Annotated in this window: 45 protein-coding genes (1 of these 45 running past the window's edge); 14 read left to right on the forward strand and 31 right to left on the reverse strand. The window is 39.3% G+C overall.

The window, feature by feature from the left end; genetic code table 11:
* From QZT73_RS00005 to QZT73_RS00020, 4 genes are all read right to left on the reverse strand, one after another.
* A partial coding sequence (locus QZT73_RS00005; RefSeq protein ID WP_291786008.1) for an amidohydrolase family protein occupies window positions 1-629 on the reverse strand: 629 nt, incomplete at its 3' end.
* Window positions 630-692: 63 nt separating this feature from the next.
* Entirely contained in the window at window positions 693-2,135 is a 1,443-nt protein-coding gene (locus QZT73_RS00010; RefSeq protein WP_291786010.1) for an aldo/keto reductase, read from the reverse strand.
* Between the two features lie 23 nt (window positions 2,136-2,158).
* Window positions 2,159-2,701 carry a hypothetical protein gene (locus QZT73_RS00015; protein ID WP_291782982.1) on the reverse strand — a complete coding sequence of 181 codons (543 nt, stop codon included), beginning with the start codon at window positions 2,699-2,701 and terminating at the stop codon, window positions 2,159-2,161.
* A 60-nt stretch (window positions 2,702-2,761) separates the two neighbouring features.
* The gene (locus QZT73_RS00020; protein ID WP_291786012.1) at window positions 2,762-3,649 is read right to left on the reverse strand and encodes a TraB/GumN family protein; all 888 of its coding nucleotides are present in this window, start codon (window positions 3,647-3,649) and stop codon (window positions 2,762-2,764) included.
* A 225-nt stretch (window positions 3,650-3,874) separates the two neighbouring features.
* Between QZT73_RS00020 and QZT73_RS00025 the strand changes: the two genes are divergently transcribed.
* The gene (locus QZT73_RS00025; protein WP_291786014.1) at window positions 3,875-5,596 is read left to right on the forward strand and encodes a 5'-nucleotidase C-terminal domain-containing protein; all 1,722 of its coding nucleotides are present in this window, start codon (window positions 3,875-3,877) and stop codon (window positions 5,594-5,596) included.
* Between the two features lie 114 nt (window positions 5,597-5,710).
* On the opposite strand, the gene QZT73_RS00030 is transcribed toward QZT73_RS00025, so the two are convergent.
* The 3 genes from QZT73_RS00030 to QZT73_RS00040 form a co-directional block, all read right to left on the reverse strand.
* Window positions 5,711-6,904 (reverse strand): DEAD/DEAH box helicase, encoded by a 1,194-nt coding sequence (locus QZT73_RS00030; RefSeq protein WP_291786017.1) that lies wholly within the window; start codon window positions 6,902-6,904, stop codon window positions 5,711-5,713.
* Between the two features lie 122 nt (window positions 6,905-7,026).
* Entirely contained in the window at window positions 7,027-7,830 is an 804-nt protein-coding gene (locus tag QZT73_RS00035; RefSeq protein ID WP_291782994.1) for a universal stress protein, read from the reverse strand.
* A gap of 80 nt (window positions 7,831-7,910) precedes the next feature.
* Complete coding sequence (locus QZT73_RS00040; protein WP_291786019.1) at window positions 7,911-8,516, reverse strand: class I SAM-dependent methyltransferase; 606 nt, start codon at window positions 8,514-8,516, stop codon at window positions 7,911-7,913.
* Window positions 8,517-8,628: 112 nt separating this feature from the next.
* Here QZT73_RS00040 and QZT73_RS00045 point away from each other — a divergent pair, with 112 nt between their 5' ends.
* On the forward strand, window positions 8,629-9,672 hold the full coding sequence (locus QZT73_RS00045) for an acyloxyacyl hydrolase (RefSeq protein WP_291783000.1): 1,044 nt from the start codon (window positions 8,629-8,631) through the stop codon (window positions 9,670-9,672).
* A 5-nt stretch (window positions 9,673-9,677) separates the two neighbouring features.
* Here QZT73_RS00045 and QZT73_RS00050 read toward each other — a convergent pair whose 3' ends face one another.
* From QZT73_RS00050 to QZT73_RS00080, 7 genes are all read right to left on the reverse strand, one after another.
* Window positions 9,678-11,975: an acyl-CoA dehydrogenase gene (locus tag QZT73_RS00050; RefSeq protein ID WP_291786020.1), complete on the reverse strand. Its 2,298-nt coding sequence runs from the start codon at window positions 11,973-11,975 to the stop codon at window positions 9,678-9,680.
* 91 nt (window positions 11,976-12,066) lie between these two features.
* Window positions 12,067-12,378, reverse strand: coding sequence for a rhodanese-like domain-containing protein (locus tag QZT73_RS00055; protein WP_291783003.1), 312 nt, complete (start codon window positions 12,376-12,378; stop codon window positions 12,067-12,069).
* A 4-nt stretch (window positions 12,379-12,382) separates the two neighbouring features.
* The gene (locus QZT73_RS00060) at window positions 12,383-14,221 is read right to left on the reverse strand and encodes a T9SS type A sorting domain-containing protein (protein ID WP_291786022.1); all 1,839 of its coding nucleotides are present in this window, start codon (window positions 14,219-14,221) and stop codon (window positions 12,383-12,385) included.
* A 7-nt stretch (window positions 14,222-14,228) separates the two neighbouring features.
* Window positions 14,229-14,993 (reverse strand): PASTA domain-containing protein, encoded by a 765-nt coding sequence (locus tag QZT73_RS00065; protein WP_291783009.1) that lies wholly within the window; start codon window positions 14,991-14,993, stop codon window positions 14,229-14,231.
* Window positions 14,994-15,157: 164 nt separating this feature from the next.
* On the reverse strand, window positions 15,158-18,205 hold the full coding sequence (locus QZT73_RS00070; RefSeq protein ID WP_291786023.1) for a M43 family zinc metalloprotease: 3,048 nt from the start codon (window positions 18,203-18,205) through the stop codon (window positions 15,158-15,160).
* A gap of 10 nt (window positions 18,206-18,215) precedes the next feature.
* Window positions 18,216-18,464 (reverse strand): NifU family protein, encoded by a 249-nt coding sequence (locus QZT73_RS00075; RefSeq protein ID WP_291781362.1) that lies wholly within the window; start codon window positions 18,462-18,464, stop codon window positions 18,216-18,218.
* A 10-nt stretch (window positions 18,465-18,474) separates the two neighbouring features.
* The gene (locus QZT73_RS00080; protein ID WP_291786025.1) at window positions 18,475-19,569 is read right to left on the reverse strand and encodes an Mrp/NBP35 family ATP-binding protein; all 1,095 of its coding nucleotides are present in this window, start codon (window positions 19,567-19,569) and stop codon (window positions 18,475-18,477) included.
* A 172-nt stretch (window positions 19,570-19,741) separates the two neighbouring features.
* Between QZT73_RS00080 and dnaG the strand changes: the two genes are divergently transcribed.
* The 5 genes from dnaG (at window position 19,742) to QZT73_RS00105 (ending at window position 26,733) form a co-directional block, all read left to right on the forward strand.
* Window positions 19,742-21,679 carry a DNA primase gene (gene dnaG, locus QZT73_RS00085; protein ID WP_291786028.1) on the forward strand — a complete coding sequence of 646 codons (1,938 nt, stop codon included), beginning with the start codon at window positions 19,742-19,744 and terminating at the stop codon, window positions 21,677-21,679.
* Between the two features lie 82 nt (window positions 21,680-21,761).
* On the forward strand, window positions 21,762-22,979 hold the full coding sequence (locus tag QZT73_RS00090) for a bifunctional 3,4-dihydroxy-2-butanone-4-phosphate synthase/GTP cyclohydrolase II (RefSeq protein ID WP_291781371.1): 1,218 nt from the start codon (window positions 21,762-21,764) through the stop codon (window positions 22,977-22,979).
* Window positions 22,980-23,091: 112 nt separating this feature from the next.
* Window positions 23,092-23,724: a hypothetical protein gene (locus QZT73_RS00095; RefSeq protein WP_291781373.1), complete on the forward strand. Its 633-nt coding sequence runs from the start codon at window positions 23,092-23,094 to the stop codon at window positions 23,722-23,724.
* Window positions 23,725-23,729: 5 nt separating this feature from the next.
* Entirely contained in the window at window positions 23,730-24,512 is a 783-nt protein-coding gene (surE, locus tag QZT73_RS00100) for a 5'/3'-nucleotidase SurE (RefSeq protein ID WP_291781376.1), read from the forward strand.
* Window positions 24,513-24,756: 244 nt separating this feature from the next.
* Window positions 24,757-26,733 carry a tetratricopeptide repeat-containing sensor histidine kinase gene (locus QZT73_RS00105; protein ID WP_291786031.1) on the forward strand — a complete coding sequence of 659 codons (1,977 nt, stop codon included), beginning with the start codon at window positions 24,757-24,759 and terminating at the stop codon, window positions 26,731-26,733.
* Here the strand turns inward: QZT73_RS00105 and QZT73_RS00110 are convergent.
* The 4 genes from QZT73_RS00110 to QZT73_RS00125 form a co-directional block, all read right to left on the reverse strand.
* Window positions 26,681-27,559, reverse strand: a complete 879-nt coding sequence (locus QZT73_RS00110) for an ABC transporter substrate-binding protein (RefSeq protein WP_291781032.1) — start codon at window positions 27,557-27,559, stop codon at window positions 26,681-26,683. The two genes, QZT73_RS00105 and QZT73_RS00110, sit on opposite strands and share 53 nt — an antisense overlap.
* Before the next feature lie 122 nt (window positions 27,560-27,681).
* Window positions 27,682-28,965 carry an MFS transporter gene (locus tag QZT73_RS00115; protein ID WP_291781029.1) on the reverse strand — a complete coding sequence of 428 codons (1,284 nt, stop codon included), beginning with the start codon at window positions 28,963-28,965 and terminating at the stop codon, window positions 27,682-27,684.
* A 67-nt stretch (window positions 28,966-29,032) separates the two neighbouring features.
* Window positions 29,033-31,459 (reverse strand): glycoside hydrolase family 31 protein, encoded by a 2,427-nt coding sequence (locus tag QZT73_RS00120; protein WP_291786034.1) that lies wholly within the window; start codon window positions 31,457-31,459, stop codon window positions 29,033-29,035.
* A gap of 202 nt (window positions 31,460-31,661) precedes the next feature.
* Window positions 31,662-32,696 (reverse strand): LacI family DNA-binding transcriptional regulator, encoded by a 1,035-nt coding sequence (locus QZT73_RS00125; protein ID WP_291786037.1) that lies wholly within the window; start codon window positions 32,694-32,696, stop codon window positions 31,662-31,664.
* 342 nt (window positions 32,697-33,038) lie between these two features.
* Between QZT73_RS00125 and QZT73_RS00130 the strand changes: the two genes are divergently transcribed.
* The 4 genes from QZT73_RS00130 to QZT73_RS00145 all read left to right on the forward strand — a co-directional run bounded on the left by QZT73_RS00130 (window position 33,039) and on the right by QZT73_RS00145 (window position 39,682).
* Complete coding sequence (locus QZT73_RS00130) at window positions 33,039-34,109, forward strand: SusF/SusE family outer membrane protein (protein ID WP_291782658.1); 1,071 nt, start codon at window positions 33,039-33,041, stop codon at window positions 34,107-34,109.
* Between the two features lie 78 nt (window positions 34,110-34,187).
* Entirely contained in the window at window positions 34,188-36,980 is a 2,793-nt protein-coding gene (locus QZT73_RS00135) for an alpha-amylase family glycosyl hydrolase (protein ID WP_291786040.1), read from the forward strand.
* A gap of 17 nt (window positions 36,981-36,997) precedes the next feature.
* Complete coding sequence (fbaA, locus tag QZT73_RS00140; protein ID WP_291782653.1) at window positions 36,998-38,059, forward strand: class II fructose-bisphosphate aldolase; 1,062 nt, start codon at window positions 36,998-37,000, stop codon at window positions 38,057-38,059.
* Window positions 38,060-38,128: 69 nt separating this feature from the next.
* The gene (locus QZT73_RS00145) at window positions 38,129-39,682 is read left to right on the forward strand and encodes an alpha-amylase family glycosyl hydrolase (RefSeq protein ID WP_291782650.1); all 1,554 of its coding nucleotides are present in this window, start codon (window positions 38,129-38,131) and stop codon (window positions 39,680-39,682) included.
* 25 nt (window positions 39,683-39,707) lie between these two features.
* Here the strand turns inward: QZT73_RS00145 and pfkA are convergent, their stop codons facing one another.
* Complete coding sequence (pfkA, locus tag QZT73_RS00150; protein WP_291782646.1) at window positions 39,708-40,694, reverse strand: 6-phosphofructokinase; 987 nt, start codon at window positions 40,692-40,694, stop codon at window positions 39,708-39,710.
* 5 nt (window positions 40,695-40,699) lie between these two features.
* On the reverse strand, window positions 40,700-41,074 hold the full coding sequence (locus tag QZT73_RS00155; protein ID WP_291782664.1) for a methylglyoxal synthase: 375 nt from the start codon (window positions 41,072-41,074) through the stop codon (window positions 40,700-40,702).
* A 225-nt stretch (window positions 41,075-41,299) separates the two neighbouring features.
* On the opposite strand from QZT73_RS00155, the gene mscL reads away from it, so the two are divergent.
* Window positions 41,300-41,713, forward strand: coding sequence for a large-conductance mechanosensitive channel protein MscL (gene mscL / locus QZT73_RS00160; RefSeq protein WP_291786042.1), 414 nt, complete (start codon window positions 41,300-41,302; stop codon window positions 41,711-41,713).
* 317 nt (window positions 41,714-42,030) lie between these two features.
* Here the strand turns inward: mscL and QZT73_RS00165 are convergent, their stop codons facing one another.
* The 8 genes from QZT73_RS00165 to QZT73_RS00200 form a co-directional block, all read right to left on the reverse strand.
* On the reverse strand, window positions 42,031-42,483 hold the full coding sequence (locus tag QZT73_RS00165) for a Spy/CpxP family protein refolding chaperone (protein WP_291782640.1): 453 nt from the start codon (window positions 42,481-42,483) through the stop codon (window positions 42,031-42,033).
* A gap of 12 nt (window positions 42,484-42,495) precedes the next feature.
* The gene (locus QZT73_RS00170) at window positions 42,496-42,870 is read right to left on the reverse strand and encodes a hypothetical protein (RefSeq protein WP_291782637.1); all 375 of its coding nucleotides are present in this window, start codon (window positions 42,868-42,870) and stop codon (window positions 42,496-42,498) included.
* Between the two features lie 35 nt (window positions 42,871-42,905).
* Complete coding sequence (locus QZT73_RS00175) at window positions 42,906-43,454, reverse strand: RNA polymerase sigma factor (RefSeq protein WP_291786069.1); 549 nt, start codon at window positions 43,452-43,454, stop codon at window positions 42,906-42,908.
* A gap of 318 nt (window positions 43,455-43,772) precedes the next feature.
* A complete protein-coding gene (locus tag QZT73_RS00180; protein WP_291786045.1) occupies window positions 43,773-44,696 on the reverse strand; it encodes a universal stress protein in 924 nt (307 codons plus the stop codon).
* A gap of 534 nt (window positions 44,697-45,230) precedes the next feature.
* A complete protein-coding gene (locus QZT73_RS00185) occupies window positions 45,231-46,709 on the reverse strand; it encodes an oligosaccharide flippase family protein (RefSeq protein WP_291784163.1) in 1,479 nt (492 codons plus the stop codon).
* Window positions 46,710-46,755: 46 nt separating this feature from the next.
* Window positions 46,756-47,610, reverse strand: coding sequence for an FkbM family methyltransferase (locus QZT73_RS00190; protein WP_291786048.1), 855 nt, complete (start codon window positions 47,608-47,610; stop codon window positions 46,756-46,758).
* Window positions 47,611-47,627: 17 nt separating this feature from the next.
* Window positions 47,628-48,671: a glycosyltransferase family 4 protein gene (locus QZT73_RS00195; protein WP_291786050.1), complete on the reverse strand. Its 1,044-nt coding sequence runs from the start codon at window positions 48,669-48,671 to the stop codon at window positions 47,628-47,630.
* Window positions 48,658-51,096 carry a hypothetical protein gene (locus QZT73_RS00200; RefSeq protein WP_291784157.1) on the reverse strand — a complete coding sequence of 813 codons (2,439 nt, stop codon included), beginning with the start codon at window positions 51,094-51,096 and terminating at the stop codon, window positions 48,658-48,660. The genes QZT73_RS00195 and QZT73_RS00200 overlap by 14 nt, the downstream gene beginning before the upstream one ends.
* 204 nt (window positions 51,097-51,300) lie before the next feature.
* On the opposite strand from QZT73_RS00200, the gene ffh reads away from it, so the two are divergent.
* Window positions 51,301-52,638: a signal recognition particle protein gene (gene ffh / locus QZT73_RS00205; protein ID WP_291784155.1), complete on the forward strand. Its 1,338-nt coding sequence runs from the start codon at window positions 51,301-51,303 to the stop codon at window positions 52,636-52,638.
* A 297-nt stretch (window positions 52,639-52,935) separates the two neighbouring features.
* On the opposite strand, the gene dprA is transcribed toward ffh, so the two are convergent.
* The 3 genes from dprA to QZT73_RS00220 all read right to left on the reverse strand — a co-directional run bounded on the left by dprA (window position 52,936) and on the right by QZT73_RS00220 (window position 54,880).
* Window positions 52,936-54,057: a DNA-processing protein DprA gene (gene dprA, locus QZT73_RS00210; RefSeq protein ID WP_291784153.1), complete on the reverse strand. Its 1,122-nt coding sequence runs from the start codon at window positions 54,055-54,057 to the stop codon at window positions 52,936-52,938.
* Window positions 54,035-54,391, reverse strand: coding sequence for a MerR family transcriptional regulator (locus QZT73_RS00215; protein WP_291784151.1), 357 nt, complete (start codon window positions 54,389-54,391; stop codon window positions 54,035-54,037). The genes dprA and QZT73_RS00215 overlap by 23 nt, the downstream gene beginning before the upstream one ends.
* A gap of 159 nt (window positions 54,392-54,550) precedes the next feature.
* Window positions 54,551-54,880 (reverse strand): L-rhamnose mutarotase, encoded by a 330-nt coding sequence (locus tag QZT73_RS00220; protein ID WP_291784149.1) that lies wholly within the window; start codon window positions 54,878-54,880, stop codon window positions 54,551-54,553.
* 161 nt (window positions 54,881-55,041) lie between these two features.
* Between QZT73_RS00220 and QZT73_RS00225 the strand changes: the two genes are divergently transcribed.
* On the forward strand, window positions 55,042-57,671 hold the 5' portion of the coding sequence (locus QZT73_RS00225; protein ID WP_291786053.1) for a PKD domain-containing protein. 451 nt of this gene lie beyond the right edge of the window; the window shows 2,630 of its 3,081 coding nt (coding positions 1-2,630); the start codon lies at window positions 55,042-55,044; its stop codon lies beyond the right edge, outside the window.

The raw sequence follows: 57,671 nt of genomic DNA on the forward strand, positions 1-57,671 counted from the left end.
AACTCATCTCTCAGGACTTCTCCTCCTTCCACTTCCTGACGGGGATTCTCACTTCCTAATGGCGTGATACCGGCCAATTCCATTGCTTTTTGATTGACAAATGAAGCATGACCGGAAGCATGGGCCAAAAACACCGGATTGTCTGGTGTCACTGCGCTCAACTGCTCATGGGTCTGGAAACCTTTCACGGTATTGTCAGGCATCTTGATCCACTTGTCCTGATGCCATCCCCTTCCGGTGATCCATTCCCCAGGTTCTGCATTGGCTGCGGCCTCTGCAACTTTCTCTATGAGTTCATCATAGGTTTGGACGTACATCAGATCTATGTCCAGTTTGTTATAGCCTATGCCCATTAAGTGGGCATGGGATTCTATAAAACCCGGGGTCATGGTTTTTCCTTGCAGGTCTATAATTTCGGTTTCTTTGCCGACAAAAGCTTGGATTTCTTCGGTAGTTCCTACTGCCAATATCAGCCCATTTTTTACCGCCACAGCTTCTGCTTTAGGAGCAGATTCATCTACCGTATAAACAATGCCATTTGTAAATACCAGATCAGCAGCATTTCTAGGCCCCGCATTACAGGCAAAAAGAAGTAAAATCAGTAAGGGTATTAAATAACTATTTTTCATGGATTTTTATTTCTGTTTCAAAACTAGCCGATTTGGATGATAGCTACCAAACCATTCCTGTAATCAAACCTTATAATACTCCACAAACCTTCCCTCAAACCCTGCGACCCTGTCTACCAAATCCAGCCGCTCTTTTTCATCAAAAGCTTGAAATTTTCGGGCCAGATCAATTTTTTCCTGTAGCATCTTGGCATCATCTGCCCCTGTTACCAAAACGGATATGGGAAGGGACCAAGAGAAAAACAAGGCTTCTTCTACACTAAGCACATTGGGGACAATTTTGGGTTTATCTCCATGGTTGAAATGGGAGGTGCCGCCAAAAAAACCTCCATTGGCCAAGGTTTTCATGGCTATAGGAGCAATTCCCTTTTCGACCAATCGGGGCAATACATTCTGAATAAAACTCTTGTAATTGGGGTCAAAGGCGTTTACAGGCATCTGACATACCTGCATGGTATTGGTTTTTTCCAGCATCCTGAGATGAGCCTTGTAGTCCGAATGGCCCGAGAATCCTACATATTTCACTTTTCCACTCTGTTGTGCTTCCATTACCACTTCCAATACACCATTGTTGATCCTGTTGTCTACATCTGTGGGGCTTCCTACCGCATGGATAAACCACAAATCCAGGTAGTCTGTATTCATTCTTTTTAAGCTGCCTTCCAGATGGGCCTTCGCCGTTTTCCCGTCTCTTGCGGTAGACTTGCTTTGTATAAAAGCTACATCTCTGTATTTGGGGCTCAAAAACATACCGTAACGTTTTTCAGCCAAACCGCTTCCATAGGATTCAGCATTGTCAAAAAAACGGATACCGCCTTCCAGGGCCGTTTCAATGGTCTTCTGAGCCTCTTTCTCACTCATTCGGGCAATATGTGCTCCACCTAGCCCTAACATGGTCATATCTATGCCTGTATTTCCAAATTTTCTCTGTGGGAGTAGATCCCCCAATCGGTCCCTGCCAATTGATTGAAAAGCTTGTGAAGAACTTCCTAGAACGCCTGATCCTGATAATGGCAGCATCATCCCAGCAGTGATACCAGCCAATGATTTCAGGAATTTTCTTCTTTCTGCAAGTTTACGCTGCTGCTCAACCTCTGAAATGTTCCATGGCCATTCTACGCAAGTATTGATCTCAGGAAAAAGCACATGATCTGCATTTCCCTTAAAAACCAAGGTGCTTACCTTAAAGTCTGTTAATTTTTCTTTTACCGTTGTCAAAGTTTTTCCTGTAACCGAAACATCGTCCACCAATAAAATACGTGCCCCAATTTGTATTGGAAGCTCCAATTCCTCCAGCAGTTCCGGTGCCTGTCTTTGAGGCTGGTTCTTATCATCCCTGAAATTTACCCGAATGATTCTGAAAGGTTTGGAAATGGTCTTAGCCACCATCTCCGCAGGAATAGAGCCACCTCGACCTATGCCAAGGACAAAATCCACATCAGGAAGGGGATATGCTGCTAGTCGCTGCTGAATACTGTTTAGAGACAATGGAAATTTTTCAGCCATGATTTGAGGGTTAATTGACAGATTTAATTTGGGGAATATTCACTTTCCTTGTCCTTATTTAAGAACATCAACAGAAGGAAATTGATCAATAATAAGACGCCAATACCTGGTAAAGCCCTTGTAATCGAGCTGAGGAAAAAATCCCAGGGTACACTGCTTACCATGGGAATAAAATTCAAAAGAAGGGATGAAATAATTTTAGCGCCCAAATACCCCAAAGGGGCAGCTACCCATTTACTCCAATTCCCATTCAGCAATAAATATGCTATCCCTGTAAACAAGATCAATTCCAAGGTCAAAACAGTCAGAAATTCCCAGTTGGGGTTTCCTGTGATCAGAAAATTTAAAATGGGAGCCAAAAAGGCTATAGGTAAGGCTACTTTCCAGTTATATGCGAATAGCGCAATAAAAGGAATATAAAACATAGGTAATAGAAATGCTCCAATAGGTATCCCGTTTTGAGGAGGGATCAAGTGTACAAAAAATGGAAAAAAAACCGCTGCTACCAATACCATGCTGATGGTCTTTAATCGCGCTATACTAATATTTTTGCTTAAGGATTCCATGTCATTTCCAATGATTTACAGGTATTAAGATAATAAAAAAACCAAACAAATAATTGTAATTCAGTATATTGGTTCGGCATACATGGGTTCAAGATGGTATCCTGCATCTTTCAGCAATTGAATTACCCCCATTTCTGAGGCCAGGTGCCCAGAGCCCACTGCAATAAATGAAGGTTGATCCCTGATTAAGGCTTCTATTGTAGGAATCCAGTTTTTATTCCTGCTAGCAAGAAGAATATCTCCATACTCTTTGAACATATCGGCTTCTGTGATCAATTCATATAAACGATCAATATCCTCTTCCAGGTAGGCGCTGACCAAGGCTAAAAACTCATCCATGCTTTCTTTATCAGTCACCATTTTCCCAAGATCATCTAATTGTTGTTGGAGAGGAATCTGATCAAAAAGGGATATCTGAAATTCTCCGGTTTCCAAGCCTATCATGGGGATACCTTCCTCTTTGGCTTTTTCTACAAAAAATAATTCATAACTGCCCACATCCTCACAGGGGAGCAATTTGACTAAAATTAAGCTGGAGAGAGCAAAAGGCTTGAAAATTCCAAATTGCTGTAGCCCTACTCCATAATGTTCGGTAAGAAAGGCATCCACTGCCTCTCTGGTTTCTGGATCAAATTCATTCTCTATATTGGCAAAATCCTCATTCATGGATAATTTTTGCATAGCCATCAGTTCGCTCTGATCCGAGAGGTCCAATTCTAGCGCAATTTTTTCTGATGACCGCAAGGCGTTTAAAATTCTGTCATCCATTTTAAATTGATCCTGACAAATAATGTGTATGGTTCCAAATAGGTAGGAATCATGTTCCAGGCCATTTCCGGAAATTTTCCACAAAAGGGAATTATTTTCAGGACTTTGAGCCCAAGCTGGGCAGATTGATCCCAGGTATAAAAAGACAATTTGGAGAAAAAGAAATGTTTTTTTCATCATCGAATCAGATTGGTTGAGAATCTGAATTTACCCAAAAAACCAATTTTAAAAAAGATATTGGAAAATAGCCCAAAGACCACTTGTAATAAAAGTCACACAGATTGTACCCATATTCCATGATATTTGATAATCTGTGTATTTTGCCAGATTTCATACCAGTCTGATTTTATCCAAAATCAGGTATTTAAAGTAAGTTACCAATCAGTAATCAAATATTGAATATTAATGAAGAACCCAAAGGAAACCATGTCTAAAATGAACCCATCAAAAAGAGAATTTCTAAAAAAGTTAGGTGCATTGGGAGCCGGCACAGGTTTATTCGCTGCAAGTCCTCTTGCATCCTGTGACAGTCCCAAAAAAAGTGTAGCAACTGACGCTGGAATTCCTAAAGAAAAATTTAAGGTGACTTTCCTTCAAACTACGGATGTGCATTGCCAAATTCATCCACATGATGAATTGTATTGGGAAGATGGACAGACAGCTTTCAAAAAAGCAGGTGGATATGCCAACCTGCACACCTTTATTCAGGAAGAAAGGGCCAAATCAGAGTATTCTTTTTTAATGGATACAGGAGATATGTTTCAGGGTTCCATGCTTTCTGTTAAAACAGAAGGTAAGGCCATTGTTCCCATTCTCAATGCAATGTCGTATGACTTATACCTTCCGGGAAATTGGGAAGTAGTTTATAATAAAGGGCCCATGCAGCAACTCATGGGGGCTTTGCATGGCAGTAAGGTTTGTGCCAATATGTACCATGACCTTGGGGATGGTAAACGTGGTGAATTGATTTTTCCACCTTATTTTATTTGGACTGTAAATGGGGTAAAGTTTGGTTTCGTAGGCTATAATGACCACTTGATACCAAAAAGACAGTCTCCAGGCTACAGTGAAGGCATAATTTTTACAAAACCTGAAGAGAATTTAGCCTATTATGTAGATGTGCTTAAAAATCAAGAACAATGTGCCTTTGTTGGTATACTTTCCCATACAGGCTTATCCCAAGAAATAGCCCTTTCCAATAATCCGGCCTGTGAAGGTGTAGATTATATTTTCGGTGCGGATACGCACGAAAGGGTAAGAAAACCCATTCAAGGGAAATATGCCAAAGTGGTCCAGCCTGGAGCATTCGGATCCTTCTTGGGTAAATTGGTACTTGAGATAGATAATGGGAAAATTGTTGGAGATGAATATGCCTTGTTAGATATTCCTGCGGATAAAATTAAGGGATCAGACAGGATAGCTAAAATAATTGATGGTGTCGAAGCACCTTATTTGGAAGAAATCAGTGAAGTAGTGGGGTACAGCACTATTCCCCTTTACCGTTATTTTGTCATTGAGAATCCCATTGATACCATGGTAACCGATGCTTTGAGATGGAACATGCCTGATGTTGACTTTGTGCTTTCCAATGGGTTCCGGTTTTGCCCTCCATTGGTTACTCCTGATCAAACAGGAAATATCCCCATTACCAGAGGCTTTATTTATGATATGTTGCCTGTGGACAGTATTGTTAGAAGGGGAGAAGTAACCGGTCAGCAGCTATGGGATTGGATGGAGAAAGAGCTAAACAATGTATTTGCTGAGGATGCTTCCAAAAGGTTCGGTGGATGGGTGATCAAATTCAATGGAATGGATGTTCGTTTTCATGCCTTTGGTGAAGAAAATAAACGTGTAGAATCCATTATGGTAAAGGGAGCACCTTTAGAAATGAATAAAACTTACAGTATTTCAGCATGCGAACGGGAAGGAGATCCTGCAGATGTGGTCTGTAGGATGAACAATGTGAAAAATGTCAAGAATCTTGACCTCACGCTACATGATGTGATGTTGAACTATTTGGCAGAAAATTCTCCTGTGACCCCAAGCCCAAGAGAAGCAGCTGTAGCACTTGATGCACCTGCAACTTTACTTACGCAGGTCAGTGGTGTGGATTATGAATTCAGGTAGGGGGACTTCAATTGATTTTCACTGTTCAGAGGGAAATATTCCTTCTGAACAGTGAAAAATACCTACATTGACTTTAAAGGTCAACCTCAGCTCAAGAAAAGCTGTTTACAAAATTCAATAACGCCTTCTTCTTTGATTTTGTTGCGGCTTTTTCTTTGAAGCCTCCTGTTTCATGACACCCTTGAAAACATAAGGGTGATCTTCCACCACAGGTATTTTTTTACCGATCAGTTTTTCGATATCCCTCAAGTCTTTTAGTTCTTCGGCATCGCAAAATGACATGGCAATTCCTGAATTTCCTGCCCTCCCTGTTCTACCGATTCGGTGAACATACGTTTCAGGTATATTCGGTAAGTCAAAATTAAAGACGTTGGATAATTCGTCGATGTCAATCCCTCTTGCTGCAATATCAGTAGCTACCAAAACCTGTAATTTTCCGCTTTTAAAACCATTCAAGGCATTCTGTCTTGCATTTTGGCTTTTATTTCCATGGATAGCTGCTGCTTTGATATTTTCACGGACTAGAAATTTCACCACCTTGTCCGCACCATGCTTTGTGCGGGTAAAAACCAATGCGGAGCCTATTTTTTCTTCTTTAAGGAGATGGAGCAACAGTTTTGGTTTGTCCGCCTTGTATGTAAGAAAAAGCTGTTGTTGGATTTTGTCAACAGTTGAGGAAGGAGGAGTGACTTCCACAAATGCCGGTTTGGTCAATAAGGAATCTGCCAGTTTTTGAATTTCGGGCGGCATGGTAGCCGAGAAGAAAAGGGTCTGCCTTTTCTTAGGCAATAAAGCAATGATTTTTTTTACATCATGGATAAAACCCATATCCAACATCCTATCCGCTTCATCTAAGACGAATATTTCAAGATGTCTGAGATCTACAAACTTTTGATTGATGAGATCCAGTAATCTTCCCGGAGTTGCTACCAAGACATCCACGCCTCTTTTGAGAGCATTGGTTTGATGAAGTTGGGATACACCGCCAAATATGACGGTATGCCTGATCTCTGCAAATTTTCCGTAAGCAGCAAAACTTTCATCTATCTGAATGGCTAACTCTCTTGTTGGGGTAAGAATTAAGGATTTTATCCCAGGCCTGCGCTGTTTGTGTTCGCTGAGGCGTTGTATGATAGGTATGGCGAAGGCAGCGGTTTTTCCCGTGCCTGTCTGTGCACACCCAAGAAGGTCTCTACCTTCTAATACCAAAGGGATTGCTTGTTGCTGAATGGGTGTGGGTGTTGTGTATCCTTCTTTGGCGACCGCCTTAAGGATAGGGTCAATTATTCCTAAATTTTTGAATGCCATTTTGGCTAAATATAAATTCGCCAAATAAGATGTTGTGTGTTCTAATTTGGCATTGAAATCGATTAAAAGCGGCTTACAACTTGCCGTAATTCTACATAAAGAATGATAAAGGTAGGCTTTTTTTATTTAATTATCAGTAGTGGCACATGGGTGTGGAAGGCCATTTTTAGACTTTCACTTCTATTGAACAGGTATTCGAAGAAGGTTTTGTGCTTATAAAACATGACCAGCAATGCTTCTTCATTTTCCTCCAAATATTCTTTGAGACCTTTCTCTGTATCTTCTTTTTGAAAGATTTTAAAATCCAGTTTTAGGTCAGGATATTGCTCTTTAAGATGTGATTCAAGGCCTTTGAACTCTATGGATTTTTCAAAGTTATTTTCTTTTTGGAGATGGAAAAATTCGTAAGGAAGACTGAGTTCCCGGGTAAGATCAAATAATTTTTTGAAATATTTTTCTTCTTCATTTTGGAGTTCAAGACCAATGGCAATTTTCTTTACTTTGTTCAATTTGGCTGCTTCTGGAACAGCTAATACCGCTGTTTTGCTTTCTTTGATCACATGGCCTGTATTGGAACCAATCAGTGCTTTTTTTATTCCACTTGCTCCCTGTGTCCCCATGACGATCAAATCATATTCTTCCCTGTAGGCAAAAGAAGTCACCGCCGAGGAAACAGTTCCCTGCATTATTTTATAATTAAACTCTAAACCCTCTGCTTTTCCTGCTTCAGTTGCCTTTTTGAGTTCACTTTTGGCCTCTTGTTCTATCTGACCCAGAATTTCAGTAGCTTGGGCCGCAAAATCATAAACTGCATAAAAGGCATAAAATAAGGTGATGGAAGCATGCTCCTTGTGGGCAATTTTTTTAGCAAAATCTAATGCATTAAGCGCATTTTCAGAGAAGTCAGTAGGGACAAGTATTTTCATGGCTTTGAGGTTACTGTTGTCTTAAATTTAATAATTTCAATATATTAAGGATTTGATAATTAATTACTGATTTTTATCAGTTAGTCACTTAATTTTCTTCCAACAAGGCGAACTAGATCTGCCTCTCCAGAATGCCCGATGCCTTCATTCAGAATATCATTTCCTTCGAATTCATATTCCCACGTTATACCTGGAAAATCAGACTTGATTTCCTTGATTGCATAAAGCATTTCAGCATTTTTGGGCCCACCTGATGAAAATTTAAGCTGGTTCTTGCCAAAACCTTCAATTATCAATAGCCCATTTTCTTTGATCATTGCTTCAAATCTGGCATGGATTTGAGCCCTTATACTGGAAGGAAGGTGAAAATAAATAAGTGCAATTACATCAAATTTCGTACCCTCATGAATAAATTTTTCAATATCACAAACTTGGTATTCGATATCAAGTCCGTTTTTTCGGGCTTTTTCCAAGGTATGCTTCTTGGCAATGGGGCTTTGATCAAGGGCCAGTACTTTCCAACCCTTGGATGCAGCAAATAAAGCATTTCTACCTTCTCCTTCTCCTGGGAGCAAAAGATATCCAGGTGAAAGCGATTGCAACTGTATTTTCAAAAACCGATTTGGCTCTTCTCCGTAAAGGCCGGGTGTTTGGGTGAACTTTTCATTCCAAAAATCTACATTCATAATTATTTATAGTTTTAATTTTGATCAATATCTATTTTTGATCAGCTTGTCTGTAAAATTGCAACATTTTTGAGCACAATCAGTAGAACTATTGTCACTTAAGATCCGAATCATGCGTTTTTACTTGATTATAATTTTACTGCTTTTTAGTAATTTGACCAATGCCCAATTCAATACCCGCTTGAATTTGGAATCATCCTACGGTTTTATTATTGCACATTCCCCTGAATTACAGCCTTTTGCTCAAAATAATCCATATGGGTTTAGCCTTCAATATCAAATGATGGGTTTATCTGAAAAAAAATGGGCAGCTTGTAACTGTTTTCATTATTTGGGCATACAGGTCAGTCATTATAATTTTGCAAATAGGGAGACTTTGGGCACAGCAAGTAGTCTCTCAGGGACTTTTGAACCGATTATCTGGCGTCATCCCAAATGGACTTTCAGCATCCTTTCAGGTATGGGATTCACCTATTTGGACCAGGTTTTTGATGAGGAAAACAATCCTGATAATGTCTTTTTTAGTTCGAAATTGAGTTTTCTCCTTTTTCTGACACCTAGGTTAGCATATGCCATCAATGATGATCTTGCACTTAGTTTTTCCTTGGCTTACAATCATATTTCCAATGGGGGACAAAGGCAGCCCAACAAAGGAATTAATTTTCCAATGATAGGAGTAGGAATGAGCTATTATCTAAAAAATGAACAACTGCCTAAATATTCCCTATATGATGAAGATAGACAAATCTCATTTTTTTTGGAAGGCGGTTTGACAACACGGAGAGCAAAAGGACAGGAAGGTAGATTGCCCAGTTTTTCTTTGGTTTTTGGTGCTATTAAACCTTTGAGCGCAATTAATGGACTAGGTGCGGGACTTGAGGTCAATAAAGATTATTCCTTGACTGTAAACAACAGCCGCTTAGAGTCGATCATGCCATCGCCCTACATAGCCCACCATTTTCTATTTGGAAAATTCGATTTCAGTCAAAGAATGGCAGTATATACGCAAAAGCCTATAGGATATGTTGAGAACCTATTTTACCAACGTTATTTACTGAAATATCAGTACTTCAAAAACTTTTCTATTGGTATTTCATTGAAGGCACATGGACATGTAGCTGAAAATATTGATCTTAGAATGGGCTTTGCATTTTAAAGCCCTTACAATTTTTTTCTAATAGCAATTGGGGCTGCAATACAGGATTCAGGGATGTCGAATGCATCGGTTAGAGAGATGGCATCTTTTCTTATGTCCCAACACAGTTGATTGACCATTTTTCTGATGGCCTTCGTTTTTACGCCCTCCATGTAGCCTTGTTCTAAGTACCAGCCTCTATTTTTTTCAATAGTAAATAATGCAAAAAGTTGACAGAGTTGGGTAAGTATGGTCTTACAGGACTCTTTGGTCATATCCTGTATTTTACGCTGGAAATTTTCAAGAATGACCCTTTCAATATAAGCCTGACTAACATTGACCAAATGGTGTTGGACCACATTAAAGGCATCAAAAGAATCCATTCCATCGTCAATATGTCTTTTGATCCTTTGTGCTGCACTGCTCAAAATTGCCCTTTCCCGGTACCGAAAAGCACTGAGGTGAAAGTCCAAATCCAAAAGGTGGCTCTCGTCCGTATTCCTGGTAACCATCGGATTTTTTTCTGTAATGCTTACTTTAGCCTGATTGGCAATGTAATTAAATACAGTAAACATATTCATATCACTGAATTCCTGTCTAAATTCAGTCAGTCTGTTCTTGGCCACCAATTGCATCAATACCACATTATCACCTTCAAAAGTGGTGTAAACATCTGTATCGTTTTTCAGATCATCAATTCGGTTTTCAGAAAGATAGCCTTTTCCACCACAAGCCTCACGGCATTCCTGAAGGGTGCTGGTAGCAAACCAAGTAGTGTAAGCTTTTAGGCCTGCTGCCAGGGCTTCAATCTCCTGTGCATCTTCTTCAGATTGCTGTATATAACGTGTTGTTAGGTATTTAAGAGAAAAATGCAGGGCATAAACTGTAGCCAAAGGTGGTATCAAGCGCCTTTGATGCATGCGGTAATTGAGTATGGGAACCTCTTCTCCTCCAACTGGGCCAAACTGCTTCCTTCTGTTTCCATATCGAATGGCAATGGTAAGCCCTGTTTTGCTGGCTGATAAAGCTGATCTGGGAATTCCAATTCTACCTCCCACCAATGTCCCTAACATGGTGAAAAACCTTTTATTGTCCGAGCTTATGGTACTTTCAAATTCTCCATTTTTATTTATGGAGGAGAATCTGTCCAACATATTTTCTTTAGGGATAATGACATGATCGAAGTATATCACCCCATTGTCCACACCATTAAGTCCCATTTTTTTACCGCAATCCGTTATTCGAACCCCCTTTAAAAGATTTCCGGATGGATCTCTTAAGGGGACAATAAAGGCATTCACACCATAATCTTCGTCATTGATGATCAATTTTGCGAATACAGTAGCCATTTGGCCGTGAAGTGCCGCATTGCCTATATACTCTTTTCTTGCATCAGGATTAGGGGTGTGAATAGAAAAAGTGCCATTTCCATGGTTATAGGTAGCTGTAGTTTCCAAGCCTCTGACATTGGAACCATGTCCGGTTTCTGTCATGGCAAAGCAACCGGGCAGTTCCAGACTGCCTATTTCTTGGAGGTATTTCCGGTGGTGTTTTTGTGTACCTAAAAAATATATGCTCATGCCCCATAACCCAAATTGAACACCAAATTTAATGACCATACTCAGGTCATGGTAAGATAAGGTTTCCATGATGGTGAAATATCCTTCCATATCACCTTTTCCCCCTGCAAATTCTGGGTAAGCCCAAGAACCAAAGCCTTGATCTGCTAAAGCTTTACACCATAGCAGAACCTGTTCCCGTTGCTCCTCCAAACTCTGGTATTCTATAAATGCAAATGACGGATCTGAAATAACGGTCTTTACTTTATTGATCAATTTTGCCTGATTTCCGTTGAGCAGCGCTATCATTTCGGAAATATCAAAATTGCTTTCTGCATGTTGCTCTCCTGTCAGGGTCTCATGCCCTTTCGTAAAAATAAAGCGTGCTTCCCGTCCTACTATGCCTAATGCAATTTCAGCGGATAAAAAGGATTGCATTTCATCGTCTGACAGCCTGATCTCAGGATCATATTTTTTTGCCAATGCCAGACTGATATCAGTTAGTGTAGCTGTTGCGCCCAAATCAAGTTTTTGTACTTCTTTCCTCCAACTTTTAAGTGTTTTTGAGGCAGGCGCTTTTTGAGGATTAAGGTTTTCTGTAAGAAAAGCCCGCTCCTCATTGCCTATACCTTTTACCTCTGTGATGAGTTGATGCATCACCCTGATTTCTGAAGGAGTAAGTACTGCATCTTCCCATAAGGTGTAATAAAAGGGTATAAAGAGATACAGCCTAGGCTGTTTTTTGATGAGTGTGGATTGGAGCATTGCTTGAATATTTCCTAAAAATCTAGTGAAAAAAAGGGAAAATGGCAAATCAAAAAATCAAAATGAAAAATTCCGGAATAAGTTCCGGAATTTAAGCACCTTCTTCTTCCATTTGTCTATATGCCAAAATCCCTCCCAGTAAATTCCTTACTTTTGTGAATCCTCTGGTTTCCATGAATTTTTTGGCATTTCCACTGCGGGCACCTGAGCGGCACTGTAATACAATTTCTTTGTCTTTGTATTCCTCCAATTCATCTAATTCATATGGAAGCTGGCCCAATGGAATATTTTGTGCTCCTAAATTATCCTCCTCATACTCCCATTCTTCCCGCACGTCAATGAATACAAATTCTTCATTATTTTGTAGCTTCTCTCTTAGTTCTGATACGTTGATGTCTTCCATTTGTTTATTTGACTAATATTCTGAATGATTTTTGTTCTTCGCCCTGAATGACCTGAATGAGGTATACCCCCGTTTGCATCCCTACAAAATTAATCAATTTGCCATCTTTTTGGACATTTTCTATTGGAAGTTCTAATCTTCTTCCAAAATTATCGAATATATATATATCATCGACCTTCCCTTCTATATTTAACCAGTCGGACACAGGATTAGGATATACCCTGATTGATGATTCCGTCTCATTTTGTTCTTCGATCAGGGGTTCTTCACTCAGGTGAACCCGGATCATTAGTGACCCATCAACAATGGTATTTTGCTGCCAACTTCCTGAAACATTAAAAAATATTTCACTTCCATTATCAAAGGTTTTGTCTAAGCCCACATAGATGAAATCATTGGTAAATTGGGTAAAACCAACGAAAAAAGAGCCATCTATTCGGACATTTTCTTCCAATTCAAAATAAGCAAAAGCTTCCAATGAGTCTTTTTCCGGGATAAATACTTCTTTTACAAAAACAGGTTCATTGTTAAGGTTGGTCCAAATCATCAGGTCAATAAATGTATTGGCCTGCAAAAAATTGGTGAAATTAATGCTGATCCCTTTAACAAAAACAGGGTTTTCAGTCTCGAATCTATTGGCCAACATGCCATTCCTTTGGTTGATTCCAGCAGAATAGTCTACTTTACCATCGTCATAGGCATAGAAGTCTCTAATGGGGATGATGGTTCTAACGGTATCATTCACCTTCAAATTTACCTCTTCAAAAAGAATACTGTCTCCATCAACAATTTGAAACAGTGGTCCATCTCCAGAACTGATATAGGTAATCAATTCCAGGTCCGTCTCTCCCTCAGGAATAGGAATGCTTCCAAAATCACTGCTTAAAAAAAGTCTCCGCTCATTTGCTAGTGGAACTGGATTAAAGGGGGTATTGCTATTGATGCTCTTGATAAGCGTGTTGTTACTTTTGTCTCTCAGTTCAATGGAGTATTCCATTGCCCGAAACCTGTTTTCAAGATTATTAAATTCATTGGAAGAATTGCTCCAGATGGAAGTACTTTTACTGCGCAACTCAATAAGGGGAACAGCAGAAAATTTGCCTAATGGCCTTCCATTGGTTTGTGTAAGCGCTCTGTCCGGGAAGAAAAGATCATTCGAATTACGGTTTTTATTTAAATATATGTAATCCAATAGCCATGAGTCAAAAGGGCCTGAAGCCCTTCCACTTATTTGAAACCTGAATTGAAAGTTTTCATGTTGAAAATCTTCGGATACCTGTATGATTTCTGGCGTAAAAAAGAATTGTTCTTCATCTAAATCTCCCGAAACACTCCAAACCTGAATCCAATTTCCTGCTGTATCCAAGAAAAATAAGTTGAGGTCATCATTGAAGTCTGGCAATTCAGCTTTGCCACCGGGCTGCCAATAAAAACTTAAAAAAACCGTATTCCTTTCGGCTTCACTTAGGCCGGATAAATCGATTACCCTGGAGCTGATCCTATCTGTTATGCCTTGTTCTACCAAAACATTTGAATATGGTCTTCCCCGTTCATCAACGCCATCCATCAAAAGAACACCCAAACTCGGTGCTGCATTGCCAACAGTAAAAGACTGCGTGGTGCCTTCGTTGATCCACTTTTCAGGGTTAATTCCCGGGCTTGAAAAATCTTCCCAAAATGGCAGGTTTAACGGCTCTTCATTGAACCTGGCATTGACAATATCTTTTTTTTGATCAGGTTTTATAGGTGTAGGAAGTTGCTGCAGCTGTGCACTAACCGATTGGCAAAATGCCAAAAGGATATAAGTGATAAAAAATAGCACCACAACATTTCGCTGTACCATTAAATTCTTAATTAATTTTTACATCAGAAATCCAAATATCAATAGATTCCCCAGTTTTTACTTCTGCGCCAGCCGGAGGCATTTGTCGGATAATGATTCCCGAAGAAATCGTATCTGTCTGCACATAATTGATTCTTCCCAGACGTAATCCTGATCCTAAAATAAGGAATTCTGCATCCACTTCATCCAATCCGATCAAATTGGGAACATCCAGAATTTGATTGCCCAAACCATCCCCTATAACCAAGTCAATCTGAGACCCCTTGGGAATCTCAAACCCTTCAGGAATATCTCGCCCTCTATAACGCTGTTCAAGTACTACATTAAAGGTAATGTCAGGTATATATATAAATTCCCCTCGAATAAGACCCATATTGTCAAGAATCTCCTGGGCATTTTTTAAAGGAGCATTGACCAGATTGGGCATTTTGATCAAAGGGGCATTTTGTGAGTTGAGCGTAACATATACTTTACGCCCTTGTTTCACCTTACTCCCTGATTGAGGATTCTGTTTAAGAACAGTTAAAGCCGGCAATTCTGCATTATAACCACTGTCTAAAGAAACCTCAAATAAGAGATTCCTTTCTTCTAGATAACTCTGTAAACGATTGTACTCAAAGCCTTCAAGGTCTGGAACACTGACTGTCTGCCCATGATTGGTGTAAGCAGGCAAAAAGACTTTTAAAAAAAGAATTGCCAAGAGCAGCACCAGGCCAATTACCAAAAATAAATGTATGAATATTTTTTTGGCGGATTTTTTAAAATCACTCATGAAATTTTGAATGGGTTACTATACAAACGTATAAATTTATGATTAATTTTTACAATCATCCTTAACTATAAAATGGCAATCAAAGAATAAGCCAATTATTCTCCAGGAGCAGTAATTCCATGCAATCAAAAAAGAATCCATTCATTTATACCCCTTGCCCATGATTATCGGATTATCAGTTTCCGGGTTTCAGTGACCGATTGACTGGTTATCTTCACAATAAATAATCCTTTTGAGAAATTTTGCGAACTGAAGGTATATGTTTGGTTAAGTGTATTGGGATAATCTACATCGTGAACCAAAGCTCCCGTAGCAGAAGTGATTTGAATATTTACAGTTTCAAATCTAGGAAGATTGAAAACAATATTGAATACATCACTAGCTGGATTTGGATAAATGATGGTATTCCCTAAGCCGGGATCTACAGGCTCAGGATTCGCCGATAAGAACAGTTCAAGATTATTCAGGTAAATGATGCTGTTATTTTCATCTCCACCTTCCAAAACTACTGCTACCCTCACCATGGATTTATTAGTTCCAGCAAATTCTGTTAAATCGATAAATTCCCTGAGGAAATCAGAAGGGTCATTTGGATTCGGATCCGAGGAATTTACAGTTGTCAATTCAGAACCGGCTTTACTAAATACCTCTTCATATGTAACACCACCATCATCACTTGCCAATACCAACAAGCGGGTAGAAGCACTTACCGGACCGGCAGCCCTGTCAAAGAACAAGGCGGCCTGTTGGGAGGACCTTAAGTCAAATAGGGGAGAGCCCAACCAATAAGAATTAGGACCTGAACCTGGATCTATTCTGGCCACATTACTGGAAGAGGAACCGACTTGTAAAGGTGACAATGTCCAGGCACGGAAGTTGTTTTCAGGATTGATAGTTGTCCATGGTGTCAGATTCACCATGTTGTTAAAATTCTGCCTCCAAGGTACCCTTATATTTTCCCTGTCTATTACAACATGCCTGTCCAAATTGATAGGATCTCGCTGGTTCTGATCAAAATTCGGAAATTCAAGGAGGTAAACCAGCCTGTTGACCCCATCACGGGTAGAAAGAGGTAGGTTAATCAATGTAGAGTCTCCTGGATCTACATTTGTACCTCTTGCCAAGAAGGATTGCCTTGGTGAACCATTGGTTGTACGCCTGAATACAAAACCTGAAACAGCTAAGTTACCCGTATTTTTGACCATAATGGACTCTGCTTCATGATTTCCGTTGGAAATGGGAGTTGGGTTGATCAGCTCAGTGAGCTGTAAGTCATAGCGGTAAAATTCTTCCGATAAAACTTCAATCTCTTTCAGATAAATATTGTTTCCAAAACCATTTCTGTTGATAAAAGCAATCCTAACACTTCCAAATTCAGCAAATGGAGCCAAATTGACAATTTCTCTTCGGAATTCATTTTCATTTCGGGGAAAAAATTCATTCAATTTAGGCTCTGAGGTTTGAAGGAATACCCTGTCTTTATTGTAAGGAGCATCGATAATTTCAAATGTGTTTCCACAATCCACTGATATGGCAATTATCAAATTGTCCCCAAACCCTTGGGCATTGTATGGAGCATGGGCCATTTTAAAGGTTAGCTGCGAATTGGGAAAAGCAGATAGATTGATCTGTGGAGAAATCAGGAAATCAAGTTCACCACCTGCATCATACTCATAATTCTGAATCCTGATAACCTCCTGCACATTACCACCTAGTGTTAGAGGGAAAATTTCCCATGTCAAATCATTGTCGGGGTTGTCTACCACCCAAGAATTTCCAAAATCCTCCATTCTGAAGATGTAGGGCAATTGTAGTTCAGGTTGAAGGAATGGACTAGAAACCACTGAATTATTTGTAGGATTGGGGTCAATAGATCCATTTACTTCCATGATATTGACCTCAAAACTATTGCTGTTTTCGCTTAATGTAATGGTATTGAAGCGGACAGTATCAGCATCACCGGTTTCTAAATTTAGAGGAAGGTTGAGGCTCTGTAATAGATTGCCGTTATTTCTTATTTCAATAGTGGCAGAAATAATACGGTTGCTACCAGCATTGAAAATGATAATTTCAGGCTCCAATGTAAGCTCACAAACAAAATCCTGTGGATTGATCAGGCGTTCTATTCCCAAATCATTATCCTGTAAAACAGGCTCCACTGTTGCCCTGCCATTTACCAAACTTGCTCTTCTGGGACTGTTTGCGAGTACAACTTCCATTCTTTCCACTTGCCCCTGCGTAAAGATATTCATACAAACATCAGTGGTATAATCCATGTAATTTTCAACCATATCCCTGGTGTTACAAGTTACCCTAGGGGAGGTCCTACAGATGGTATTGGGCCCATCTTGATTGGGTGTATCACTCACAAAATCATCGGCATTGCAATCTCCATCACCCCAAATGTGTCTTAGTCCTAAAAAATGACCTACTTCATGAGTAAGGGTTCTTCCTCTAGAGCCGGAAACAGCCGATCCCCCCTGTCCGAAATAGCGAAAATCTACTGTTACGCCATCTGTTTCTCTCGAAGAAGCAGGAAAGCTCAAACCTGGTAAATCAGAAACCGGGAAAGTAGCATAACCAATAAACGGGTTGACCAATGGGACAACCCAAATATTTAAATAATCTTCTGGAGGCCAAAGTGCCAATTGACCTATTAAACCTGCATCGTTGGGGCTGTAAGTATTGTTCGGACCTTGCACCCTATGAACTCCGTCCGTTGGTAAACCCCGAGGATCTTGCTTTGCAAGCACAAACTCTATTCTAGAATCTGCAGCAACTCCTAAAAATTCTTGTGGTGTTTGGGATGCATCTGGGTTTTGCCTCCTAAAATCTTCATTGAGTGTTCTTATCTGCGATTCTATCTGTGAAAAAGGGATGTTGGACCCTTCTCCTACTGGCGTACCGTTGTGAATCACGTGGACTACTACCGGAATTAAAATCACATCTTCCGAAGTCCTGGCTTCTGCAGATGGGCGTAACTTTCTTTCTTTGACTTTAGCCTGCATCCAGGACTCAAAATATTCCTTGCTTCCGTATACGCCTAATTTTTCTTCTTGGAGTTTTTCGAAGTGGGTCGCCGCGCACCTTTCATCATGGATATGTTGAAAGCTTTTGCCAAAAAAATTCTGAGAAAATGTGGTATTGGTAAGTATAAACATAAATAAGGATAGGAAAAGCCCTATCCTTACAGGAAAAGTAATCATTTTCATGTCAGATATTTTAAGCAACGGCAACATTGATGGCCTCTACCTTTACGATTTGAGGTATGTCTCTTTTGATGGCTTCTTCAACCCCTGCTTTTAAGGTCATGCTGGACATTGGACAAGAACTGCAGGTGCCAGTAAGTTCTAACTTCAACACCATGTCCTCAGTTAATTCAACAACCTTCACATTTCCACCATCTGCTTCCAAATAAGGTCTGATACTATTCAAAGCCTTTTCTACTTTTTCAATCAATTCTGTATTCATCTCAATTTTATCAAATTCTGACTTGAACCACTTCTGTTTTTGTTGCTTCCGCATTTCTAATGGCTATTTGCCTGGCAACATTTTCTGCAAGGTTTGAAAAAGCATCCTGGGTTATCCCTTGCCTCAAAACAGCTGGATACCCAATATCTCCACTTTCTCTAATAGACTGAACTATTGGTATTTCCCCCAAAAAGGGAACACCGAATTTTTCAGCCAATTTTTGTCCTCCTTCTTTGCCAAACAAATAATATTTGTTGTCAGGCAATTCTTCTGGGGTAAAATAAGCCATATTTTCCACAACACCTAAAACAGGTACGTTTATTTGAGGCTGTTTAAACATACTGAGCCCTTTGGTAGCATCTGCCAGTGCTACTTTTTGAGGTGTGGTGACTATTACCGCACCTGTGACAGGAACGGTCTGTACCATGGTCAAATGGATATCCGAGGTGCCTGGAGGCAGGTCAATTAACAGGTAATCCAGCTCTCCCCATTCAACATCTCCAATAAACTGCTTGAGTGCAGAACTGGCCATTGGGCCTCTCCATACTACAGCAGAGTCAGCTGGGGTAAGAAAGCCTATAGACATTAGTTTTACTCCATATTGCTCTATGGGAATGATCACATTTTTTCCATCCACTTGCTTTACGGAGGGTTGTTCCGCTTCTACATTAAACATGGTCGGTATGGAAGGACCTGAAATATCTGCATCAATCAAACCTACTTTCGCCCCTGTATTTGCCAATGCAACAGCAAGATTACTCGCTGTAGTCGATTTGCCGACACCACCTTTGCCCGAAGCAATGGCGATGATGTTTTTCACCAAAGGCAAAAGTGGCGCATTATCCCTTGCAGTGGTTACATTCGAAGTCATGAAAATATCAAGTTCAATATCCTCACCAAGAGCATTTTCCAACGCTTCGATACAATTATTTTTGATGACTTCTTTGAGAGGACAGGCAGGCGTAGTTAACACAACCTTGAAACTGATTTTTTTTCCACTTATATCAAGCCCTTGAATCATTCCCAAAGTCACCAGATCTTTTTTAAGGTCTGGATCTTCAACTGTGGCAAGGGCTTTTAGTACAACTTCTTTAGTAATCGACATATTTTCTTTTTAATTACCCGCAAATTAGTTTACAAATGTGCTAATTTAAAAGACGGATGAAAACATTAAAGTATTAAAATATCAAACCTCTATTTTCATCAAATAGTTTCGTGAATAGTTTATCCTGTATTTGAAAGAATACTTTTTATCTTTGGAATCTAAGGAATTCAACATGGCGATTAGCAGAGCTACCACGGACAAAGTAAAGGACCGGGCAGACATTGAAGAAATTGTAAGCGACTATTTACCCTTAAAGAAAAAAGGGCAAAATCTTTGGGCCTGTTGCCCATTTCACAACGAAAAATCACCTTCTTTTTCTGTTTCTCCGGCAAAACAAATATACAAGTGCTTTGGCTGCGGAAAGGCGGGAGATCCTATCCAGTTTGTGATGGATATTGAGGGAATAGGATTCAATGAAGCCATCCGTCAGTTGGCAGGAAAGTATGGTATTGAGATTGAGGAGGATCAAAATGTGACGCCAGAGGACATACAAGCCTACAATGAAAGGGAAAGCTTATACATTGTCCTCAATTATGCCAAAGATTTTTTTGTGAACAACCTCCAAGTAGAGGAAGGAAAAACCATAGGTTTAAGTTATTTTAAGGAAAGAGGCTTTACTCAGGAAATCATAGAAAGATTTGAATTGGGATATGCCCTTGATGGTTGGGATTACCTCTTACAAGCCGCACAAGCATCCGGGCATTCTATCGAACTGCTGCTCAAAGCGGGACTAATTCTTCAGAAAGAGGGAGATAGCACAAGATTTTATGACAGATTCAGAAGCAGGGTAACATTTACCATTCATAATCTTGGAGGTAAGCCGATTGGTTTTGGTGCCCGTTTGCTTACCCAGGATAAAAAACAACCCAAATACATCAACTCCCCGGAGACAGAAGTCTATCATAAAAGTGACATCCTCTATGGTATTTTTCAGGCAAAAAAATCAATAAGGGAAAAAGATAACTGCTACTTGGTTGAGGGGTATACCGATGTTATATCCCTCCATCTGGCAGGAATTGAAAATGTGGTAGCTTCCTCTGGAACTTCGCTTACAGAAAACCAGATCAAGTTAATCAAAAGGTTTTCTGATAATATTACCGTCTTGTATGATGGGGATGCTGCAGGAATCCGTGCCTCCCTTAGAGGAATTGACATGATTCTTGAAGGTGGCCTGAATGTAAAAGCAGTGGTCTTTCCTGAGGGCGAAGATCCAGACAGCTACGCTAGAAAAGTGGGTGCTGCCGCTTTCAGTGAATACCTGCAGGATAAAGCCCAGGATTTCATTTCTTTCAAGATCGGACTTTTTGCCGAAGAAGCTGCAAAGGATCCCATCAAACAAGCGGATCTGATCAAACAGGTAGTTTCCAGCATTTCCAAAATACCAGATCCTGTAATAAGGACTGTTTATATCAGACAGTCTGCCACATTGCTCGAGGTGGATGAAGAGATCATTCAAACAGAGATCAATAAAATCTTTCTCAAATCCCAAAAAGACCGGCAATTCAAAGAGCAAAGAGAAAGTACAGCAACTTTTGTTGAAGATCTTTTACCGGTAAAAGAGGAAGCGGTCTCCCACAAAATGCTTATTGCAATTCAGGAACGTGAAATGCTCAGACTTTTGGTCAACTATGGATTCGAGATGGTTTCTGAAGAACTTCATGTATGCCAATACCTATTGCAGGAAATAGAGGAACTGGAATTTCAAACCCCTTTGTATACGAAAATTTTAAATATTTATAAAAATGCCCTCTTGGAAGGTGTACTTCCACAGCCAGAATATTTTTTACAAAATGACGATGCAGAAATAAAAAAAGAGGTGATTCATATGATCACAAGAAAATACGAACTGTCTACTTTATGGGAGAGTAGACATCAGATTTTTACCCATCATGAAGCAGATGATCTTGCCAAAACAGTATATGACAGCATTTTACACCTGAAGAAAAAAGTCATAAAGAATATGCTTGAAGAAGCCAAAACAAAAATCAAAGAGGCGGAAAGTGAAAAAGCAGATGAGGCGATTATCAATGAGCGTTTGTCTGTTTATATGGAACTAAAGAAATACCAAGTGGAGATCGATAGACAACTGGGGATTGTTATTAGTTTTTAACCAAACTTTCGTTGGTATTTAGCGGTTAAACTCAAGAAAGGTGATAATTTTACATCGATAAAACCCAAGTATTGAAAATATAATGTCAAAAGAATTTAAGCTTGATCCAATAGAGGATGCTATAGAAGCGATAAAAAATGGAGAAGTGATCGTTGTTGTAGATGATGAGGACAGGGAAAATGAAGGTGATTTTGTGTGTGCTGCAGAAAAAGTTACTCCTGAGATTATCAATTTTATGGCAACCCACGGTAGGGGACTGATCTGTGCACCTTTAATTGAGGATCGTTGCGAGCAATTGGGTTTGGAATTAATGGTCGGTCATAATACCGCAGCTTACGAAACTCCTTTCACAGTTTCAGTAGATCTCATTGGTCATGGATGTACTACAGGTATTTCTGCCAGTGATCGGGCAAAGACCATCAGGGCCCTTGTGGATGACAGTATCCATCCGGATGAACTAGGTAAGCCTGGACATATTTTCCCGTTAAAAGCCAAGAGAGGAGGAGTACTGAGAAGAGCTGGACATACAGAGGCAGCCATAGATTTTTCCAGACTGGCAGGCCTATCACCTGCAGGTGTATTGGTTGAGATCATGAACGAAGATGGAACAATGGCCAGGCTTCCTGACCTTGTCAAAGTAGCAGAAAGATTTCGGCTGAAATTGGTTTCCATCAAAGATTTAATAGCTTACCGTTTAAAAAATGAATCTCTGATTAAAAGGGAAATAGGAGTCGAAATGCCTACTGTTTGGGGAAATTTTGATTTGATAGCCTTCAGGCAGACGAATACAAATGAACTTCATTTGGCCCTAATCAAAGGTTCCTGGGAAGCAGATGAACCTGTTTTGGTAAGGGTTCATTCTTCTTGCATAACAGGCGATATATTCGGTTCTTGTAGGTGTGATTGTGGCCCCCAATTGCATAAGGCCATGGAAATCGTAGAACATGGAGGCAAAGGAGTGGTTCTTTATATGAATCAGGAAGGAAGGGGAATAGGTTTGATCAATAAACTCAAAGCATACAAACTTCAGGAACAGGGTATGGATACGGTTCAGGCGAATCTGGCCTTGGGTCTCCCTATGGATAAAAGAGATTATGGGGTAGGAGCCCAAATTTTGAGGGACCTGGGTGTAAGTAAAATCAGATTGATTTCCAATAACCCCACCAAGCGTGTTGGACTTTTAGGCTATGGGCTGGAAATCGTTGAGCAAATCCCTATAGAGATTTCGCCAAATCCGCATAATGAAAAGTACCTCATGACCAAAAGGGATAAGATGGGTCACGATATTTTAAAGAAGTAAACAATCAAATACAATTAATTGGAGTTCTTCTGCAAGAATATTTGGAACAAATCAACCAAATTATAAAAAAATTCGTTATCATGTGTAAGGATGAAGACTAACGATTTTGATTATGAGAGCCCTATTTAGCATATTAATATTTACCTTCTTTCTTGGAAATGTAAATGGCCAGGGAAGTCAGTTTCCCTCTCAGGTTTGGCACAAAGGCCAAATTGTTGCAGAAAATGGTCAGGTCCATCAAGGCTTGGTGAAATATGACCTGGAGAATAATGTGGTTCAATTTCAGGATGTGGGCATCAAGACTTTTGGGGCTTCCAATGTGAGACAATTTGAAATATTCGACGAAGTTTATGGAGGTATAAGGACATTTTATACCCTACCTTACTCCACTACAGGCGACTATGAAACGCCCATGTTTTTTGAAATTCTGACCGAAGGCAACGAAATTGTACTTTTATGCAGAGAACAAATTGTAATTGATAACAGAGGGATGGGCATGGGTGCAATGGGAATGAATCCCTTATGGGGACCGCCGATGGGAGGAGGAGCATATAAATTAGCTTTTAATTATTATTTTATCAAAGACGGAAGATTGCAGCGGTATTCTCTCAAAAAAAGAGAACTTTTGGACATATTGGGTGATAGATCTGATGAAATTCAATTGTTCATGAGAAAGAACAGGCTTTCGCATGATAAAAGAGGAGATTTACTTAGAATAACAGCATATTATAATCAAATAAAGTAATTTTTATGTCAGATAAACCATTGATTTTGGTTTCAAACGATGATGGGATTACATCAAAAGGCATCAGGGTATTGGTCAACGTTATGAAAAAACTGGGAGATGTAGTTGTAGTAGCTCCCGATAGCCCTCAGTCAGGAATGGGGCATGCCATCACCATAGGAGAAACACTTCGTCTTTATGAAGAAGATATTTTTGAAGATGTAAAGGCGTACAAGTCCAGTGGCACACCGGCAGACTGTGTGAAACTTGCCAAACATTATGTCCTCAAAGACCGGAAACCAGATTTAATTGTTTCCGGAATCAACCATGGGAGCAATACCTCTATATCAGTACTTTATTCCGGGACAATGTCTGCAGCCATAGAAGGTGCCTTGGAAGGTTATCCTTCTATAGGATTCAGCCTTTGCGATTATTCTTCAAAAGCAGATTTCAGTCATACGGAAGATTATGTTTATAAGATTGCCAAACAGGTTTTGGACAATGGGATGGCAAAAGGAGTTGCTTTAAATGTCAACTTTCCCCCCAAAAGAAATGAGTCCATCAGAGGTGTTAAAGTTTGCAGGCAGGCACATGCCAAATGGCAGGAAGAATTTTCTGAGCGCTTTGATCCCAACGGTAGAAAATATTTTTGGATGGCCGGTAATTTTGTGAATTTTGATAAAGGTGAAGACAATGACGAATGGGCAATAGCCAACAATTTTGTCTCGATCGTTCCTTGTCAATATGACTTAACAGCCCATCACGCGATCAATCAAATCAATGAGGAATGGGATTGGAATGACCTTTAAAAATTGACTTATTTTAAGGCAGGTTGGATGACCTGCCTTTCTTCTTAAAAGAAATATTTATAGAAAAATTTGAATTTTTTTTTAGTTTTTGATTAGATTTATGACGCCATAATTATTGTGTAATCCTGTGATATACAGTAATTTACTTATTTCCATGAGGAAAAACATTTATTTGTTTTTGTTCTACTTTATTTTGTATTGCTATCTCAGAATTTGAGTTTAGTAAAATAGATTTTCGTTTGATATGCGCAAAGTTTTATTTTTAATGATAGTGCTTCAACTTTTTAATTTTGACTTGAAGGGTCAAATTGAAAATGAATTGGATAGTTTAATGATTTATTTGGAAGATGTAGAACCAAAAGAAAGGGGATTGGTCCTTAACAGATTTTCATTTTTACTGAGGGAAAAGAACATCACTCAAGCCTTTGAATTTGCCAATGAAGCTGAAAAAATCGGGATAGCCATCAATGACTCTTTAATTATGGCCCATGCCAAGGAAAATCTGGGATGGATCTATTACAGGTCAGGTGTTTGGGATAAGGCATTTAGGTACTCAAGAGACGCATATACCATCAGCTATCAGATCAAAGATAATAAGGGATTGGCCATGGCCATGAATAATTTGGGTGTAATTTATTACAAACAAAAAAATTATGAGGAAGCTATCAAGAAATTTAAGGGAGCTTATTCCATAGGGCTTCAACTTGAGGATCCTTTCATCATGGTCAGAAGTCTTAATAATGCAGCCATAAATTTCTTATCAGCCGTAGAACCCGATTCCGCATACTACTATGCCTACAAAGCACTTAAAATAAATAATGAATTCAATACAATCTACTTTAATAGTTTCACGTATCGGGTAATCGGCGATATTCAGCTAGCCAAAAATCAATATGAAGAAGCCATTGATACGTATAATTTCGCCCAACACACGGCAACTCACCACATGCTGGAGTCTTTTGAAGCATCTATTCTCCAAAGAATGGGAAATGCATATAGGCTTTCGGGTAACTTAGGAAAAAGCATAGAATTGTTGGAAAAAGGGAAAGATATCGCATTGGAAAAAAACTTTCAGGATGAGTTGATTTATTTTTATAAGTACTTGGCTATGGCATATGAACAAGTCGGTAAATTAGACCTCGCCTACTTCAATCAAATGGCCTATAACAGGTTAAGTGAAATACTTGAAGAGCGTATCAACAAAGATAGACTTGCCTTGGTGTCAGCTACATTTGAAGTTGAAAAAAACGATGCGGAAATCCGTTACTTAAGAGCAGAAAATGATTACCAGGAATTGCAACTGAAAAACTTTAAAACATACAATTTCTTATTTACAATTGGTACTATATTTTTAGCAGTACTGTTCGTCTGGCTATGGTCCATGCATAAAAAAACAAAAGCCATCAATATTGAGCTTTATATGAATCAGGTAAAAATAGAGGAACAAAAGGCTGAGCTGGAAAAGCACTCTAAAAACCTGAATGAGTCTAACCGACTAAAGGACAGGTTGTTTTCAATATTGGGACATGATCTCAAGACGCCTGTTTCCCAGCTTCAAGGCGTTTTGGGCTTGCTTCATGATAATAACCTGAGTAAAGAAGAGTTTTATGAACTTACAGCCACGCTTAAAAGAAATGTTGATGGGCTTTTTGTCACTTTGGATAATATCCTGAGTTGGTCAAGGGCTCAAATGGAAGGTTTCAAAGTTCAATTAAGACCAACTGATAGTCTTCAGATTATCAGGGAATGTATAGAACTACTCCAACAGCATGCTGAGGGAAAAGGGATTACTTTCCACATTGATGTGAACCAGGAAATAAAGCTTTGGGTTGATACGGATCTGCTGCAAATCATTCTAAGGAACCTGATCGGAAATGCAGTCAAATATTCCAGAAAGAATTCAGAAATTAAAATTGAAGCCAGCGAAGAAGGAGATTTTGTAAAGTTATCCATCTCTGATCAAGGAATAGGAATTTCAAAGGAAAAGCTTGAACAAATCAAAAATCAGAAATTCTCTCTTTTGGATTCAAGTACTGGAACTGACAATGAAAGGGGAACAGGCCTGGGTATCAATCTTTGTAAAGAATTTACACGCCTGATGGGAGGAGCAATTGAGTTTGAAAGTAAACGTAATGTGGGCACAAAGGTATCCCTTAAATTTAGGCGTGTTAGGGTTTTATCAAATTCACAAAATTCTCCTCAACAAAAACATTTGGTTTAAATTCCATGCGCTCAATGATTTTCAAGTCTACCAAATTATGGAATACATTCGCTAATTCTTCTTCTCCCATGGAGCTGTCTTCTGCCCAAAAAGTATCTTTCAGCCATGATTTCAGATCCTCGGGTTTTTGTGCGTAAAAAGTAGCCATCTCCTCTAAAATACCTTCTGTTCTTTTGATTATTCCTGCTTTTTGATAGACTTTATCCCTTAGCTCTGGTAAGACTTTCGCATATTTTTCCATCGCCTTTTTGGAAGCCACAATCACAAAGCACGGCCAGGGTGTTGGTATTTCATCGATTCTTTTGAAGAGACCTGCATCTACCAATGGTTTGGTGGTAAATTTTTCCCATAAAAAAAGTTTGGGTCCGGAAGACTCAAATGATTTTTTTGCCCCTTCCAAATCACCTATTTCTTCAAAAATAAGTGAGGATAAATCCCAATTTTCCCTTTTGGCCAATAGGTAAGCCATTAGATGTGAGCCAGAACCAAACCTACTGATCAAGAATGGAACATTTTGAAGAGAATTCAGCTTGGTTTCCATGCACTTTCCAGATAAATGAACCCCCCATATTAAGGGGCTTTTAACATACCAGCCAATGATTCTACCCGGATTCCCCTCAACCTTATCTTTGATAAAGCTTTCGGTAAGTGTAATAGCCAAATCTGTCTCTTCTTCCCGGATAGCTTTGTTCATGGCACCAGAACCTTTGGATTCATTTTTCCATACCAGTTCAATACCAGCAGACAAAAACGGCTGTTCCGCAATCACTTTAAGCCAGGGAAAATTGAAATGCTCAGGTACTCCTGTAATGATTAATTGTTCCATTTTTTAAATGATTGGGGTAGTGTCAAATTATTTTGTGAGCAATTATGCTACAAAATTCGCGCATTCTGATTGATAGAATTTCAATTTTCAGCAAACTATTTTCAAAAACTTTTTATACTTAATCAGCCGTCATGAGTGGCAGCACGGTTGGTTATAAATAAATTACAAAATCCAGCAATTATCAAGGAAGTTCCGGCGAGGACCATCGTAAATACCACTTCTTCCCCAAATAGCAATTTATACATAAAATTTATTCCTCCTAAAGAGGCGACAATTTGAGGAATGACGATGAACATATTGAAAATCCCCATATATACACCCATCTGTTTTGGGTTCACTGCACTTGAAAGCATGGCATAAGGCATGGATAGGATACTGGCCCAAGCTATGCCAACCAAAGCAAAGCATATATGGAGCATCCAAGGCTCAGTGATGAAATAAATGAGGATAAAACCAAAGCCTCCAGCAAATAAACTCAACATATGCACTAATTTCCTGTTGATTTTCACTTTTGAAGTAATGAAGGCCAGGATCAAGGCAAAAAACATGGAAACCAATCCGTAAGTACCCAGGTAATTTCCCACACTGTCTGCCGCATTGTTGTATGCTACAGAAGTGGTATCAGTGGCTTTAAAAATATGCTCCGTAATGGCAGGTGTGGCAAAGCTCCACATGGTAAAAAAGGCAAACCAGGAAAAAAATTGCACTAGCCCGAGTTTTTTCATAACCTCTGGCATACTGGCTATGTTTTTAAATATTTCTTTAACTCCTGTGAAAAAGCCTTTGCTTGCTTCTTTTTCTTTTTTGAAAGCTTCCAAGTCTGCGGGTGGATATTCTTCTGTGGTAAGAATGGTATATAAGATAGAAGAAAAGAGTACCAACGCACCGATGGCAAAGGCAAATTTAACAGAATCGGGTACCACTCCAGGATCGGCAGTATTGGGGATTCCAATTTGTGTCATGAACCAGGGCAGGTTACTGGCTATCCACGTACCTATGCCAATAATGAGGGTTTGTACTACAAAGCCATAAGAACGTTGTGAGTCTGGAAGTTTGTCTGCTACAAGCGCCCTGAAAGGCTCCATACTGATATTTATTGATGCATCCAATACCCAAAGCGAACCTGCGGCGATCCACAGGGCACTGCTGTAAGGCGCAAAAAACAGGGCGATAGTAGAAAGAATTGCTCCTATCAGAAAAAAAGGTCTTCTTCTCCCAAACTTGGGATGCCATGTACGGTCAGATAAATATCCTACGATAGGTTGTACTATAAGCCCTGTCAAAGGGGCAGCAATCCATAAAATCGGGATGGCATCTTTTTCAGCTCCCAAAGTTTGGAAAATTCTGGACATGAATCCACCTTGTAAGGCAAAACCAAACTGTATACCCAGGAACCCGAAACTCATGTTCCAAATCTGCCAAAAACTAAGTCTCGGTTTCTTGCTTGCTACTTGCATTGTCTAATTAAAACGGTTAATCGAAAGTTATCTCAAAGGCCTTTCTGTGGTTAGGAATACTTATCATACAAGTATTTTTTGCAGTATGGTAAGGATGCAAGTGCTCTGGTAAGGGATCAAAATCAGTCAGTCTTTCGATAAAAGCGAGATCTTCTTCCTGGGTTTTGATAGACTCCCCGTTTACCTTTACACTAGAGACATACTTGCCATGTATATACAATTTTATTTCTGAGAATGTACTTTGAAGGGCACCTTCAGGAGAATCAAAAACAAGTGTTTTTTCCTCTCCTAACCACTTTATATTTCTTTTAAAATACTTGCCTGTTTTGTATTCAAAACTAGTTCCGTCATCTTCATAATGGGTGTGGGAAGATTCGTTGGTGCCAAAATAAAGGTGGATCCGGAGTATACCATCATGCTGTTCTCCCGTATGCCTTATATCAGATTGCATAGCAATAATGGCACCTGCTTTTACAAATACGGGCAGGTAACTTGTAGGACAATCCTTATAAATTACCTGATTGCCATGATATTTTTTGCTATCAAATAAATAGTACCAATCTCCTTCAGGTAAATATACTTTGGTGATTTCCTTGTGGCTTTCAACTGGGGCTATCAAAAATACATCACAGAAGAGGTATTGATTTTGAAAAGCGGTATCAAATATAATATTGTCAAAAGGATAATCTATTGCCAAACTTTTAGCGAGAGGCATTCCATCCAAGGTACTTTTATAAAATGCACTGTAAATAGTAGGCAATAACTTATACCGTAACTTCATGTAATTTCTTGAAATCTCTTCCACTTCTTCACCAAAAGCCCACGGTTCTGAATCATTGGTATTGATCATGGAGTGTGCTCTGAAAAGTGGTGCAAAAGCGGCTATACTGATCCATCTTGCAAAGAGACTTTTGCTGGCTTCACCTGCAAATCCACCAACGTCATATCCTGAAAATGCCACCCCGCTTAAACCAAGGCTGTTGACCAAGCGTATCCCTGCCAACATATGCTCTTCACTAGAGACATTATCTCCAGTCCATGCCGCCGCATACCTTTGTATTCCCGAAAATCCAGATCTTGTCAAAATGAAAGGTCTTTGGCTGCCATTCTGCCTTAAACTACCCTCCATGGCACTCCTTGCCATTTGCATGCCATATACATTTCTAGCTTTTCTATGGCTGACTTCTTCCCCTTCATAATGAAAATCTATGAGGTTGGGAGTGAATTGACCCCAAGAAGCAGGTTCATTCATGTCTGTCCAATAACCATCTACACCTGCAGTTTTGTAAAATTCCATTTTTTCAGTCCACCATTCCCGAACATTTGGGTTGGTAAAATCAGGGAAAGCACACCATCCCGGCCAGACTTGCGCTTCATAAACCGTCCCATCAGGATAGGTTACAAATAAATCCTCTTTCAATCCCTCATCATAAGGCCCATAGCCAGGGTCTGTTTTAATACCTGGATCCATGATCACCACTACCTTAAAACCTTTATCTTTTAAACTTTTGATCATGGCTTTTGGATCAGGAAACTTTTCTCCATCAAATGTAAAAACTTTATATTTTTCCATATGATGAATGTCCAAGTAGATCACATCCGCAGGCATATTTTTGTTTCTAAAAGAATCTGCCAGAGACAAAACCTCCGAATCCGGATAATAAGAATACCTGCATTGCTGAAAGCCCAGAGACCATATTGGAGGGAGCTGCATTTTACCTGTCAAGTGGGTGTAAGCCCCAATAATTTGCCCTACAGTATCATCATGAAAAAAATAATAATCCATGTCCCCATCCTCGGCAGCATAGTAAATGAACCTGTTGTTGGAAGCGCCAAAGTTAAAGGTGCTTTTGTGTGTATTGTCCAGGAATATACCATAACTCAATCCATGATGTAATCCTATATAGAAGGGAATAGACATGTAAAGTGGATCATCTCCCACACCATAAGCAAAGTAGTCCGTATTCCAGTTTACATAGGCTTTACCAGCCCGGTCGAGATTACCTGTTTTTTCTCCAAGTCCAATGAACCTTTCATCATGCTGGACTTTTTTATATGTGCTCACTTCTGTTCCCAGCCACGAAATCGCAAATGCACTGTCATCTTCATTGATTACTTGACCATTGGTTGTTTTAAAAACAAGGCTGAAAGGATAAAGATGGACTTCCAAATGAATCTTACCCGTCTTTAATTTCAAGTAGCTATCATATTCTTCTATTTCAAGCCCTGTTTCTGCCGGTTCAGTAACTACAGAATAAGGGTTGGGAGAAAAATCATCCTCCTGACTTACCTGAACCCTGATGGTGTTTGGCTCATAAACTGTTATTTTGAAATTTGCTTGTTGGGTACTTCCTTTTATCCCAAAGGAAGTTGTCTCCCAAAAATCAACAGTCCCGATTGGAATATTTCTTTTTCCTGAGGATTTTTTGGTCAGTGTAGGCATTTCATTTCAGAATCTATTTCTAAGGAATTGGGTACAAATGTCCCATGTTGGAAGCTAATTTAAAAAGTAAAGCGAAAGTAAAAAACGTGAGGGTAGATCCACATCCCTCAAAATTGGTACGGTTGATATGATTTTCAGCCAATTTTAGAAGAATAATGTAAATTCAATCGTTTGCACAAAAAAAAATGAATTTTTAAAAATTTTATGGAATTCTCTGGGAAGATTTACGAATAATCAATTCGGTATCCAATTCAATGTTGGTAGATAAGGCACGATCCTCCGGTTTTTTATCAATAATTTCCAGTAAAATTTCAATGGCCCTTTCACCCACTTGAAAACCTGGCTGTAAAACAGATGATAGGGGAGGGTCAATCATAGAGGAAAACTGCCAATTAGAAAAGCCAACAATGCCGACATCATCCGGAATACGTAGACCCAAAGATTTCACGGCCATCATAGCACCTGAAGCTACTATATCATGGTGTGCAAAAATGGCATCAGCTCTGGTCAGTGGATTTTGGAAAAGTTTCTTTATCAGTTCAAAACTTTCCCATTCATCTCCCTCGGGACAAGTGACAATAAGTTCTTCCAAAACGGGAATACCTGCTTCCTGAAGTGCTGAAAGGTACCCTTCCTTTCTCTTTACACTGATCGCAAGGTTTGGTGGGCCTGCCAAATGAAGGATTTTTTTATATCCTTGCAATATAAGGTGTTTGGTAGCATTGTAGGCCCCATTAAAATCATTAACGGTTACATTGATTGTGTTTTCCAGATAGGGTCTACGGTCAAAAAAGACAATGGGGAAATCCTGTTCCATCAATTTGCTGAAGTGGGAAAAGTCTGTAGTCTCTTTTGAATAACTTACCAATAAACCATCAATTTGGTTGGAAAGTAAGGTCTCCAAACTGCTTTTTTCCCTTTCTAGTTTTTCATTGGTCTGACACAATATCACATTATATCCATTTTTATAGGCAAAATCCTCTATACCACTGATGACAGTAGAAAAGAAAAAATGAACAACTTCAGGTATTATGACTCCCACTGTAAATGATTTGCTTTTCCTCAAACTTAAGGCCACTGCATTTGGCCGGTAGTTGAGTTTTTCAGCCATTTCTTTGACTTTTCTCTTGGTTTCATCACTAATTCCAGGATAATCTTTCAAGGCCCTGGAAACTGTTGAAGAGGAGACATTGAGTTCCCTAGCAATGTCTTTAATGGTAGCTTGACCCAGTTTCATAAAAATTATCTTTTTCTAAGAAATTAAATTTAAGGTTTATGCATTCAATTTAATATGAAGTATTATACCATTTTTTTTGTCCAAAGGATAAATGATTACAACCTTTCAATATAGACAAAATATTTTACGAAAATGCACACGTTTGCGGTAACGTTTGCATGAAAAAATATTTTTAAAACTATTAGTTATCTCTTGCACCGTATTGGTTTTGTATGTAATATCAATAGATGGTTTATAGTTCAAGCGCATTTTTAAGCAGGATAAAATGTTTAAAATAGTACTTAAACTTGAACTAATTGTAAAATTAAAATTACCAAAAGTACAACAATAAATACCAAAACGATGATGAAATTTCTTACTAAATTAACTTGGGCAGCTTTTCTGCTGCCGTTGATCTGGGCCTGTGGTGATCTGGAGCAGCCACCCATTATCCAACAATTCCCAGCATCAATTTCCTCGCCTCCTTCAGCTATTGTGCTAACTGGAGAGGATGAAGATGAAGTAGTTGTTTTTAATGTTACACAGGCTGACTTTGGGGCCAATATGGAGGTTACTTATATCATCCAGATGGATCGTCCTGGCAATGGTTTTGAAAATGCGGCAGATCTTGGTTCTTCAACCTCGAATGTAATCGAAGTAAAGGCCAATGAAATCAACAGAAGAGCGATTTCCAGAGGAATTGTTGCAGGAGAAACCGGTCCAATGGAATTTAGGGTAAGGGCTGTACCTTCCAGAACACTTTCGGCACTTGCTGGTGAACCGGTAACTATCAGCGTAACTACATTCTCTGATGCAGTTGCTTTGCGAAATATGTTCTTAGTAGGTGAGGCGACAGCAAGGGGATGGGATAACAATGCCAATAACCCAGCATTATTTAGAGATCCTGAAAATGCAGACCTTTTTGTATATTCTGGATTCTTTAATGCGGGAGGTTTCAAGGTATTGGAAAATCTCGGACAGTGGCAGCCTCAATTTGGCACCAATGATGGATCCACCATTTCAGCTAATATGGGTGGTGGTGATGATCCAGATGTGTTTAATGTACCTGCAGCAGGTTATTATACCTTTACTTTTGATTTATCAACTGAAACTTTCAGCCTTGAGCCCATCGCTGATGTACCATCAGTTTTCGAAACTGTAGGTATTATTGGTAGTGCTACCCCCGAAGGTTGGGATGCCAGTACCGCCATGAATCAACTTGAATTTGATCAGCATATTTACTACATTACTGCAAGCTTAGAAGATGGAGAAATGAAGTTTAGGGCTGACAATGATTGGGCTGTAAATTGGGGAGCAGGAACTGCAATAAGTGGAGCAGGTGTTCAGGATGGTCCAAATATCCCTGTGGAAGCAGGTACCTTCAAAATTTGGTTCAACTCTCTTGATGGAAGGTATCTAAAAATAGAACAATAAATAAAAGAAACTGTAAGGAAGAGGGCTGCTTGAAAAAGTAGCCCTTTTCATTAAATTTACCTTCAGTATTTTCATTCTATGAATAAATTAAGTTCTATAATTTCCCTGCTTTTTATTTTTTTCTGGTCCTTTTCCATGGCTCAGGTGAGTACGGTCCCTGATTTTCCAAGGGCTAGTGATAAGATCAAAATCATCTATGATGCGACAGAAGGTACTTCTGGCCTTCAGGGTTCAGATCAGGTCTACATTCATATCGGTGCTGTTACAGAAGGACCCGATTCCAGAGCTTGGTCTATTGTTCCCACCCAATGGGGTATTGATGACCCATTGGGCAAAATGACCAAAGTGGAAGGAGAAGCTGACTTATGGGAATTTGAATTGGTACCTGATGAGTTTTTCAATACAAGTTCAGGTCAGGTTATCTACAGATTGGGAATGGTTTTCAGGAATGTAGACGGAAGCAGGGAAGGGAAAGATGAAAGAAACCAGGATTTTTTTGTCAATCTCGCCCAAGGGTTTCAAGTGGCTTTTCAACAACCAAGCTCAAATAGCACACTTTTAGAAGTGGGAGAAAGCCAAAACATAAGCATAATCTCTACTGGCCCAGCTTTACTGCGCATTTATATCAATGATGTGGAAGTAGCCAGTGCGACTGAAGAAGATAAACTTTCTTATGTTTTTGAGGCATCTCAAATAGGAGAATATGAAATTAAGGCACAGGCTTTATCGGGAGCAGATGAAAGCATTTCCATTATTAAGATCTCTGTAGTGGGGCCAAGCCCGAAAGCTCCATTGCCAGTTGGCATGCTAAAAGGCATCAATTACCTTTCTGACACAGAAGCCCTTCTTGTGCTGGAAGCACCTAAAAAGAAAAATGCTTTTCTAATTGGAGATTTTAATAATTGGACTGTCAGTCTCGAATACCAGATGAACCAGACTCCTGACAATGCGTTTTTTTGGTTTCATCTAAAGGATTTGGTTCCTGGAGAAGAATATATCTTCCAATATTTAATTGATGGGGCAATCAGGATAGGGGATCCTTATGCCGATAAAGTTTCAGATCCATTTCATGATAATGAAATCATTCAACAAAATAGGTACCCTGGGCTAAAGCCTTATCCTGAAGGGAAAACTGAATTTCAGGCCACCTTTCTACAAACTGCTCAGGAGCCGTATGAGTGGAAGCATCTGAACTACAACAAACCAGCACCGGAGGAATTGGTCGTCTATGAATTGCTGATCAGGGACTTTGATGAAAGAAGAACCTTTAAAGCGGTGGTAGAAAGATTAGATTACTTGAAAGATTTAGGGATCAATGCCATTGAATTGTTACCCGTTAAAGAATTTGAAGGAAATATCTCCTGGGGATACAATCCCTCATTCTTTTTTGCAGTAGATAAATTTTATGGTCCCAAAAACCATTTAAAAGAACTGATTGATGAAGCCCATAAGCGGGATATGGTGGTTATCCTTGATCAAGTGCTCAACCATGCCTTTGGGCAGAGTCCATTTGTGAGGCTTTATAATGATGGTGATTTTGGTGCACCTACTTTAGATAATCCTTGGCTCAACAGGGTTGCGCGGCACCCTTTTAATGTAGGTTACGATTTCAACCATGAAAGTCCCTATACCAAGGCTTTTGTTGATTCTGTCAATAACTATTGGTTGACTGAATATAAAATTGATGGTTTTCGATTTGATTTGAGTAAAGGATTCACCCAATTCGATTCAGGAGATGATGTTGGACTCTGGAGCCAAAGGGATGAATCTAGAATTGCTATTTGGAAAAATATTTATGAACAGATTAGAAAAGATCACCCAGATGCGTATATTATTTTAGAGCATTTTGCGAGTAATTCTGAAGAAAGGGAATTGGCAGATTATGGTATGATGTTTTGGGGTAACCTTAACTTTGATTTCAGGGAAATGGCCAAAGGAGGTTCAAGGAATTTTGATTGGGGATTTTATCAAACAAGGGGCTGGTCCAAAAACAACCTGATCAGTTATATGGAGAGTCATGATGAAGAAAGGACCATGTGGGAAACGCTGACTTGGGGGCAAACTTCTCCGATTGATCTAAGGCAATTGAATAATGCTGTTAATAGGAATCAATTACTTGCTGCTTTTTTCTTTTCAATCCCAGGCCCCAAAATGCTCTGGCAGTTTGAAGAGTTTGGATATGACCTAGAGCTCAACAATGACAGACTGGGTATAAAACCAACCCGTTGGGAGTATTTGGACAACCCTGAACGACAAAGATTATGGAGGCTTTATCAGGCCATGATCCAATTGAAAAAAGAGCACAATGCCTTTAATACTCCCGAAAATGCCATTTTGAACCTTACTGAAAACCTGAAATCCATCCGCTTGGTGGACGGTGATTTTCAAGTGGTACTATATGGTAATTTTGGTCTGACTGATATGAACAATGTTAGTCTGAGCTTTCCAAACTCAGGCAAATGGTACAATTACTTTACAGGAGAGGAAATAGATGTGACAGGAAATTCCATGGCTTTTAGAATGCGTGCCAATGAGTTTTTCCTTTTTACAAATCAGGCACTTGAAAAACCTGAAGGAAAAATCCTGATGGAGGATCTAATTACCTCGATCGGACCTGAAATAATACAGTCAGAGGCATTTAAAGTCTACCCGGTTCCTGCCGAGAATTACTTATGGGTCAGCCTGCCAAAAGACTATAATGGCTTCAATTATAGGGTAATAGATGTTACGGGGAAGGTTGTAAAGGATGCCATTTATTCCGGGCAAGACAATATTTTGCAAATGGATATAAAGGATTTTAAAGCAGGACTTTATATCTTTGAAATCTTTGATAACCGACAGGTGGTTAGAAAAAGATTTATAAAACATTAATAACCTATTAAAACATCATGAAATTCAAACCAGGAGTAAAATTCGGAGAAGAGCTTAAGGACCTTTTGGAATATGCAAAAGAGAGTGAATTTGCAATGCCGGCCGTCAATGTGATCAACACCAGTACAGTAAATGCGGTATTGGAAACAGCAAAAAAAGTCAACTCTCCCGTGATCATACAATTTTCCAATGGAGGTGCTCAGTTTTATGCTGGAAAAGGTGCCGGGAATGAAAATCAGAAAGGTGCGATAGCAGGTGGCGTATCAGGAGCCTTACATGTGCATAGAATGGCCGAAATATATGGTGTTCCTGTTATACTCCATACAGACCATTGTGCCAAAAAACTGCTTCCATGGATTGACGGGCTTATGGAAGAAGGTAAAGCATATTACGCTGCCAATAAAAGGCCTTTATTTAGTTCACATATGCTTGACCTATCTGAAGAACCGGTTGAAGAGAATATAGAAATCTCTGTTGCTTACTTTAAGAAAATGAAAGCACTGGAAATGGGTATTGAAATCGAACTTGGTATTACCGGGGGTGAGGAAGATGGTGTGGACAATACTGATGTTGACAGCTCTAAATTATATACGCAACCTGAGGAAGTAGCTTATGCATACGAAAACTTGAAGGAAGTTGGAGATTTATTTACTGTGGCAGCCTCATTTGGGAATGTGCATGGAGTATATAAGCCTGGAAATGTAAGCCTTAAGCCTACTATCCTTAAGGATTCCCAAGACTATATTTCTAAGAAATTCGGCACTGGTTCCAAGCCTGTATTTTTCGTGTTTCATGGTGGTTCAGGCTCAACTCTGGAAGAAATCAGAGAAGCAAATAGTTATGGGTCAATTAAAATGAACATAGATACAGATCAACAGTGGGCTTTTTGGGAAGGTGTAAAAAATTATTATAAATCCAATGAAGGATACCTGCAAACCCAACTGGGTAATCCCGATGGTGCTGATAGTCCCAATAAAAAATACTATGATCCAAGAGTTTGGCTTAGAAAAGGGGAAGAAAACTTTATTAAGAGATTGGAAATGGCCTTCGACATGCTTAATGCTGTGGGAAGAAACTGATTTAGAAATCAAGATATTCATCGAAAAAGTCACTGGGTCGGTGACTTTTTCATTTTCACTCAATCACCTATGAGAAATCATTTTATCTTTATTTTTACTTTGTTGACAATTACAGTGTCCTGCTCTGATGGAGGGGGAAAAGAAGTAGAAAACCATTGGCCATATGCCGGAATTACCTATGAAATTTTCATTCAATCATTTTATGATTCTGACGGAGACGGAATAGGGGATATCAATGGGGTAATCAAAAAATTAGATCATGTCAAAGAATTGGGAGCCAATGCCATTTGGTTTATGCCCATCATGCCCTCACCCAGTTATCACAAATACGATGTTACGGATTACAAAGCCATACATCCAGATTATGGCACCATGGATGATTTCAAGAAGCTTTTGGATGAGGCACATAAAAAAGACATCAAAATAGTGATCGACATGATCATCAATCATACCAGTACAGAACATCCTTGGTTTCAGGAATCCAAGAAAAGTAGGGATAATCCTTTTAGGGATTATTATGTCTGGGCCCAAAAAGACACAATTGCGGATTATATCAATAAGAAGACCATTACTTTGGACAGCGACAATATCAGGCAATGGCATGACCCAGGATTTGGTACTGACTACTATTACGGATTCTTTTATGGAGGCATGCCTGATCTGAACTTTGATAATCCGAAAGTCAGGGAAGAAATTTTTGAAATTGGAAGGTTTTGGTTAGAAGAAGTAGGAGTGGACGGATTCAGGTTGGATGCTGCCAAACACATATTCCCAGACGATAGACCTGAAGATAACCATGCTTTTTGGAAGGAATTTAGAGATAGGATGACGGCTATTAAGCCAGATATTTATCTGGTGGGAGAGGTTTACGACAGGAAAGAAATTGTAGCGCCCTATCTACCAGGTCTTCCCGCTTTATTCAATTTTGATTTTCACTACACGCTCATTGAATCCTATCAAAAAGAAGATGGGATGTTGTTGGCCAATAAACAAAAAGGTGTGCTTGATTTTTATTTGGATATTACCAAAGATTTTATTGATGCTACTTTTTCTTCAAACCATGACCAGCCAAGACTTTTAAATTCCTTGGATGAAAATCCAAGGAAATTGAAGCAGGCCATTAATATTTTAATGACCATGCCAGGTGCACCTTATCTTTATTATGGTGAAGAAATCGGTATGTTGGGAAATAAGCCGGATGAGCATATCCGTGAGCCTTTTTTATGGGATATTAAAGCCAATGATAAAGGCAGAACCAAATGGATTGAGCCTATCTATTCTATCGATGAAACCGTCACTCCATTGGCAATCCAAAAATCAATGAGTACCAGTTATTTCAATCATTATAAAGAGATCATCAAACTCAGAAATAGTAATAGAGCTTTGGCTTTGGGAAATTTGGAGCTTTATGAAGGAGAATTACCCAAACCGGTGATGGCATTTTTCAGAATGCACAAAAATCAGGATGTTTTTGTGGCGCATAACCTCAGTGATTTGGAAGTAAGATTGGAAGTACCTGAAGATTATCAGCACTTGATCTACAATTATGGAATGGCTGAATTGGAAGGTAAGCAAGTGAAACTGCCAGCTTATGCATCTGTAGTCATAGAAAGGGAAGATTAAAAAAGGAGGCACTTTGCCTCCTTTTTTACGTAGATAATATTTTTACGACCCTAAAGTCATATTCATCTACTTCCTTATTGCCAATTATCGCTTTTGCTATTGGTGTATATACTACTTTATTATTGATTATACCTGCCATCACATCATATTTCCCTTGAAGTAAGCCTTCTACTGCCGCGACGCCTAATTTGCTTGCAAGCACCCTGTCCAAGGAAGAGGGTGCACCTCCGCGCTGTAAATGACCCAAAATGGTCACTTTGATGTCGTAGTAGGGGAGTTGTTTCTTGATTTTTTCTGCTATCTCCGCTGCACCGCCACTTTTACCCCCTTCAGCAATTATCACAATATTGGACTGTTTCATGGCCTTGGTTCTTGCTTTAAGCCTCTCTACCAATCTTTCAATCGGCATTTTTTTCTCTGGGATCAAAGTGGCTGCTGCTGCACTACCTATGCCAGCATTGATGGCGATAAATCCAGCATCTCTGCCCATTACTTCTACAAAAAATAAACGGTCATGGGAGGTAGCTGTATCTCTGATTTTATCTATGGCCTGAATGGCCGTATTGCAGGCTGTATCAAATCCAACAGTGAGGTCTGTACCTGCAAGGTCGTTGTCAATTGTTCCCGGAATGCCAATTGCGGGTATCCCGTATTCTTTGTAAAATAAATGGGCTCCAGTGAGTGAACCATCACCACCTATTACTACTAAGGCATCAATTCCATGTTTTTTTAGATTTTCATAGGCTTTATTTCTACCCTCAGGGGTTCTAAAGTCCTGGCTTCTTGCAGATTTAAGGAAAGTTCCACCTCTTTCCAGAATGTGACTGATATGTTTGGATTCCAGTTTTTTGATCTCGTTTTGGATCATTCCTTCATAACCCCTGTATACGCCATACATTTCCAGGTTATAAAAAAAGCCAGCCCTAACTGTAGCCCTAATGGCAGCATTCATTCCCGGAGCATCTCCGCCGGAAGTTAAAACCGCTATTTTTTTGATTGTCTTTATTTCCATGGAATTTAAAGTCTTGTAGTCAATTGTAAAAACATCAAATGTGCTGCTGCTGGATTTGTTGCCAGCGGAATATTATGCACATCACAAATGCGCATGAGCATTTGTACATCAGGTTCATGTGGATGTTTGTCTAATGGATCCCTAAAAAAAATCACCATTTCCAATTCTTTTTGTGCAGCCATAGATGCAATTTGAGCATCCCCGCCCAAAGGACCTGAAAGTAATCTCTGAACTTTGAAGCCAGCACGTTCAATATGTGAACCAGTTGTGCCGGTAGCGACCAGTTGAATCTGCGCATGATTCAATTGGTCTTTAAAGCCGCTTAAAAAATGAACCATGTCGGCCTTTTTTCCATCATGGGCGATTAAGGCAATTTTCATCATGTTTAATAGGTTTGAATTCGAAAGTTAGGAAATTTTAAACATTTCCCTTAATAAAGCTGCATGTAATCTGTATAATTTTTAATCTATAACCATTGAATATTCGGGAAATTTAGGTTTCAAAATCAATTATTTTTAAAAATCCCTAAATACTTTGATTAAAAATTATTTTTATGAAGTTTTTATTTAAATTTGAAAATCATTTCAACTAAACTATATTCAAGTATGAGCTTAATTAAGGAATTTAAAGAATTCGCAGTCAAAGGTAATGTTATCGATTTGGCTGTTGCCGTTATCATTGCCGGTGCTTTTGGAAAGATTGTTTCTTCTTTTGTCAATGACATTATTATGCCACCACTTGGTGTGCTTTTAGGAGGAGTTGACTTTAAGGATCTTGTATTTATTGTTCAAGAGGCTACTGTCTCTGCAGCTGGAGAGGAGATTGAAGCAGTTACTCTTAATTATGGTAATTTTATCCAAAATGTCGTAGACTTTTTAATTATTGCTTTTGTTATTTTTATGGCCATCAAAGGAATTAATTCGGCCAAAAAGAAAAAAGAAGAGGCGCCAGCTGCACCACCGGCACCACCAAAGTCTGAAGTACTTTTAGAAGAAATAAGAGATTTATTAAAAAAATAAACCGTAAAAATAAAAAAGGCTGAATTCAATGAATTCAGCCTTTTTTAATCTGACTATTCGGAATGTTGCACGTATCAATCGGAGGGCCCTGGCAAGCTCGGCCATCTGGACTTAAATAAATACTTGAGGGAGGGAAGAAATGCGGTGAAGCCGCATTTCTTCCCTCCCTCCTCCGATTCCCCAAAACTAAAACCCGTTCCCCGAGCTTGCCGAGGGGCGCTTTAAGCGAATTTAATTCTACTACGGGTAAGATGACGGATACTCAGATTTTTTAATTTATTCCAACATTTTTTATGGATTTCATCAAAATATTTGAATTAGTTTTTGCCTCCACCACCTCTTGTTCGACCCTGTTGCATTCGGTATACCTGTCTAGTAAAGTCCCTGTTTACACTTCCCAGTTTTACAGCTTGGGAGGGAGTAATTACCTCTTGGATATCTTTCATAAACTGTTTTTCTTTTGCAAGCATTTTTTCCTGAATCTCAAACCTTTGCCCTATGATTGCTAAGGCCCTTTCATCAGCCAGTTCCTTGTTGGCATCTCGGTTCAAGGAAGACATCTCTTCCATCATCTTCATGCGGTCTTCCCTATATAGGTTATATAAAGGCCAAAATTTTTCCGCCTGAGCAGGTTTAAGGTCCAATCTATTCGTGATGAATGCTACTCTGGCTGATTCCAATTTTTCTTGATCATATTGCTGCCCGGTTCTTTGGCCATATGCTAAAACGGAAAATCCAATGAACACCAGAATTAAACTTAATTTTCTCATTTTTTCTTGCAATTAATACCAAATATTATTTTCTAAATCATCTAATTCCCAATCATAATCACTCCATTCATTCCTGATGATCTCGTCTAATATGGAGTTGGGGTTCTCTGCCAACATCAAGATATCTTCTGCTTGCCAATAATCTGAATTGATGTATACATCAATTTCCTGCTGTAAGCCAGAAAAAGCAGTAAAATTTGGTTCGGAAGTTTGATTTATAAAATAGACCGCAAATCCCAGAACTACTATTGCCGCAGCTGCATACCTTTTGAATAAGCTGATTTGCCTTACTTTCTCCCCCTCGTACCGCGACACTATGGTTTCTTGGAGCCCATCAAAATAATTATCTGGGGTTTTGAATATTTCTTTTTTACTAAATTTTTCCATAATACAATATTTAGACAATTATGAACGCTTATGGTTTATTCCGACCGCAGTTCATTTTCCAATTTTTTAACAGCATGATGGTAAGATGCCTTGAGGGAACCTATTGAAGTGTCTGTTATTTTACTGATTTCATCGTAACTGAGGTCCTCAAAATATTTCAGGTTAAAGACCAATCGCTGCTTATCCGGTAAACTTAAGATGGCTTTTTGCAGTTTCCTTTCTATTTCTTCTCCTGCTATCAATGGAGAGGAATCTACATAATTTTTCATAACTGCCTCATGGTCTTCTATGTTAAAAAAGAATCTCTTTTTCTTTTTCGCGAGAAAGTTGAGGCTTTCATTGGTGGCTATTCGATAAAGCCAAGTAAACAAGGAAGCGTTGCCCTGAAATTTATGGATATTCTTAAATGCTTTTATGAAAGTGATCTGGGTAAGATCATCAGCATCTTCATGGATAATTACCATTTTTCTAATGACTGCATAGACTTTTTTCTGATACAATTCAATCAATTGACGGAATCCCATTTCTCTAGTTCCTGGGTTTTGGAGTCGCGTCAAAAGTTGTTTATCACTTATTACTGTCATGTTCTTCTTTGACATGAAAAATAGGGAAAGGTTTAATGCTTAAACCCGAAATATGCATTAGAAATATTACATCAAGGCGCACAAGTTATTACGAGCTCATTAGCTGCGGCGGGCAGAATCAATCACTTCGTTGCATTTAGCTCTCTCACCATCTCATACGTACAGGATGGTGAGAGAGCTAAATGCTTGATTCTTTTGCGTTTTGAATTCTTCCCCATATTCATTGGGACAGGCTACGACGAATCCTAATGCATAATCCGGGTTAAATGGATTCCTTAATTATCTTAAATAAAAAAAGCGGGATATCCCGCTTTGATTTTATATTTCTAAGATATAATCCAATATTCCCGCATTTTTGCCTTTCGGCCTGGTGACCAATAAGGGGAACTCATCATTTAGCTGGATCAAGCGCTCTGCCATGCTTCCAATAAATAAAGCTGTAGCGGCTGTCCTTCCCTTGGCACCAATAATGATCGCATCCGCATTGATTTCCTTGGCCTTGGCCAAAATATCCTCTACAGGGTCATCATCCTCATCCTGGGTATATACAGGCGTAATATTGATGTTTTTAGTGTCTATTTTTCGAATAAATTTTTTGAAATTGATCTCCGCATGCATTTTCATGATTTCTGTAAATTCCTCATAACTCTTACCTGTAAAATGGTATCCGGAGGGTACAGTGAAAACATTCTGACATACGATTTCAGTTTTCTTTCCGTATTTTTCAGCAATTAAAATTGCCTCTTCCATCGCATCTTTTGAATAATCGGAAAAATCGGAAGGCACCAGCAACCGATCAATTTTTGGACTGGCATTCTCAGGAATTATCAGCAAAGAACAACTGGCTCTTCTAGCCAATCGCTGGGAAATCACTCCTGTTCCAGGTAGATTCACTTTTCTGCCTATCAGGATCATATCTGCAGATTTTTCATGTGCCAATTTTAACACCTTTTTAGAAAGTTGACCCTCCTTCACAATAAAAGAAAACTCAATATCTTCCTTAGAAACAAAGTTTTTCTCTACTGTCTCTTTCATCTGTGATCTTCTTTCTTCCACCATGTTTTCTATTAAACTGGGAAATTCACTGAGGACCTCCTTTGGAATATTGAGGTTCCTTATGACATTGGTGAAATAGATTTTTTTGGTCTGATTGGCATTTGCAATAAAAGAGGCAAACCTAACCAATGTTTCATCCAAGGATGTTTGGTCCAAACAAACAATTAGCTTTTTGATTTGATACATTTTTTCAATAGTGCCTTTTGATGGTGCAAAATTAATGATAATATCAATGAATACGTGAATTTTGTAGAATAATATTTTGGTTGAATCGGTTTTCTTTTCAAATATTCAGTTATTTATTCTGTGAATTTGACATTTTAACAGGAGAAAAATAAGCCCATATCATAAAGTAGTTCTTTTTTGTATAGACTGGCAGAGGCAAGCAAAGAAAATATGGCCTACGTAAAACCTCAATCATTAAATTCCTAATTTTCAACACTTAAGCGCGTCTTAAGGATTTTATTGGGAATATCCTTTCTTATTCCCAACGATAAGGATTTATTATCCGTATATTTGCACAAAGGCTCAGGTCGCTGACATGTTCCGACTTCACAATTAATAAACAATTCCGAGTGAAGCCCTTTCCAAAAACAGGCCTCATCCTTTTCCGGTGCTACCGCGATAAGGACCTCGTATCTCTCAAGATTCAGGATAACAGTGGAAGTTTGCGGATTTCAGGCAGCTCAAATCCTGTCAATAAAGAGGTTTGGTAACACTCTAAGGCCTGAGTCCTTTTATTTTTTGAATCAATTCCTGCTGACTTTTAACAGCTATTTTTAATCCAAATATTCCTAATATATACAAAGCAGTAATCAATAAAGAACGTAGGATCATATCCCACAGTCCGATTGCTGACCAGAACATGAGGAAGTGTTGGAGTAAAAATACACTCCCTCCCAAGATCAATATTTTGAAAATATCCCATGTAAAAGGATCCAGCTTTAACCTTATTTTTACAAATACATATTTGATAAGGTTATAGCTTATCATGGCTACGAGCGAGGCAAAAGCTGCTCCTTCTATTCCAAATTCGGGAATTAATAACAAATTCAAGGAAATTACCAATACGCTCATAATAAGGGTAGCGGTGATATTGAAGAGGTAATACTTGGAGTAAACAATGATTTCTCCATTGATGGAGAAAAGGATATCGAAGATTTTTCCCAGTGCAATCCAAAGTACAACCCATTTCCCGACCTCATAAATCTCTTTATTGGGAATAAAAAAGTAAAGGTTGTCAATATTGGCCCAAACACCCAGAAAAAGCAATAAACAAATAAGCAGTTGATGCACCGCCACCTGTTTATACAATCTGTCTATTTTTGCTGTTTCATTTTGCGCGAAATACTCAGCCACCACAGGCATGACTACCTGAGATACAGCCCTTCTTGGCATTTCAATCACAATAGCAATCGCAAATGCTATGCTGTAAATCGCATTGGCATCTAAACCGATCATTGCCGATACCATCAGGCTGTCTATCTTCATAATCAAAAGTGATCCGGTGCTGCCTAGAAAGGTTATCAAGTTATACTTTACAAACTCTCTCCTGAAGCCTTTTGGAAATACACTGAAACTAAAATCTAGTTTAAATATGCCCAATGCGCCCATATAAATGCCCATTCCCAATAAAGTGACGAGGTAAATTATTGAAAGGGACCAGATAAGCTGGATAAAACTCAGCCATTGTAAAAAATAAGCCAATATGATAAGGGAGACCAAAATCCGCAGCAATACCTCTCTAAAAAATGTTGGCACTGCAATTTCCAAAAAGGACCTGCTAAAGGCATCCAAAATGGAATTCAGCACAGAAAAAAGCATGATGAGCAAAACGACTCCAAAAAAATCAATAACCTCGGGAGAATTGGCCTGGAAAGCCTGCACCAGATAATCACGAAAAACAAAAAATAACAACGAAACCAAAATGGCGCCTAAAAGGCTCAATAAAAGACTCATGGTAAAGAAGGAGAACTGTTGTTCTTTGACCCTTGGATAAAAGCGTGTGATGCCGTTTCCAATTCCCAATTGGGCAAAAGGAACCATGATCAAAGCCAAATCCTGTATAGTACGGAATAATCCCAATTGTTCCGGTTCAAGGACATAAGGCAGCAACCATAAAACGTTGAAATAACCAATAAGTACCCCTAAGTAGGAAGAAAAAGTGGTAAGTATACTTTGTTTGGCTATAATTCTCATACAAACAAAAATAGAGCTATAGATGGATAATTTTTATAAAAACTTTTTATTCCTCTCTATTGCTTGGCATGGCCAAAATATTACAAAAAGATCCGTTCAAGTCAGAAATAGCTTTTAATTTTCCCCTGAGTCCAATTTGATAAAACGAATAGGAATACCCCTTCAAGAAATGTAATATTTCCTCCGCCTCGTATCCAGCTGCCCTACAAGCCTCCTGGTTAATTTCAATAATAAAATGCGGGCAATATTTCTTAATGGTCATTATACTACCCTTCAATACCTGAAGCTCAGCACCTTCTACATCAATTTTTACTACATCTACCTCCTGACATTTAATGGTGGCAAGCTGATTATCCAAAGTATCCAAGCTTATTTTTTGGATCAATACCTTATGGGATTGGGTAGGGAAAATAGTGTTGACTCCTTCATTATCTCCTTCCTTTCCGTATAGAGAAATCTCACCGGGCTGGTCTGAAAGCCCCATTTTAATAGGAAGCAATACCTCTTTAAATTTTGGATTGAGGTTAAAGTTTTCCTGTAGATGTAAAAAAAGGCTGTCCATTGGCTCGAATGCAATGATTTTCCCCTCAATTCCAACTTTCCGAAGTGCCCAAAGCGCATACTCCCCTTGATTTGCCCCTATATCAATAAAAGTTGCTCCAGCTTTTAACTTTTTTTCCAAAACAAATAAAGGCCTCCAATCATGGGCTCCCCTCCAATAAATAGAAGCCCCCATACTTTTAGAAATATCTACTTTCATCCGGATGCCCTGAAAGGTAAATGTCCTCCATATTGGTCCAGTCACCTTAGGTTGAAATAAGGTTCTTAAAAGCTGAACCAGGAAATACCCGCCGGGGATAATGTAAAGATTCCTTGTGAATTTGGCTACAAACTTTTCCATGATCGAATGGGTCTCAGTTAATAAGGGAGCAAATCAAATAATAATTTCTTTCTGTTCTCTCTGTCATATCTATTTACAATAGATTTTCTGACCAATTCCTGTTCCCCTTCATTTTTAGGAGCGTTTAGTAGCTCCTTGACTTTTCTTTCCAATAAGTTAATGTCTCTCTTTACCAAAATAATCCCATTATTGTCTGTAATCTCCGGTAAAATATTCACCGTACTCACCACTGGAATACATCCACAAAGCATCGCTTCGCAAAGTGCACAACCAAAACCTTCAAAACTGGAGAGTTGAAAATAAAACCTGGTCTTTTGGTAAAGCGCCCTAAGTTGATTTCCTGGGACAGTGCCCACAAATTGAAGATTATCGGGAACTAGCAAACCACCTGGCCTCTCCATACCCACGATCAAAAAAGAACAGCTTTTCAACCTCTTGGCCAACTCAAGGATGAGATCACCACCTTTTAATATGAACTGTGGAGCGGATAATACGGCAATAAAACTTTGATTTTCCTTGTTTACTGCTGCATCAATATTCCAGAATTTCACATTGAACCCATTAGGTATGACTTTGATCGGAGTTTTTAAATCCGGGAAGTGATATAAAATGCCATTTTTCACAAGCTTTTCTTTTTGAAGAAAATTACTTTCGGTGTGGATCAATGATTCGCTAACAGGAAGTAACATAGTTGCCCATTCATATGATTTCCTGCAAAACCATTTCAATAAAGGAATCCTTAGACTTCCATAATTCAAATCAGGAATGGAGGCTGAATCCGTACCATGTAATACAATGTAAACAGGTTTACCGAAAAAGCGACCCAAAAGAGAGGGAAAAAAAGACCAGTACCCACCAAAATGAACAAACACGAAATGCACTTTATGAATTGTTGACAAAATATGGATGCATTGGGCAAAAAGATAAAAAGGAGCATAGATTTTTTGCTGCCAATTGTAAGTATTCACGATCAGCTCATACCTCTCTGAAAGTATGCGCATGTCCTCCTGGACAAAAGATTGAAAAGAGGGGCTGACCAGTAAAACTTTAGGCTTGGTCATGCCTTTCTCTTTTTGAATACAAGCTGAAGCCCAAAGTAAAAACAAGGAGCAATGCAATCAGGTATTGGAAAACAACCACCAGAGTTTTGGTATTGTAATAAGCGGAAGGTTCGAATTTAAAAACCACTGCTGACTTCCCTTCCGGAACCTGGATTCCTCTTAACAGGTAATTGGCTCTGATGATTGGGCTTTCCACGCCTCCAACCGTGGCTATCCAACCTTTAGGATAAAAAATTTCTGAAAACACGACGAGTCCGGCTTCTTGGGCATCGACCTCATAAATCAGCTCATTAGATTTATTTTCGATCAGGGAAACAGTACCCCTTCCGGTCGCTTGCTTGCCGTACTCTATTTCGTTTACAGTAGCCTCAAACTTACTGTCCATTCCAGCAACGATGTTAATTTCATCATCATCCGTGATGATATGATTTACCGTTTCGGGGAACCAAGCAAGTCCATTGGCTTCTGGGTTTAAGAAAACTGCATTTTCTCCTCTTCCTGCAAGAAGGTATTTGGTATTAAGCATGTTAATTGCGCTTAAACTTTGCCAATCAAATTCTCCTTCCTGAGCCTTTTGTATAAATGATTGCATTTCTGGATTCAGTACATTTTCAATCAACTCCTGGTACCTTTTCATTTTTGCACCATGATATCCTCCGATGCTGTGATGGTAATAGCTGGTTCTGGCTTCATTGAATGGATTTTCTATATTCAAAACCCGGTAATAAGATTTGTCAAGTAGTATTTTCTCATCTGCAGGAGTAATGGCAAAAAACTGCTCTGAAGGACTATACTGCATGGCTTCTTCACCTAAATAACGCCTATTGATGCTCCAAAGGTCAATTACCAATAAAAGGGCAATTCCCAATCCTGCCAATTGCACGGAAACTTTGTTTTTTAATGCGGTAAATACCAGTCCAGCAGCCAAAAGGATAAAAACTACAGTCTTTAGAGCGCTGCTCCTAAGTAAGGCCTTTCTGTCTTCCATTAAGGCATCAGCGAGCCAGTTGGGGAAATTGCTGTCAACAGGAGACCTGAAGCTAAAAATTCCTGCAAATACCCAGAAGAATACTGCCAGTCCAGCGGTGGATGCCAAAGCGATCAAAAGTTGCTTTTGGATTTTTTTATTATCAACAGATTGGAATAAATATTCCAAGCCCAAGCATCCCAATACCGGAATCGCAAACAGGGTCATAGAAAAGGCCATGGTAACAGCACGGAATTTATTGTACCCCGGCAAATAGTCAAAAAGCAGGTAATTGAACCACTCCAAGTTTTTACCCCAAGTAAGGAATATTGAAAAAACAAGGATTACCAAAAAAACGGCTTTTTCTTTTTTCGGTGCATAGAGGATCCCCAAAACAAACAGGAACAGCATAATGGCCCCACCATAAATTGGACCTCCCGTTCCTGGTTGATCACCCCAATAAGTCCTGGCATTTTTCACAAAATCCCGGGTTTGGGCAGGATCAACACCATTCGCCCTCAATGCCTGCTCTGTGGCTGAATCAGCAGGGAGTTGCTCCGTGCTGCCGCCGCCATAAAGATAAGGAACCAATAGGGTCAGTGTTTCTAATTTTCCCTGGGACCAATTGAAGGCATAGTCCTTATCCAGTCCAGAGCCGGATCCTTGTATGGAACTGATATTGGACGGACCTCTGGTGGAATAGGGACTGTATTCCAATACGGTCATGAACCTGCTGAGGTTAGCACCTACAGCCAGAATCAGCCCTAAGGACAAAACCGCCAAAGCTTTCCCAAAAACCTTTATTTTTTTACTTTTGAAAGCATTTATCAGTTCTCCAAAACCATAAATCAATACAATCAAAAGTGTATAATAAGTAATTTGAAGGTGGTTGAATTTCAATTGCAGCATCAATCCAAATGCAAATAGTGCCAGTCCCAAAAGGTATTTTCTTTGCATGCTAAGGTGAATGCCTGCCAAGATCAAAGGGATCAGACATATAGCCCAGATTTTGGCATTGTGACCGGCATCCAAACTTATTAGATGAAAAGTATTAAAGGCAAATGCTATGGCCCCAATGATTGCAAATTCAGATCTTACTTTAAAACTAAGAAGAAGAATATACATGGCCAGCATGCCAAAAAAGAGGGAATTGACAGGATGAGGTAGGCCTAAGGTAATTAGTTTGGTAAGCATATTGGTAATGTCTCCTGGGACTTCAAAGCTTACCAAATAGGCTGGCATCCCACTGAACATTCTGGAAGCCCAGAGTGCTTCTTCTCCTGTCTGTTCCCTATAGTCAAGAATTTCTTTAGCGGCACCTTCCCATTGAAGAATATCAAACTGGAATATAATTTTCCCATCAAATACGATTGGGGAAAAGTACATAAGGACTACCAGGTAAAAAAGGACAATCCCAATGAGATGGGGCAGGATATCTTTTTTGAAATTGATTTGCATTTTCTTTATTGCTGTTCTGAGACGGCATGCAAATTAGGAATAAATGCGAAAAGCTTGACGCAATGAGGCCCAATTATCTCAAATTTCCTTTTGATCAAGAAGGAGCTTTATAAAAAAAGACATGGATTGGGGGGCTGTAATTCTAAGGGTAGATTCAGCATTACCGAAATAAATTCCTATTTTTGCCACAAATAGAATACAGGCATGTTTGATAATCTTAGTTTAAAGTTAGATAAAGCTTTTAAAACCCTAAAGGGTACCGGAAAAATCACGGAAATCAATGTAGCTACTACGGTCAAAGAGATCAGAAGGGCTTTAATTGATGCAGATGTGAATTATAAGGTGGCCAAGGAAGTAACCGACACCATCAAGGAGGAGGCATTGGGCAGAGATGTCTTGATAGCAGTCTCTCCTGGACAATTATTGATAAAGATCACCCAAGAAGAGTTGACCAAACTCATGGGAGGTACCAAAGTAGACGTCAACATCAAAGGTGATCCGGCTGTAGTGCTGATTTCTGGCCTTCAGGGTTCAGGTAAAACAACTTTTTCAGGCAAATTTGCAAATCTGCTCAAAAAACAAGGCAGACAGGTATTACTGGCAGCTTGTGATATTTATAGGCCTGCCGCAATTGATCAATTGAAGGTGTTGGGTGAACAGATCGGCGTGGAAGTATACGCGGAGCCTGAAAATAAAAATGCCCTGGAAATCGCCAGCCGTGCGGTAGAATATGCCAAAAAGAACGGTAAAAAGATTGTCATAGTGGATACAGCAGGTCGTCTTGCTATAGATGATGAAATGATGAAGGAAATTGAAGCTTTGAAAAAAGCCCTTAATCCTTCAGAAACATTGTTTGTGGTGGATTCCATGACCGGTCAAGATGCGGTCAACACAGCTAAAACATTTGATGAACGACTCAATTTTGATGGGGTAGTACTGACAAAATTGGATGGTGATACCAGGGGTGGTGCAGCCATATCGATTCGTCATGTTGTTAATAAACCAATCAAGTTTATCTCCACTGGTGAAAAAATGGAAAACATAGATGTTTTCCATCCCGACCGTATGTCCCAAAGGATATTGGGAATGGGAGATGTGATCTCTTTGGTGGAAAGGGCCCAACAGACTTTTGATGAAGATGAAGCCAAGCGGCTCAATGCAAAAATCAGGAAAAATCAGTTCAATTTTGAAGATTTTCTTTCCCAGCTTGAACAGATCAAAAAAATGGGTAACGTCAAAGACCTAATGGGCATGATACCAGGAATGGGCAAAGCAATGAAAGGATTGGATATAGATGATGATTCTTTTAAACCCATAGAGGCCATCATCAAGAGCATGACTCCGCTTGAAAGGGAAAATCCTGATGTTATCGACGGCAGCAGAAGAAAAAGAATAGCCAACGGAAGTGGGCGAAGTATTACAGAAGTCAATAACCTAATGAAGCAGTTTGCTGATATGCGAAAAATGATGAAGCAAATGAATAAAATGGGAGGGGCCAAACGTGCTTTAGGAGGAATGATCCCTGGAATGGGCAGGAGGTAAGAAATAAGAGCCAAGGCAAAAGCTAAAAGAAAAAAGGGTGAGTGTGAGGTCGGATCTCGGAAGGTTTGAACCGTTAAGAAGTTTAGGTATTTTGAAATTCATTAAGGTAATTGCTTGAAATGCTGACGAATCAACTCCACTAGGTGTTTAATCCCTTTAGGTTATTTGCCCTTGGTGTAACCTGGGGTTCAGAAGTTTTTTTAATATTCGGGAATCCCGACTCCCAGGGAGTCGAACTCTAAGGAAGATAGTTCAATAAGTTTCAAGTAAAATCAAGACCTGACACCTTTATGTAATCTATGTCATTTTGAGCTTGTATCTTTTTCCTGGTAAAGAAATTATAAATCCTTGAAATTCAAGATTTAATAATTGCATAGCTAAAGTGGAAACAGAAGTGTTTAGCTCGAGCGCCATCACATCTATTTCCACTTCTTTTTTGATTTGTAGCAGAGAGATGATTTCCTGTTCCTCATGATTGAATGCAGACAAGTCCCAAACATTGGTATGCTCTCCTTTTTGGCCTACTTTGGACCAGGATAGGCTTTCTTCCAGATCTTTTGGACCAGTGTAAATGGAGGCTTTCATGCTTTTGATAAGGTTATTGCAACCTTCGGAAAAGGGAGCTTGAAGGTTGCCTGGAACCGCAAACACCTCTTTGTTGTAACTGTAAGCAATTTCTGCAGTGATCAGCGCTCCTCCTTTTTTGGCCGCTTCTACCACAATCAAGGCATCTGACAAACCAGCAATGATCCTGTTTCTTTTTGGGAAATTGGTAGGATGCATCACTGTTCCTGGAGGGAATTCACTCAAAAGACCCCCTGCTTCCATCATGCTTTCCGCTGTGTTTTTGTGTAGGGCAGGATAAATCTGCTCTACAGAAGATCCCAAAACAGCCATAGTAGGCAATTCTAGTGCCAAGGCACTGCGATGGGCTTCTATATCCACCCCGTATGCCAAACCACTGATGATTGTAGGTTTGTAGGGTGCAAGGTCCTCTACAATTTTTCTTGTGATGCGCTTTCCATATTCCGTAACATTCCTTGTTCCAACAATGCCAATGGTTCTGGAAGGATTAAATTGGGTATTGCCTTTTTTAAAAATCATCATAGGACAATCATCAAGTCCCTTTAATCTTTGTGGGAAGTTTTTATCAGAAAAAGTGATGATATCGATATTCCTTTTGAGACAATTGTTTTGAATGGTCTCTGCTTCTTTCAAAAACCTGGAGGTTTCATTTCTAAATGAGAGCAGGTTTTTGTTGATCTTGGGTATTTTGGACAATTTACCCAAAGGCATTTCAAAAAAGCTTTTTGCCGAACCTGTATAGGCTATAATGCTTCTGTATACTGCCGGACCAATTTTCGGAATCAGGTTGAGGGCAATTTCAAATATTTGTTCATCTTTGACCTGGGTTTGCATGAAGGCTTTCTCTTATTTCAATTAAAAAACGTTTGATCTGGTGAAGCCTGTCCACCATACTTGCTTTATCAAAAACTTTTTCCTGGTCTTTCTTGATGACCTCCTGAGCCCCCTGAAGGGTATAGCCTTTTACTTTTACCAATTGGTAGATATATCTGATTTTTTCTATATCATCTTTGGTAAATCTTCTGTTCCCTTTTTTGTCTTTCTTGGGTTTGATGATGTCAAACTCACCTTCCCAATAACGGATCAGAGAAGGAGCTACTTTAAACATAGTGGCCACTTCTCCAATAGCGTAGTATTTTTTTTCTATTTCACGTTCTTTGTATGGCACGGTTTGATTGTTTATTTGGATTAGAACGAAGGTGCGCAAGCCTTAAGATACCAACTTTTTTCAAATTTAAATAATGCTGGGAAGGAAGTAAACCATTTTTTAATCGGATAAATTTAAAACCTTGAAAATAAGAGGATTATTTTAAGGTACAAAGCCTTGCTACACCTTGAAGATCTGAGTCATCAATTGCCATTTCTCTTCTTCTTTACTGCCCGGCAACTTTTTTTGGTATTTTCCCATTAGTTTTTCCCACTCCTGAACTTTAGGATTTGATGCGTCAGCTTTGGTCTTTTCATTAAAAGAAAAATCATCCTCGGTTTCCATGATCATAAACATCCTGTTGTTCCAGCGGTATATCTCCATCGACAGGATACCGGAATCTTTGAAGCTTTTAAGAATTTCTGGCCAGACATTTTGATGGTAGCTTTCATATTCCTTTATCAGTAAAGCATCATCTATTAAATCCAATGTGAGACAGTAACGTTTCATGATTATTTGTCGGTTTATTCCGTATTAACTTCTATTCTCTAAAACATTATTCAAAATAGCTTTTTATATTGAAAATCAAATGTTCAGTCGGTTCGATGTCCTTCAAGTTGTATAAATTTTGCTTGTTTCTTGTTTTCTCTTCATTGTTAGAGAATGCTGTGATGGCACAATTATCCACCGTAGGAAAGGAGTTCATGTTTGGATTTATGGAAAACAACAGGGTGGATAGTTTTGATAACCCTGCCAATGCAGCTCAGGATTTTGGTATTGTTTTGATTACAGCTGCTGAGGATGCGGAAGGTTTTATTGAGTACCGTAACCAGCGGGTCGCATTTAATCTGCAGGAAGGTGAACAGTTTTTTTACAGGATTGAAAATGAGGACATGCTCCATAGGTTTAGTGGAATTGTAGAAAACAAAAGCGTGTATGTCCTTTCCTCTGGAAAAATATCAGTCTATGCTTTCAATGAAAGGATCAAGTCCGCTGATGGCACAGTGGTTCTTCCTATTGCGTCACTTGGAAAGGAATATTACGTCACCTCACATTTTGAAATCATGCGGGCAAATACAGCATACAATTATACTCCTAATGTGAATGATGAAAGCCTTTTCTTAGTAGTTGCAATAGAAGATAATACCCAAGTTGAAATAACCCCTTCTGTTTTTACACTTTCTGGAAATGCAGCGAATATCCCATTTACAGTTACTTTAAATGCAGGTCAAAGCTATCAGATCAAAGCAAAGGCAGATCTCACAGGAACAAGGATCCGAGTAGTAGGAGACAATGCCGCCGATTGCAAAAATATAGCTGCTTTTGGAGGAAATAAGTGGACTTCTGTAGGAGATTGTGGGGGTGCAAATGACCATTTGTTCCAGCATCTTTACCCGATAAAAACATGGGGAACAGATTATCTGCATGTTTCAATGGCAGGTCGTACTTCCGGAGAATTGGTCAAGGTACTGGCTTCAGAGAATAATACTCAGGTTACCGTAGATGGCCAAAATGTAGGCACATTGGATGCAGGGGAATACATTACATTGGACTTTGAACCTGATGTGGTCAAATTGATTCAAACTGACAAACCTACAGCTGTTACCGTATTTGCCAAAAGTCAGGAATGCAACCGCCCTGGTGCACCGCTGTACGGTGATGGGGATCCTTTTATGATCAGTTACAGTCCCAATCAACAGCTTCTTACTGCCGTAACCTTCAATGCCATACAGCTTCCTGTGGTCACTTCACATTATGTAAATGTGATTGTGAAATCTTCTTCTGTGGGAGGTACTTTTTTGGACGGTCAGAATATTGGGAACAGCTTTGCCATCATTCCACAGGCGCCAGAATTTTCCTTTGCAAGGATTGGTATAGCGCAGGGGGTCCACAGCCTTCAAAATGAGGAGGGCTTTATTGCTTATGTTTATGGTTTCGGAGATGTTGAATCCTATGGTTATGCAGCTGGGGCCAGCCTCAATAACCTCAATTTTGAAGTTAGCCCCATTTATGATTTTGAAGTAGAAGGTGATAGGGTGGCATGTCTGAATCAGGAAGGGAGCTGGGAAATATTCCCGGAGAATGAAATTTTCACCTATTTTATCTGGGATTTTGGGGATGGTTCTGAGCAAAAGGAAGGCAAGGAAGTCCAACATTCATTCAGCGATAAAGGGGAGTATGAGGTAAAAGTAATAGCTTCCATCAGTCCCAATAACTGTGATCAACAAGAAGAGATTATTTTTGCAGTTAAGGTCCAGGAAGTCCAGGGCGAAATCAAGGGCATCAGTTCGGCATGTCCGGAAGTGGAAGAGTTGCTATATTATTTTAAAACTGAGGATGAATATGCCAAGCTGGAATGGCAAGTTGAAGGGGGAGAAATTATTGAGGTAAATGAGGAAGAAGGTTCAGTTAGGGTTTTATGGGGAATGACCAATCCAAATGCCTCGGTTCAAGCAATCCCATTTACTTTGGATGGTTGTCCACAGACTCCTATAATTTTATCTGTCAGCATCAATGAGGTAATCACCTCTGAAATGGCAGTAGGAGCAACGCAGGTTTGCTTTGATCCGAATCAGGCTTGGGAATATGCTGTACCTAACCCTTCCCCTGAAAGGGGATATGAATGGTTCATAGAAAATGGATTGATTTTAGAAGACAATGGAATAGGGCAGATTAAGGTGCAATGGGATAAGCATGGAGTAATGGGAAAGGTGAAATACAGAGAATTCAGTTTGTCTGATAACCTGTGTCAGGGGAATGCTCCCGAATTGGAGGTACTTATTGCCGAACGGTTTGAAGTGCAAGAGGTAGATATTGAAGATGCAACATGTCATGGTGATGCTTCCGGAAGGATTAAATTGTCTGTTTCTGGAGGTCAAACGCCACTTTCATTTTCTTGGAGCCATGATGGAACGATTGACTCACCTGAAGTTTCAGGGCTATTGGCTGGTTCTTATCAGGTCACTGTCAGGGATGCAAACGCTTGTGAATTGGTCATTCATGACTTGGAGGTTTCCCAACCTGAATTATTGGAAGTAGCCACCATAGAAAGTGAAGCAGTCAGTTGTTTTGGAAGAGCAGATGGTAGGGCAAGGGTGCGAATCATTGGTGGGATAGCCCCCTTTACTGTTGCCTATGAAGAGGCTACAGTAATGGGGAATGAAGTTCTTTTTGAAAATCTGGAAGGATTGTTCTACGGTTTTGAAGTGGAAGATGCCAATGGGTGTAGCGCTTTGATTGAATTGGATATTCCGACACCTAAACCCGAAACACTTGTTGTACAGCTTCAAAAACCAAGTTG

Origin of the sequence: Cecembia sp. (assembly GCF_007126775.1) — a bacterium.
In the GTDB taxonomy this organism is placed as follows: Bacteria; Bacteroidota; Bacteroidia; order Cytophagales; family Cyclobacteriaceae; genus Cecembia.

Bases quoted from the DNA above. Each gene is read 5' to 3' on its own strand.
- dprA (WP_291784153.1), bottom strand. From the start codon at position 54,057: ATGCAAACCCAGGTCAAAGATGAACAAATATTTGAAATTGCCCTCAAC.
- QZT73_RS00010 (WP_291786010.1), bottom strand. From the start codon at position 2,135: ATGGCTGAAAAATTTCCATTGTCTCTAAACAGTATTCAGCAGCGACTA.
- QZT73_RS00065 (WP_291783009.1), bottom strand. From the start codon at position 14,993: ATGAGTGATTTTAAAAAATCCGCCAAAAAAATATTCATACATTTATTT.
- QZT73_RS00175 (WP_291786069.1), bottom strand. From the start codon at position 43,454: ATGACAGTAATAAGTGATAAACAACTTTTGACGCGACTCCAAAACCCA.
- QZT73_RS00115 (WP_291781029.1), bottom strand. From the start codon at position 28,965: ATGAGTTTCGGGTTCCTGGGTATACAGTTTGGTTTTGCCTTACAAGGT.
- QZT73_RS00155 (WP_291782664.1), bottom strand. From the start codon at position 41,074: ATGAAAATTGCCTTAATCGCCCATGATGGAAAAAAGGCCGACATGGTT.
- QZT73_RS00095 (WP_291781373.1), top strand. From the start codon at position 23,092: ATGAGAGCCCTATTTAGCATATTAATATTTACCTTCTTTCTTGGAAAT.
- QZT73_RS00030 (WP_291786017.1), bottom strand. From the start codon at position 6,904: ATGGCATTCAAAAATTTAGGAATAATTGACCCTATCCTTAAGGCGGTC.
- QZT73_RS00040 (WP_291786019.1), bottom strand. From the start codon at position 8,516: ATGAATGTAGATTTTTGGAATGAAAAGTTCACCCAAACACCCGGCCTT.
- QZT73_RS00145 (WP_291782650.1), top strand. From the start codon at position 38,129: ATGAGAAATCATTTTATCTTTATTTTTACTTTGTTGACAATTACAGTG.
- QZT73_RS00050 (WP_291786020.1), bottom strand. From the start codon at position 11,975: ATGCTCCAATCCACACTCATCAAAAAACAGCCTAGGCTGTATCTCTTT.
- QZT73_RS00015 (WP_291782982.1), bottom strand. From the start codon at position 2,701: ATGGAATCCTTAAGCAAAAATATTAGTATAGCGCGATTAAAGACCATC.
- QZT73_RS00135 (WP_291786040.1), top strand. From the start codon at position 34,188: ATGAATAAATTAAGTTCTATAATTTCCCTGCTTTTTATTTTTTTCTGG.
- mscL (WP_291786042.1), top strand. From the start codon at position 41,300: ATGAGCTTAATTAAGGAATTTAAAGAATTCGCAGTCAAAGGTAATGTT.
- QZT73_RS00190 (WP_291786048.1), bottom strand. From the start codon at position 47,610: ATGGAAAAGTTTGTAGCCAAATTCACAAGGAATCTTTACATTATCCCC.
- QZT73_RS00165 (WP_291782640.1), bottom strand. From the start codon at position 42,483: ATGAGAAAATTAAGTTTAATTCTGGTGTTCATTGGATTTTCCGTTTTA.
- QZT73_RS00185 (WP_291784163.1), bottom strand. From the start codon at position 46,709: ATGAGAATTATAGCCAAACAAAGTATACTTACCACTTTTTCTTCCTAC.
- surE (WP_291781376.1), top strand. From the start codon at position 23,730: ATGTCAGATAAACCATTGATTTTGGTTTCAAACGATGATGGGATTACA.
- QZT73_RS00220 (WP_291784149.1), bottom strand. From the start codon at position 54,880: ATGAAACGTTACTGTCTCACATTGGATTTAATAGATGATGCTTTACTG.
- QZT73_RS00200 (WP_291784157.1), bottom strand. From the start codon at position 51,096: ATGCAAATCAATTTCAAAAAAGATATCCTGCCCCATCTCATTGGGATT.
- QZT73_RS00045 (WP_291783000.1), top strand. From the start codon at position 8,629: ATGCGTTTTTACTTGATTATAATTTTACTGCTTTTTAGTAATTTGACC.
- QZT73_RS00080 (WP_291786025.1), bottom strand. From the start codon at position 19,569: ATGTCGATTACTAAAGAAGTTGTACTAAAAGCCCTTGCCACAGTTGAA.
- QZT73_RS00195 (WP_291786050.1), bottom strand. From the start codon at position 48,671: ATGACCAAGCCTAAAGTTTTACTGGTCAGCCCCTCTTTTCAATCTTTT.
- QZT73_RS00060 (WP_291786022.1), bottom strand. From the start codon at position 14,221: ATGGTACAGCGAAATGTTGTGGTGCTATTTTTTATCACTTATATCCTT.
- QZT73_RS00070 (WP_291786023.1), bottom strand. From the start codon at position 18,205: ATGAAAATGATTACTTTTCCTGTAAGGATAGGGCTTTTCCTATCCTTA.
- QZT73_RS00130 (WP_291782658.1), top strand. From the start codon at position 33,039: ATGATGAAATTTCTTACTAAATTAACTTGGGCAGCTTTTCTGCTGCCG.
- QZT73_RS00075 (WP_291781362.1), bottom strand. From the start codon at position 18,464: ATGAATACAGAATTGATTGAAAAAGTAGAAAAGGCTTTGAATAGTATC.
- QZT73_RS00020 (WP_291786012.1), bottom strand. From the start codon at position 3,649: ATGATGAAAAAAACATTTCTTTTTCTCCAAATTGTCTTTTTATACCTG.
- QZT73_RS00180 (WP_291786045.1), bottom strand. From the start codon at position 44,696: ATGTATCAAATCAAAAAGCTAATTGTTTGTTTGGACCAAACATCCTTG.
- QZT73_RS00120 (WP_291786034.1), bottom strand. From the start codon at position 31,459: ATGCCTACACTGACCAAAAAATCCTCAGGAAAAAGAAATATTCCAATC.
- QZT73_RS00110 (WP_291781032.1), bottom strand. From the start codon at position 27,559: ATGGAACAATTAATCATTACAGGAGTACCTGAGCATTTCAATTTTCCC.
- QZT73_RS00105 (WP_291786031.1), top strand. From the start codon at position 24,757: ATGCGCAAAGTTTTATTTTTAATGATAGTGCTTCAACTTTTTAATTTT.
- QZT73_RS00055 (WP_291783003.1), bottom strand. From the start codon at position 12,378: ATGGAAGACATCAACGTATCAGAACTAAGAGAGAAGCTACAAAATAAT.
- QZT73_RS00170 (WP_291782637.1), bottom strand. From the start codon at position 42,870: ATGGAAAAATTTAGTAAAAAAGAAATATTCAAAACCCCAGATAATTAT.
- QZT73_RS00125 (WP_291786037.1), bottom strand. From the start codon at position 32,696: ATGAAACTGGGTCAAGCTACCATTAAAGACATTGCTAGGGAACTCAAT.
- pfkA (WP_291782646.1), bottom strand. From the start codon at position 40,694: ATGGAAATAAAGACAATCAAAAAAATAGCGGTTTTAACTTCCGGCGGA.
- QZT73_RS00090 (WP_291781371.1), top strand. From the start codon at position 21,762: ATGTCAAAAGAATTTAAGCTTGATCCAATAGAGGATGCTATAGAAGCG.
- ffh (WP_291784155.1), top strand. From the start codon at position 51,301: ATGTTTGATAATCTTAGTTTAAAGTTAGATAAAGCTTTTAAAACCCTA.
- fbaA (WP_291782653.1), top strand. From the start codon at position 36,998: ATGAAATTCAAACCAGGAGTAAAATTCGGAGAAGAGCTTAAGGACCTT.
- dnaG (WP_291786028.1), top strand. From the start codon at position 19,742: ATGGCGATTAGCAGAGCTACCACGGACAAAGTAAAGGACCGGGCAGAC.
- QZT73_RS00025 (WP_291786014.1), top strand. From the start codon at position 3,875: ATGAAGAACCCAAAGGAAACCATGTCTAAAATGAACCCATCAAAAAGA.
- QZT73_RS00035 (WP_291782994.1), bottom strand. From the start codon at position 7,830: ATGAAAATACTTGTCCCTACTGACTTCTCTGAAAATGCGCTTAATGCA.